Source organism: Moraxella sp. CTOTU48717 (assembly GCF_032057165.1).
Classification (GTDB): Bacteria; Pseudomonadota; Gammaproteobacteria; order Pseudomonadales; family Moraxellaceae; genus Faucicola; species Faucicola tetraodonis.
This window is the reverse complement of sequence record NZ_DAMBBC010000017.1, coordinates 1-55,441: the sequence shown is the minus strand read 5'-3', so window position 1 is coordinate 55,441 and position 55,441 is coordinate 1. Positions and strand designations below refer to the sequence as shown.

The 55,441-nt window shown below is 38.7% G+C and carries 39 protein-coding genes and 1 pseudogene; 10 read left to right on the top strand and 30 right to left on the bottom strand.

The window, feature by feature from the left end:
* Positions 1 to 14 precede the first annotated feature (14 nt).
* The 20 genes from RT084_RS10070 to RT084_RS09975 all read right to left on the bottom strand — a co-directional run bounded on the left by RT084_RS10070 (position 15) and on the right by RT084_RS09975 (position 26,603).
* Positions 15 to 587: an AMP-binding protein gene (locus tag RT084_RS10070; protein ID WP_313099752.1), complete on the bottom strand. Its 573-nt coding sequence runs from the start codon at positions 585 to 587 to the stop codon at positions 15 to 17.
* A 36-nt stretch (positions 588 to 623) separates the two neighbouring features.
* Positions 624 to 1,688 (bottom strand): IS701 family transposase, encoded by a 1,065-nt coding sequence (locus RT084_RS10065; RefSeq protein ID WP_472796079.1) that lies wholly within the window; start codon positions 1,686 to 1,688, stop codon positions 624 to 626.
* 29 nt (positions 1,689 to 1,717) lie between these two features.
* On the bottom strand, positions 1,718 to 2,128 hold the full coding sequence (locus tag RT084_RS10060) for an AMP-binding protein (RefSeq protein WP_100285270.1): 411 nt from the start codon (positions 2,126 to 2,128) through the stop codon (positions 1,718 to 1,720).
* Positions 2,129 to 2,414: 286 nt separating this feature from the next.
* Positions 2,415 to 3,497, bottom strand: a complete 1,083-nt coding sequence (locus tag RT084_RS10055; protein ID WP_060995973.1) for a helix-turn-helix transcriptional regulator — start codon at positions 3,495 to 3,497, stop codon at positions 2,415 to 2,417.
* Between the two features lie 16 nt (positions 3,498 to 3,513).
* Positions 3,514 to 4,197, bottom strand: coding sequence for a metallophosphoesterase family protein (locus RT084_RS10050; protein WP_060995972.1), 684 nt, complete (start codon positions 4,195 to 4,197; stop codon positions 3,514 to 3,516).
* 3 nt (positions 4,198 to 4,200) lie between these two features.
* Positions 4,201 to 4,797 (bottom strand): hypothetical protein, encoded by a 597-nt coding sequence (locus RT084_RS10045; protein WP_203171185.1) that lies wholly within the window; start codon positions 4,795 to 4,797, stop codon positions 4,201 to 4,203.
* Between the two features lie 4 nt (positions 4,798 to 4,801).
* Positions 4,802 to 5,572 carry an F-box domain-containing protein gene (locus RT084_RS10040; protein WP_203171186.1) on the bottom strand — a complete coding sequence of 257 codons (771 nt, stop codon included), beginning with the start codon at positions 5,570 to 5,572 and terminating at the stop codon, positions 4,802 to 4,804.
* 75 nt (positions 5,573 to 5,647) lie between these two features.
* Entirely contained in the window at positions 5,648 to 6,505 is an 858-nt protein-coding gene (locus RT084_RS10035; protein WP_312384844.1) for an SIR2 family NAD-dependent protein deacylase, read from the bottom strand.
* 31 nt (positions 6,506 to 6,536) lie between these two features.
* Complete coding sequence (locus RT084_RS10030; protein WP_312116990.1) at positions 6,537 to 7,277, bottom strand: hypothetical protein; 741 nt, start codon at positions 7,275 to 7,277, stop codon at positions 6,537 to 6,539.
* Positions 7,278 to 7,297: 20 nt separating this feature from the next.
* Positions 7,298 to 8,143, bottom strand: coding sequence for a PP2C family protein-serine/threonine phosphatase (locus RT084_RS10025; protein ID WP_312384846.1), 846 nt, complete (start codon positions 8,141 to 8,143; stop codon positions 7,298 to 7,300).
* A 129-nt stretch (positions 8,144 to 8,272) separates the two neighbouring features.
* Positions 8,273 to 8,974 carry an IS1 family transposase gene (locus tag RT084_RS10020; RefSeq protein ID WP_312384848.1) on the bottom strand — a complete coding sequence of 234 codons (702 nt, stop codon included), beginning with the start codon at positions 8,972 to 8,974 and terminating at the stop codon, positions 8,273 to 8,275.
* 156 nt (positions 8,975 to 9,130) lie between these two features.
* Entirely contained in the window at positions 9,131 to 10,396 is a 1,266-nt protein-coding gene (locus RT084_RS10015; protein ID WP_219332357.1) for a Wadjet anti-phage system protein JetD domain-containing protein, read from the bottom strand.
* A gap of 9 nt (positions 10,397 to 10,405) precedes the next feature.
* Entirely contained in the window at positions 10,406 to 13,771 is a 3,366-nt protein-coding gene (locus RT084_RS10010) for an ATP-binding protein (RefSeq protein WP_313099732.1), read from the bottom strand.
* 49 nt (positions 13,772 to 13,820) lie between these two features.
* Entirely contained in the window at positions 13,821 to 14,813 is a 993-nt protein-coding gene (locus RT084_RS10005; protein ID WP_313099729.1) for a DUF4194 domain-containing protein, read from the bottom strand.
* A 33-nt stretch (positions 14,814 to 14,846) separates the two neighbouring features.
* Positions 14,847 to 16,319 (bottom strand): DUF3375 domain-containing protein, encoded by a 1,473-nt coding sequence (locus RT084_RS10000; RefSeq protein ID WP_076775510.1) that lies wholly within the window; start codon positions 16,317 to 16,319, stop codon positions 14,847 to 14,849.
* A gap of 53 nt (positions 16,320 to 16,372) precedes the next feature.
* Positions 16,373 to 19,669, bottom strand: a complete 3,297-nt coding sequence (locus RT084_RS09995; RefSeq protein ID WP_313099724.1) for a type III restriction-modification system endonuclease — start codon at positions 19,667 to 19,669, stop codon at positions 16,373 to 16,375.
* Positions 19,670 to 19,687: 18 nt separating this feature from the next.
* Entirely contained in the window at positions 19,688 to 21,670 is a 1,983-nt protein-coding gene (locus RT084_RS09990) for a site-specific DNA-methyltransferase (RefSeq protein ID WP_313099721.1), read from the bottom strand.
* A gap of 36 nt (positions 21,671 to 21,706) precedes the next feature.
* The gene (locus RT084_RS09985) at positions 21,707 to 22,471 is read right to left on the bottom strand and encodes a hypothetical protein (protein WP_313099718.1); all 765 of its coding nucleotides are present in this window, start codon (positions 22,469 to 22,471) and stop codon (positions 21,707 to 21,709) included.
* Positions 22,472 to 22,482: 11 nt separating this feature from the next.
* Positions 22,483 to 23,196, bottom strand: a complete 714-nt coding sequence (locus tag RT084_RS09980) for a DUF4391 domain-containing protein (RefSeq protein WP_313099715.1) — start codon at positions 23,194 to 23,196, stop codon at positions 22,483 to 22,485.
* A gap of 131 nt (positions 23,197 to 23,327) precedes the next feature.
* The gene (locus RT084_RS09975; RefSeq protein WP_313099711.1) at positions 23,328 to 26,603 is read right to left on the bottom strand and encodes a helicase-related protein; all 3,276 of its coding nucleotides are present in this window, start codon (positions 26,601 to 26,603) and stop codon (positions 23,328 to 23,330) included.
* A gap of 462 nt (positions 26,604 to 27,065) precedes the next feature.
* Between RT084_RS09975 and RT084_RS12425 the strand changes: the two genes are divergently transcribed.
* The 7 genes and pseudogenes from RT084_RS12425 to RT084_RS09940 all read left to right on the top strand — a co-directional run bounded on the left by RT084_RS12425 (position 27,066) and on the right by RT084_RS09940 (position 37,073).
* On the top strand, positions 27,066 to 27,230 hold the full coding sequence (locus tag RT084_RS12425; RefSeq protein WP_409418421.1) for a hypothetical protein: 165 nt from the start codon (positions 27,066 to 27,068) through the stop codon (positions 27,228 to 27,230).
* A pseudogene (locus tag RT084_RS12420) lies at positions 27,223 to 27,432 on the top strand (transposase); the annotation flags it as partial. The gene RT084_RS12425 and the pseudogene RT084_RS12420, both read left to right, overlap by 8 nt.
* Before the next feature lie 685 nt (positions 27,433 to 28,117).
* Positions 28,118 to 29,665, top strand: a complete 1,548-nt coding sequence (locus RT084_RS09965) for a Fic family protein (RefSeq protein WP_188875635.1) — start codon at positions 28,118 to 28,120, stop codon at positions 29,663 to 29,665.
* A gap of 26 nt (positions 29,666 to 29,691) precedes the next feature.
* Entirely contained in the window at positions 29,692 to 30,243 is a 552-nt protein-coding gene (locus RT084_RS09955) for a hypothetical protein (RefSeq protein ID WP_188875636.1), read from the top strand.
* Positions 30,233 to 32,449: a hypothetical protein gene (locus RT084_RS09950; protein ID WP_188875637.1), complete on the top strand. Its 2,217-nt coding sequence runs from the start codon at positions 30,233 to 30,235 to the stop codon at positions 32,447 to 32,449. The genes RT084_RS09955 and RT084_RS09950 overlap by 11 nt, the downstream gene beginning before the upstream one ends.
* A 252-nt stretch (positions 32,450 to 32,701) precedes the next feature.
* On the top strand, positions 32,702 to 33,835 hold the full coding sequence (gene fic, locus RT084_RS09945) for a protein adenylyltransferase Fic (protein ID WP_188875638.1): 1,134 nt from the start codon (positions 32,702 to 32,704) through the stop codon (positions 33,833 to 33,835).
* 37 nt (positions 33,836 to 33,872) lie between these two features.
* Positions 33,873 to 37,073 carry a site-specific integrase gene (locus tag RT084_RS09940; protein ID WP_188875639.1) on the top strand — a complete coding sequence of 1,067 codons (3,201 nt, stop codon included), beginning with the start codon at positions 33,873 to 33,875 and terminating at the stop codon, positions 37,071 to 37,073.
* A 166-nt stretch (positions 37,074 to 37,239) separates the two neighbouring features.
* Here RT084_RS09940 and RT084_RS09935 read toward each other — a convergent pair whose 3' ends face one another.
* From RT084_RS09935 to RT084_RS09905, 7 genes are all read right to left on the bottom strand, one after another.
* Positions 37,240 to 38,736: an esterase-like activity of phytase family protein gene (locus RT084_RS09935; protein WP_286190480.1), complete on the bottom strand. Its 1,497-nt coding sequence runs from the start codon at positions 38,734 to 38,736 to the stop codon at positions 37,240 to 37,242.
* 119 nt (positions 38,737 to 38,855) lie between these two features.
* Positions 38,856 to 39,464: a class I SAM-dependent methyltransferase gene (locus tag RT084_RS09930; protein ID WP_188875640.1), complete on the bottom strand. Its 609-nt coding sequence runs from the start codon at positions 39,462 to 39,464 to the stop codon at positions 38,856 to 38,858.
* The gene (locus RT084_RS09925) at positions 39,464 to 40,537 is read right to left on the bottom strand and encodes an HNH endonuclease family protein (protein WP_188875641.1); all 1,074 of its coding nucleotides are present in this window, start codon (positions 40,535 to 40,537) and stop codon (positions 39,464 to 39,466) included. Before RT084_RS09925 ends, RT084_RS09930 begins: the two co-directional genes overlap by 1 nt.
* A 168-nt stretch (positions 40,538 to 40,705) precedes the next feature.
* Positions 40,706 to 41,128: a hypothetical protein gene (locus RT084_RS09920; RefSeq protein WP_188875642.1), complete on the bottom strand. Its 423-nt coding sequence runs from the start codon at positions 41,126 to 41,128 to the stop codon at positions 40,706 to 40,708.
* The gene (locus tag RT084_RS09915; RefSeq protein ID WP_188875643.1) at positions 41,121 to 41,423 is read right to left on the bottom strand and encodes a hypothetical protein; all 303 of its coding nucleotides are present in this window, start codon (positions 41,421 to 41,423) and stop codon (positions 41,121 to 41,123) included. The genes RT084_RS09920 and RT084_RS09915 overlap by 8 nt, the downstream gene beginning before the upstream one ends.
* A gap of 1 nt (position 41,424) precedes the next feature.
* Entirely contained in the window at positions 41,425 to 42,645 is a 1,221-nt protein-coding gene (locus RT084_RS09910) for a tyrosine-type recombinase/integrase (protein ID WP_188875644.1), read from the bottom strand.
* 11 nt (positions 42,646 to 42,656) lie between these two features.
* Positions 42,657 to 42,875 (bottom strand): hypothetical protein, encoded by a 219-nt coding sequence (locus RT084_RS09905; RefSeq protein ID WP_188875645.1) that lies wholly within the window; start codon positions 42,873 to 42,875, stop codon positions 42,657 to 42,659.
* 114 nt (positions 42,876 to 42,989) lie between these two features.
* Between RT084_RS09905 and RT084_RS09900 the strand changes: the two genes are divergently transcribed.
* Positions 42,990 to 43,238 (top strand): helix-turn-helix domain-containing protein, encoded by a 249-nt coding sequence (locus RT084_RS09900; RefSeq protein ID WP_188875646.1) that lies wholly within the window; start codon positions 42,990 to 42,992, stop codon positions 43,236 to 43,238.
* On the top strand, positions 43,228 to 43,446 hold the full coding sequence (locus RT084_RS09895; protein ID WP_188875652.1) for a helix-turn-helix domain-containing protein: 219 nt from the start codon (positions 43,228 to 43,230) through the stop codon (positions 43,444 to 43,446). Before RT084_RS09900 ends, RT084_RS09895 begins: the two co-directional genes overlap by 11 nt.
* A 15-nt stretch (positions 43,447 to 43,461) precedes the next feature.
* On the opposite strand, the gene RT084_RS09890 is transcribed toward RT084_RS09895, so the two are convergent.
* The gene (locus tag RT084_RS09890; RefSeq protein WP_313099681.1) at positions 43,462 to 44,427 is read right to left on the bottom strand and encodes a RepB family plasmid replication initiator protein; all 966 of its coding nucleotides are present in this window, start codon (positions 44,425 to 44,427) and stop codon (positions 43,462 to 43,464) included.
* Positions 44,428 to 44,764: 337 nt separating this feature from the next.
* Positions 44,765 to 46,051: a hypothetical protein gene (locus RT084_RS09885; RefSeq protein WP_188875648.1), complete on the bottom strand. Its 1,287-nt coding sequence runs from the start codon at positions 46,049 to 46,051 to the stop codon at positions 44,765 to 44,767.
* 145 nt (positions 46,052 to 46,196) lie between these two features.
* On the opposite strand from RT084_RS09885, the gene RT084_RS09880 reads away from it, so the two are divergent.
* On the top strand, positions 46,197 to 51,698 hold the full coding sequence (locus RT084_RS09880) for a UvrD-helicase domain-containing protein (RefSeq protein WP_188875649.1): 5,502 nt from the start codon (positions 46,197 to 46,199) through the stop codon (positions 51,696 to 51,698).
* A gap of 228 nt (positions 51,699 to 51,926) precedes the next feature.
* Here RT084_RS09880 and RT084_RS09875 read toward each other — a convergent pair whose 3' ends face one another.
* Positions 51,927 to 55,406, bottom strand: coding sequence for a hypothetical protein (locus tag RT084_RS09875; protein ID WP_313099676.1), 3,480 nt, complete (start codon positions 55,404 to 55,406; stop codon positions 51,927 to 51,929).
* Positions 55,407 to 55,441 lie beyond the last annotated feature (35 nt).

The following is a 55,441-nucleotide window of genomic DNA, read 5'->3' as shown; positions in this document are numbered from 1 at the left end:
GATGAGCTCCTGCCTCATGTTTGGAAAATGCAATAGGGGTTGGTCGGATGCTTACCCATCACCCCATCGCCGCGATAGCCCTCTGGCGAAACCAGCAAAATTTCACCCCCCATCGATAACGGTAATAATCCTGTAACCATGACGGCATTGACGTGAAATAGGGGTAGTCCGCACAGCACGACATTGCCCTGATTTAGCATGTCATCACCAAACAACGCCCGTGCCTGTAAGACATTGGCGACTTCATTTTTATGATTACGCATGGCGATTTTGGGCATGCCAGTTGTACCACCGGTTCCAAAGAATGAAGACAGATCCTCAGGGACAATGGTACGGGGATTAATTAATCTATCTTTGGGCTGGCTTGCAATCCCAGCATAAAAGTCATGATAGGTGACCGTCTCTGGTAACTGCTGTACAAATTCTTTACTTGCATCTGGCAAGGTTATATTAAGTTGATGGGTGAAATGATGAGCCATCGTCACCCCAATGATATGCTGCAAACTTGGGGTAAGCTTGGCAACCGCTACCGCCTTGTCCCAAAGCTGCGGCTTATTATCTTGATTGGGTAATGGCGCAAGCGTGATAAGTAGCGTGGCTTTGACTTCATTTAATAACTGAAGTTACGCACCGCTAATAGCCTTAAGCTGGGCAAAAGCCGACTGATTAGCAGAAATTAGTAACTTTGTACGCAAAGCGAAATGATTTAACTTGGTTTTGATTTTCAAACACTCAAGCTTAAACACCGCATACATAGGTAAAAACATATGATTAAACCGAGCCCTTTGGCTATGAGCAGGCGACTTACCCAAATTGGCATTTTGCTTTAACGACTTATGATACACTTCAACCTGCCATCGTTTTTGATAGCCGTTGATAAATTTATCCTTGTCGCATTGCAAATCTGAGCATACCAGATATAACACCCCTGTAGAATCGTCCTTGTTTGTAAAGACTCGGCGTAATAACAAGACTTCATCATGATAGTCATTTAAAAAGCCGTGAACAGGGGTATTATCGGGTAGATTAGATTCATCAATACGTACAAAGTTACCTTTTTCTCTATCATCCGCGGTTAAAGCCACCAAGCGATTTGACTTTAACGCAAAGATGAAATGCTTGTTAGCTTTACGAATATGTTTGAATGTCGCTTTGGCTGAAAACCAAGAATCGGCTAATACATAGTCGAATTTGACTTGGTTTTTGATTGCGCTATCAAACATATCAAGCAGTCGCTGATTTTTGGTTTTATCACTTTTACGTTTAACCTTGCCTTTGTCATCGGTAAAGACATTGGGTTTGGTGATGATGTCAAAGCTTAAGGGTATGTCGATATCTTTGCGATGATACAGACAGTTAAGCAGGTTAATGCCTTTAACATTTTTGTTTTGAGTGTGGTCGTAGTGCCAGCAGTTGATGTCGTCGACGCTTGTGTGTGGTTTGGGCTGTATGGTGTCATCAAAGATGAGATAGCCGATGGCATTGGGTGTGGCATTTTCATGCTGTCTTAGCATGGGTTTAATCAGTTGCCATTGTTCTTTGGCGGTGAGTGTTTCACTGTTTAGAAAGCGGGTGATGCTGTCATGGTAGATGCTCCCTTGTAGTAGATTGGCAAGTCCTGTGGCGGTGGTTTGCCCAAAACTTGCGATGAGGTAGTCGCTGTAGAGTTCTATCATGTCTTTGTTCATTTGTTTACTCTCGCTGACTGCTTTTTTTGTTATGATAGCGCTTTTTTAAAGGGCTGCGTAACTTCAGTTAATAAGCCTGCAATCACAGAAGGTTCAAGCAATGGGTTAATCGGAAAAATAATACCCGTTGCCTCACTGCCCCAGATACAAAAATGGGTTTCGGGTAAATTTGGCAATAAAATCCCAATGACCGTATCTTTATCCGCACCCAATGAATAAAGCATATTGGCCGTTTGACGTATATATCCCAATAGTTCCTGATAGCTATAACTGGTGCTGTTTTGATACTGCGTAGCATTTAACACAAAGGTAAGGGCTTTTTTATCACCAAACTGAGCCTCGCTATCACATAGCATCTGATAGGTGCTGCTAGGCAGGTTTAAAGGAAAATTTTGTTCATACTTTTTAAGGTCATCCTGATTTTTTATTTGCTGGTTCATCGTGTCAAAGTCCTTTTTATGGTTAAATCAAGTGTTACACTGGGGTGAAAGTGTCTGTCAAAATAATAAGGTAAGTTAGTTAAATATTCTGATAGTTTTTCGTATACATTTTCTATGACTAGTCGATTTTACAGATAAACTGGGTAGTTATAATTGCTATTCTTGAATGACATAAAACAGCATGTTAATTTTGAAAGACTAACGGTAATTTGGTTCTAATTTAGTTCCTAATCAATATCAATATAGCACTAGATTAAATTTAATCGATGCCTATCTATTCAGAGTTTTATTTATCATATTGATTTAATCCATCCGTCAATCTATCAATAATAATTTCTCTAAGCTTAACAGGCTCAATAACTTCTGACATATGCGACATACTGATCAGCCAATCCTCTAGCCTTACGGTATTCATCACGGTCGCTGTAAGTAACAAGTTTTTTTCATCCATTTTTTCTAAAGTCTGATCGTTTGATAGCGGTCGCTCGGTCAGATGTTGGGCAGCCATATGATTAATTTTAAGCTTTAATTTAATTGGCTTTCCTCGCTGCGTTAGATGGGTTTCAAGCATGCCCTTTCGACTTAATTCTTCCAAACTTAAGTCGTGCACCCAACTTGGTATTGGTTCTTCTAAAATCTGTACGGATTGGATGCGTATGATGGCGTAATTTCGGTTGGCATCTAAATACACTTTTTCAGGGGTTGATATACTTTCCTCTACTTTGTAAAAAGCAGTTAGGTAAATCATATTATCAATAAATATTAATCCCCTTGGATAAACCCACCGTGTAACAGGCTCATTTGCCCATTTTGCTAGATAACTTATTTTTAATCTTTTACCATCGATGATCGCTTGATGAATAGTTTTTAGAATATGCTCGTCATATTTAGGCGCTTGCAATAAACTTGGTATCGTAAATAGGTGGTTTTTCCATTGCCCAAGCTGACTGATTTGATATTGCAGATTTTGATGATTTTTGACGTTGGCGATTTTGGCAGTTAGGGTGTTGTGAATATCTTTCGGTAAATAGTTGGCAGTAAATTTATCGAGCATTTCCCAAAAGAATAGGTTTTCGTTGTCAAAGCTGTCTAAGGTAAAGTTGGGGTGAAGGTAGTATTTTGGGGTTTTGCCCGCTACTGAACCCTCTGCCCATGGTGGAATACGACAAATTGAGTTACTGCCAAACAGTGAATACAAGGAAAGTAAGTCTTGCTCTAGCAGTTTGGCTCGGCTCTGTGCTTTTTCGCCTATAGGGTTAAAAATGGCTAGAAGCTCGCTTAAGGTTTTGGCATTCTTCTCGCCTTTGGGTAAATTTTGATATAGCAGAATTAAGCGTTCGCCACGGTTTTTTTCCATGATACTAGGCATTATTTTTCCTAAAATGCTAAAGTTTGGCTAAATCAAAATGTTGCACATTGCCATTTAAATCGACTTGATAAATCCTCATTTGACTAACTTCAATCGCTGTCAGATAACCACCGCCATGTGCAAAGGTATCGACACAAATTAAGCCATTTTGATGGTAAACTTTACCGTTTTTTTGTGCCGAATGTCCGCAAATGATGGTTTTGCCTGAGATGTGATCTTCTTGTCCATCGAGCGGAATAAATCGCCAGCGTAAACTGTCACCGGTTTGTTTATCCATTGGTAGGTGTGGCAAGGGTGTGGCATGGGTAAAGATAAAATCATCTGTTTGGAAATAAGGCAGACTCGTTTTTAACAGTTTGTAGTAAACATAAGGAATTTGCAGTAGCCCTTGCAAATCAATGGTTACGCCAAAAGATTGTAGGGTTTCGATACCGCCAAATTTTAGCCAGTATTTGAGATATTCTCGTTCGTATACTGCACCTAGCATCATTTCTTCGTGGTTGCCCTTTATCAAAATAACATGACAAAGCATCTGATATTGCATGATAGTATCAAGCACGCCTTTACTATCTGCTCCCCTATCGATGACATCGCCTAAGAAGATAAGGATGTCATCAGATTGGATATCTAGGGCGGATAGCAAGATGTTAAGTTGCTCGTTAAAGCCGTGTATGTCGCCAATGGCGTAAGTTTTAGGCATAAATCAGATTTTACATCCTAATGTGTGTGATGTTCTGCTTTTAAATGCTTCAATGATTTTATTGGCTTCTTGTTCATTGAATAAATCTGCTAAATCAATTCGTTCGCCGTAAATGCGATATTCAATTAAATCTGAATTATCTTTATATATGCCTACTTCTCCAAAATTAGGATAATTACTGTTATACCACACATCTCGATACCAGTTATTTTTTCTTGTATATTTGACACATTGATAAACATATAAATGTAATGTACTTGATGTTTCGGTTTCATTACTTTTGACAATAATATCGAACACCAAGTCGTCTTTTTGCAAATGATTTTGCCACTCTTCACCTTCAGGAATAGATTTTGTTTTGTGCCATAGTAGGTGCATATCTAACATAGGTAGAAAGCGTTTTCCCACATTTTCATCAGTGTATATTTTATGAATTGATTGTGGACTATAGTTATTAGGTAAATCATGATAATAATGTTCTGCCCCAAGTTTATCCTTGGTAAAATCAAGTAATTCTACGATACGTTGCTGATAATCAGCAAGTAATCTATAGGCTTTACGTACGTCTTGTAGAACTTCTAACATTTGATTTTTATTCATTTTGTTATCCTAAAAATGATGGAAAAGTTTCATGCGTTAAGTAAATTGGTTTTGGATTTTTCCAAGATTTCTTCTCAATTTTGGAATTTGGTATAGCTTCAAAGTTAATATTACAGTTATCACGATTAATATTTTCTAACCATTGCCGTGGCTGATGTCGAATGCCATGCCAAGCGTATGCTTCTCTAATATCGCTTAGTAAGCGTTCTAAAGGCTCTAACTGGTGTTCAGCAATAGCAAACTCTAAAGCTAAGTATAGTTGTTGCCAACTGACAGCGTAAAATTCATAGGCAAAACTTGATTCCAAGGCACTATCAATTTGTTTTTTAAGATTATCAATATTTTGTCGTTTATAATCACTCATACCACCCACAGTTAATAAAATTGGATTCGTGATTCCTTCAAGATAAGCCGTTGATATCTCATTAGCAAGTTGATAAGCATATTGTTGTTGAACGTTATCATATCTTTTCGCTTCAACAATAACCGTTCGACCACCAAATTTTAAAATAACATCAGGCTCAACTTTACAACCGCTTTGGTTTTGCCAACTTGCCCAAAAAGTAATTTCACTTAAAGGATTCGCTGTTATTTGATTATTAAAATTAAAAAGGTTTTGAATAAAACGGATAAACACATCATCAGGTAAATATGCGATACGCTCAAATACACTTGCTGTTAAAACATCTTCTGCTCCTTGTGTCTCTCCAATTTTTAGTCGTGTTCCGGCAAAGCCAGTACCTAGTTTTTTACCATGCAAAACCGCTGATAACATTTTTTAATCCTTAGTCTTTTAATTAGGACTTATTTCAAATTAGGGTGTGTCGCTAATTAATTACAAATATACTTTTTAAGTTAAAAACATTTTTTCATTTAACATATTTAAACCCTCGAGTGCCCCCACACTCACCCCAAAACAATTACTATTATCAGGCACTTGCGGTTCTCGCAAATTAACACGCAATAAATTTACCGACTCATTAATTGGATAACCAATTAATCGCTCACTAAAATTTCGCACGCTCGGCACCGCTGTCCCTGCCCCCAATTCAATAATGGCTAGTTTGTTAACTTGCTTCAGCCAAGCCATTAACTTCCGCTCTTTTTCGTCTTGCATCTGCGATTGCCAATGCCAATCGCTAAACATCAAGATATTGGGGCGCGCCATTCCGCCGCAGTGCGGACAAAAGGGAAAATCATTGATTAATTGACAATGATATTCATCAACAACAGGCACAAAGCTATCGGCTGACCAAATATCACGGGTACAATTATCCAAACATTGCAACCAATGAATTGAGCCATGACATTCAAAAACCTTATTATCGTCAAATCCGACCTTTTGGAACTCACCATCGACATTACTGGTAAACACAAATGAGCCGTTTTTAAGATTGGGTAATGTTTCTGACCATTTTTTAAGTAGATGAAAACCTTGATGCGGTTCGACTGCTCGATACGCATTGAGCCTCAAACCATAAAACCCCCACGCCAATTTTGGATTGGCGTGGAACAGTTCTGGCGTTGCCATATCGACAAAACTTTTACCAAGGTGCTTTAGCGGTGGATAGGCTTTCCAAAATCCTTGGGCACCTCGAAAGTCAGGCAAACCTGAATCGACCCCCATCCCTGCGCCTGCAGTGATGAGTAAACCATCAGCTTGTTTAAGGTGTTCGGCAAAATGGGTTAACTTGGTTGTATTATCCATTTTTATTCCTTTGCTGTTGTCGTCTGAGATACTATTTAATTGAGTTGCCTGCTCTTTGAGTTGGATTAGTGGTTTTCATCGGTATATCGTCTTCTATAATAACTGGCTCAATATCATCTTCTTTATCGGCATAAACCAAAAACATACAGATACAACAACCCTGCTCACCTTTTTTCCAGTAATCAAACTCATGAAAGAAACTTAACTGATAAAATGTAGTCGCATCATTAACCATTAAATTTTTATCTATTTGTTGGATAATAAAATCTTGCTGCTCACAACCAAAACTAATATCCGCAAACATATTAATCATCACGTTTTTAATCGGATAGTTGGATGATAGTCTCTGTAGTTTTGAGATAAACTGTTCACATGCTAAAGCCACGCAATTTTCACCACCTGCTACACCATGTAAAAATTCAATATTTTTGTTACCAGAAATTGCCCATTTTACTTCGTCCCAACTCATACCAATGATGCCACTACCGCTATGTAGTCGTTGAAATGCTTGCATAACTAAAGGCACTTCATTTAGTGAACACAAGATGACATTATCCGCAAGTTTTAGGCAATCATAATCTTTACCAGTGCCATTAATCGCAATCAAATAATCCGTTTGCGCCTGTATCCGATAGCGTTGCAAATCTGCCAAATCAACCTCATCACTCGCCACAAAAAAAGTGACTTCATTTTTGCCATTGGCAATTTTATGTGGTTCATATTTATCGACTTTTACAATGTCACTATCAAGTACTGATGAATTATTTTCCATTTCACACACGCCTTTTTTCTTTAATGCTCATCAAACCTTACTAAAATTGCTGTTGCGTTATCATACGCACGACCTTCAGAGGCATAAATCTGCTTACGTAACTGTTTAAGCCATGCTTGCAAATCGGTATGCTTATCGATACTTTGCCATTTATCGCAAGGCACTAAGTCATGTACGCCATCGGTACATACCACTAAGCAATCATCTGATGAGACCTTTAACGTTTGACTGTCAAAAGTAGGCATTGGATTGTTGTCTAAGTCACTATCGGCAATCAAACAATCGGTTAATGCATACATAGGACTTGCCATACCGTCTTGGTTATATTCGCCAAAGTCGGCTTGGCGATTTTCATTTTCCGCTTTTTCATCAATCAATTGATTGATTAGATTATGGTCACTGGTGATACAGTGCCAAGTTTTTGTGGCAGCTGAAAAATAATAAACTCTACTGTCACCGATGTGTTTGATAACGATGGGCGGATTGGTTTCACTGGCTTTAGCAAGTGGTCGATAGACTAGGGCAAGCGTCGCGGACGCGCCATAAAAGCGTTTTGGTAGGGTTGCGACTTTTTCATAAATCTTTGAGATATCCATGACAGCCGATTGATTTGAATTGTCTAAATAGTTTTGCCACAGTTGTTTGACTGTTTTAACTGTCTTAAGGCTAGCATATTGCGATAGATTAGATTCTGCTACACCATCGGATACCGCAACACAAAAGGCGTCATCACATCGATGCACAGGTGTGATACCAATCGCTTCTTGGTAATAATCATCGACAAAGAAAAATGCATCTTGCTGCAAGCGGTTGCTGGCATTGCCTTGAAAGGTCATCGCACAAATCGTAGTGGAGAGTCTGGTCATATCACGAGTCGAGTAAGAAGGTTAATCTGATTATAACCGTAAAGTTGGAAAAATATATTCTAGGTTTCTTTATTCGATATAGTCCGTGATTCAATACGTTTTTTGGCTGTGGTATAAAAAGTATGCTTCCTAGACCCAGCCATAATTGACATAGTGGAACAGTAAATCAAACGCTTTAAAATGATTTGCTAGCTTTTTCGAAAAACAGCTTGTCTTTCGAAAGACTCGCCTAAGCCTTTGCCTAAAACGATTGTTGTTCCCTTCAATATCAACCGTATGGTATTTACCCACCTTTTTAAAATCAAAATCAAAGGCGGTTAAAAAGCTATCCCAGTTATCACAGCAGACATAGCCAAAATCAACACCTAATTCATCAAGCTTGGCTCGTAGCTGTTTGGCTGTCTTTAAGTTGCGTTTGCCCCATATGAAAGCGACAATCTCACTTGTTTCTGGGTCATAGGCGTAAACAAGCCATACCTTGTTTTTCTTATGCCCCACATATGTCCAAAACTCATCCACTTGCAGTTTTCGGTAATAGCGTCGTTTAGGTTTTATCTCATAACTGGAATTGACCAAAACGCTTAATACCTTGTACTTGCTGACTTTCTCGATGACAACAATGTCAGCAATGCTACAGCCTCGTACTAACATTAAACGTATCTTGTCATCAATATCGCTTTTACAGCCTTGGTAACTTAGCTCCGTCTCATGAATGAATTGTCGATGACAGTCTTTGCATTGGTAGTTCTGCTTGCCATAGATTTTCCAGCCGTTTTTCTTTATACTAAAGCCAAGACAGCTTGGGCATCTGATTGTAATTTGTGTCTTCATAACCTCAAATTAGCATCTTTTTCTCAAGCTGTCTTTTTTATTTACACCTCAGCATACTTTTCAAACCAGTACCAAATTGGGGAGTATATGCCGTATTTGGTGAGGGCGGGGTTTGAAAAAACGTATTAGCTTTATGCCACTGCTATAATGAATAAATTAGATTTTTAACCCAAGAACCCAGTTTTTTAATACCTGTAAAATAACATCTTGATGGATAAACTCCTGCTCAAGTCGTCGCTTGTCAATATCTTGCTGCTGAATAAACGCAAACAACTCGGCTTCGTCAATGGTTAAAAATTTGGGTGCTACTTGATTAAAAACAGGCTCGGCAACGCGTTTATGATCATGGCTTCCTAGCGTATGTTTATCCATCATTAATGACTCAACATGAGCACAGCATTTACGGGCATAAGAGAGCATTGCTAGCCCTTCTGAGTCAATATCACCCCAATAGCCCACTTTTTTATGCTTCAGCCATTGTGCTTTTAACCATGTTAGGTTCTTTCCACCGCCAGCGACAGCAATCGTATTGGCTAAATTTGGTAGCATAAAACAAGGTGTTTCGTTTTCGATGATTAAGATATTATCTGCAGGTAATTCGAAGTTTAATAACGTTTGAGAAGATAGTTTTAAAATAGGTAAATTCGCCAAAGCCAATTTTGATGCATCGCATAGTGGTCGGATAAATAGCCAATCTTTTGGTTTACTTTCACAGCCGAGCCAATCTAATAATTCAAGCTGGTTGTTTTCATCAATGGTATCTAAAGCAATAGCTTTGTCGGTTTGGTGCAGGCTTTGCACTAGAATCTCAATTGTTCTAAAATTATTTTCTATAAACTTAGTGTCAATACCTGCGACGTTTACCGCTCTAAGGTAATTACCTTTACCCATACCTTCATATAGTTGTGGAATCAAGATGACTAGATTGGCAATTTGTTCATTAGATAAACGTTCAATCATATCTAAGTGATTAATTAAACTATCAAAAATCCTTTTTTGTGTGTCTGGATTTGGGCTAAGTTGAACTAGACTTTTAAATTTAAATTGCAAACTATCAAGGCGTTCAATCGCCACTTTGCCCAAAATTTCAGCAAGCGTATTAAGGTCATGGATAATTAACTTTACTGGAATAGATTGCTCACCAAGAAAACCTAAATTTTTAGTTTCTAATTGGATATGGCTATTTGGATGCTGAGTTTCGAAAATCTGCCACGCTTTAACAAAAGCTTGAAAATGTAGCGTGTTTTGAGCGGCTACTTTACCAGAACTTGGGGGTTTAAGTGTTATTTCAATAGCATTTTCCTGGGAGATCTCATGGTTTAGCAGTTGTTTAAATCTGCCTAAATTCTGCCAGTAACGCTGATTAAGTTCTTTGAGAACATCATTAGGCAGCTTGCCCCACGTAGTTTGAATTTGATTCATACCATGTTCCTATGTTTCAACATGGGTAATTTGAATGTTCATTTCAGCTAGCTGTTCATTCAGATGACTTGTTTGCTGTTGCGCTTTTTGTTTATCGTAGTCTTGCCAAGTCACTTCGGTAAGCCTGCTTTCATGGTCATTGATGTTGCGCTCACAGATAATCAGGCTATTGGCAGCTTCACGGGCTAGGTTAAGGTTTTTGTAAGGGGTTATTAAGTTGATATGGATATTGAGTTCTTTAAATACTTTCAGCACACGGCGACTGACCGATTCCTGGGTGTTGGAGAAAGCTTCATCTAAAAATACAGTACTGTAAATCGGCTTATCGCCTCCTGTTGGCGTAAGTACATAGGCAAGACTTGCAGCAACAATAATACCTGCGAACGATTCTTTTTCTCCCCCTGATTTACCGCTTGATGAGCTTAATATATCTATCACGATATCATCACCTGTTTCAGAATCTATTTTAAACTCTTCAGCATTAAAACTCATTTGGTAACGTGGGTCAAGCAGTCTTAAGCTTTCAAGGTTGCTTGCTGTAGTGCCATTAGCGGCTTTATCAAGTACCGCGTTGATATCACTAAGCAGCTTAAAGCGTTTTTCATGTTCTTCTGTGGTCATGAGTTCCATGAGCATGGCAAGCTGTTTATTAAATTCGACTACATTGACAATGCGTTCTGGCTTGATTTTTAGGCGTAAAAATGTACCTTGGCGAAATTCGGTTTTTTGAAGTACCAGATTGACTTGCTCAATACCTTGTTTGATTTGTTCTAACTCACTATTCATTTTGGTCTTAAAGTTCGCCAACGATTGGGTGAGATTATTATTCATACGGCTTTTAAATTTTGTCGTAAGTTTTGCAAGCCCTTCTTGTATTAGATGGTCATAATGGGCCAGAAAATCTGGCATACCTTGCTCAGTTGCTGACCAATCTGACGTGATAGGTTGCCATTTTTCATTGCCTTTAAAATTACCCATAATACCAATCGCTGACTTACTGTCTCGACTGATACGATTACTAGCACTTTCAATGTCTTCATTAAGGCGAGTTTTTAATACATCGGCATTGTGAGCGAGTTGTTTAAATTTTTTATCCAGTTGCTCTATGATGGCTTCGCTCATCGGGTGGTTGGCTAAGATATCGTTTTGGGTGATTTTAAGCTGATGGCTTTTTAATTCTTGAGATTTCGCCCCTTCTTTGCGATTAAGTTTAATTAGCTGGCTTTGTAACTCGTTAAGATTTTGTTCAGCTTGTTGATATAGTTGTTTTGCTTTGGCAATATCGCCTTGGGCATTTTCAAGCGTGGCAAGTTCTTGCTGTTGGTAATCGAGTTGGGTTTGCCAAAACGGTGCATTGATATCATCCCAGTTGGTTTCAAGTAATTTGTGCCAACGATTTTTTAATATTTCTATGTTGGTCATGGCTTGGCGAGCTTGTGCGAGTATTTTTCCTTGTTCGACAAGTTGAGTTTTGAACGTTTGTTGTTGAGAAAGCAGTGAGTTTAATAAGGATTGGTTATTAAAGCCCAATTGCCATTCACGTCTGTCATCGATTTTATGCGTATCTTTTTTCTCAAAACGCCCCCATTCTCGATGAATCAATCCTGTAATCGTCATAGAAAAAGGTGTATTATCCAGTTGCTCGCTATCATCGACACAGGTTAAATCATATTTTTTTAAAAACCCCTTAAGCCAATCACGGTAAGGATGTTCTCGCCATTTAAGTTTTCGCAAAAACCCATTCGCTGAAAATTCAGTCGCTGTGGCGCTGGTATTCTCAACCACTTGCACTCGTAAATGTAACCCAGTGTGCCGTTGCGTGTTGATGTAGCTAGTGACAGCTGGATAATCCTGTTTACTCACAAGTAAAGTTGTTTTGAGACCCCCTAAAGCGCGCTCGATTGCCCCTTGCCAAGCGGTTTGGCTATCCTCAATATCCAACATTTCACCGATAAATTTGGTATTTTGTGATAGATTTAATTCTTGGCAAAGGGCATCTCGCCAATGTTGTAAACGTAATGGAATATTGGAGTCTGGGCGTTGTCGAATTTGCTCTATTTCACTTTCTACACTGCATAGATCTTGTTGCGTTTGACTAAATTTACCTGTTGCTAAACCAAAGTTATTTTGTGCAGTGGTGTATTGCTCGCCTAAAATCGCTTGATTATTAGTTGCTTGCTGTTGATGTTGTATAAAGGTGGTTCGCGTTAAGTTTGTTGTGATATCCAAAACTTCACAAAGCTGTTGATAGGCAGACGCATTTTTGCTAGTACGGCGTAATCCATCTTGGGTATAGTTAATATCTTTTTGTAACGATTCAATGCGATTACCGCCAAGTTTCATGTATTCATCACGGTAAGTTTCGGCAGTTTGTCTGGTTTGCTCAAGTTGTGTTTGTTTATCAAGAATGGCAGTTTCAATAGTTCGATAATCCGTTTCTAGCACTGCAAGCTCTTTTGCAAGGGCGTGTTGTTCGATTTTGGCAAGATAAATGGGAATAGCGTCTTTTAAAACTTCAAGTTCGCTAAGTTGCTGTTTGGCTTCTTCCATTCTTTTGGCGAGTATCGGTAGTTGTTCAAGCCGTTGAACTTGTTCTTGGGCATCGACTAATATATCGTGTTCTTTCTTTAAATCTTGAAACTCTTTGACAATAGCTTGAGCATCTTCTCGTAAGTTACTCGGCTCAAGTACAAGGGTACGGATAAGGTCGGTTAAGTTATCGATTTTTTTAAGCCCTAATGCTCGAGAAAGCAAAGCTGGGGCATTTTTGTTGTTTAAGTGCAAAACTTCTTGATACAGTTTTTGATACTCATCAAAGGTTGTCATATGCTTGATATGCTGACTCTCCAGCCATGTTTTAAACGTGCGGTCATATTTCTCATCAAACTCTGCCAGTACCGTTTTTAGCTTTACATCGCGATTGGCAACCAAATACAGGCGTTTGATATCACTGGCACTGGTCGCTGTGCTATCTGCCCAAAATAGCGCTATTAGAGTAATATCATTACCATTATCTTGGCGATAATAAGCTCGTAAGCCTGTGACGACTTTTTGACTGCGTTTGGATTTGGTGGCGGTGGTTGTCCCATCATGTTCTTGACCATAACTACCACGCATATAAGATAGAATGGTACGATCTGCCTTGTCGTTTTGAGCGGCGGCGATGTTGAAATTGGCTCTACTAGGTGGCATTAGTAGAGCCATTAGTCCATCAACCAGCGTGGATTTTCCTGCACCGTTATCTCCTGTAATCAATGTGCCATTTGGGTCGATATGAGCAGTATGCAGGTCTGCAAAGGAGCCCCAATTAAATAGCGAAATTTCTCGTAGTTTTATTTGTCCGTTATCGGATTGATTAAGTAGCGTGGCTTCCATGACATATCTCTTTTTACTTATAAGATTTATTTCTAGTGCTGTGTTAATATTAAAATAGGCTGTCCTGCTGTCCGAATAGTTGCGTGTCCCCTGCTGTATTTTTTGTTGGCAAGTTAAGTTCTACTACTGTGTCATTTTTCACTTGATTAGTGACAGCATTGCTCGACTGTTCTAGATTGTGTTCTTTATCGTCATACTTGTCTGGCATCTCACCAAGCAATGCGATGTATTCATTGAGCATGGCTTGTAATAGGCTTGCATTGACGATATAACGTATCATAGGTGTGATCTCATAGCGTTCAACGTTGCCCCGTTTGAGAGTAACCAATTTATGATTTTTAGCAAAATGCTCCAGTCTCGCTGAGAGTTTTTTCTTATCTTTTGAACCGTGGTCGGTGAGTGGCAAAAATGGCGACATTAAACTTTCTAGTTTTTCGATATCGATGATGATTTCAGTCTCGCCCAAGTTTTGGCGTTCTTGATAGTACTTACGCAAATTGAGCAATAAAAGCGTGTCATATACGTTGAGCGTACGTTTTTGAATCATGGACGTAATATCTTCGCCATCCAGTTCAGCTTGCTCGGTGTCATTTTCGAAATTATCTAGCCCTGTAAGCTGTTCATGGTTTTCTGCGACAAAATCCGCTCTCGCTACGAAAGCAACCCCGCTATGTTCATCAATAATTAAGCTACAATAGATCTCGGATAAATGACGGCGAATACTGGTTTGATGACGCACAATATTGTCAAATAATTGCGGTTTGGCACTGTGCAGTATCACGCCTTGCTGAGATAAATAAATCAACGCTCGGCGTGCGTCAGCTGGCATGTCACTCTCAGTAATAGCGGTCGATTGAGCATCTGATCGCGCATCGAATGACCCATTTTCATCCATCTTTTGTGTGTTCAGTTTTTGCCTATCGCTACCATGATCAATATTTTGGCTTAATACTCTCGAAGCCTTTGAATCATTTTGCTGTTGGGTGTCAAAACAGGTCGAATTATCGGTGCTAGTTACCATGTTAAAAAAGCTGTTTGTCATTATTTTTCCAGATTTATTCGCTGTAAGAGATTTTTATAACGCTAACGCCATCGGATTATCGATAAAATCTTGAGGGAAATGCTCAGTTGTCAAAATTAGCTTAGGTATAGTTGCTTGTAGCTGATTACCAAATTTATCATTGACCAAAATCAACTCTGTTTGTCCGATGTCGGTGGCTTTGACAGCTTTTGCAATACGGATGAACGCGACCAATTCCTCAAGTCCTGCTTGAATTGGCATATAGTTATTGATACTCGCTATGCTCATCGCACCGTATTGATCTAAGGTGTAATAGATTTTTTTGGCGACTTCAACGACCTGGACGGTTTCTAAATTTTCTAACGTTTTTTGGCTTAGGGTGTGATTGTTTTCATGCTCTTGAATGTCGCTTAAATCAAGTTTTTCTTCAGCAATTCTGAGCCGTATACTATCAGGCGATGAATACGGCATTTTGCCGACTTTAATTGTTAGATTCAGGTCTTTATCAATAATTTTTGGCGTGTCTTTAAAGGCAATTGCCCGTTTTTCAAGTTGACTAATTAGCCTATCAACTGCATGATTCTCGCTCATTGCGCCACTTTCAATGTAAGACTTTAACTGTTCTTCAGTACGTCGTCTGATACGAAATACTCTATCACTTTCTCGTGTTAGCTCTGAAATAATGGTGCTCAAAAACTGGTGGTGATGTGGGGCAAGTTGGTTTTTATCAGTGGTTTTGAGCACACTTCGCATCTGCTCGGTAAACTCGGTTAAGCGATTGTCATCGGATAACAAATGAAAAAATCCATCAAATGCACTACCCGCATCAGTTTTGGCAAGTAAGTCTTCTTGTTCAAATACTTTTTGCAGTAACTCGCCTTTACTCAAGTTATCATCAATCATTTGTACGCGTAAGGTCTTATCCATTTTGCGGATTTCTTCTTCAAGTAGCCGAAAATCCCCTGTTAAACTGTAAGCAAGGTTATAAATTTCTCGAATTCGTTCCTTTTTCTCATAGTCATTGAGATAGACCATTTTACCTACATTTAAGTCATTGATTTGGCTTTCTAACTGGGCTTTTTGTTTCTCTAAAATAGCGATACGCTCGGCCGTATTTTCACTCATCATCACCGCCAAATCTCGAACCGACTCTTGGACAATCCGCAGATGCGATGCAGATGTACTGATAATCCGCTCATCAAAACTTTGGCAAAACCGTAATACCCTATCAGTAGCGTCAGTGACTGTCAGGCGGTTATCCATTTCTCTAAGCCAACCTTTTTTTATCCAATCATTCAGATAGGTCATTGCGTTAGATTCGGTTTGCCAACTGCCATCAAGCCGTGCTTCATCCAAAGCATTATCGAGCAATATTCTAGCTTGCCCATAACTAATTTCATTGTCGGTCTCAAAAGCAGTAGCAATAAAAGCTAAAATAAATGGGGCATTATCGGCTCGCAGTAGTCGCCATGCAGCCGACTCTCGAAAGTGACGTTGGTAATTTGCCGATTTTGCCATAAAGCTCATGATGATGCCTTTTTTAGTCTATGTTGTTTGGGCTTATGCGATACGCCCTCTGTCTATTTCATCCCTACGATTTGCATTAAGCTGTCAAAGCTATTAACTACTTCATAGCTAACTGGCATTTTTTCAACTGCCGCCAAGGTATCCACTTGTTCAAGTTCGCCATTGTTACCTTGTGTCTGTTGCAGTTTGGCAAAAAACGCTTTGGCACTGGCGATTTTTTGTTTTTCGGTCTCTCTCAAGTCTATTTCGCTGGTAGAGCCTTTGGTCTCTGCGACAAAATAGACATGACGCACCTTGTCTTGATTAAAGGCAATCGCCCAGTCAGGGTTATAACCGCCAAATGGCGTGGGGATGACAAAGTTTTTGGGCAGTTTGGCATACACTACGACTTCATTGATGTGCTGTTCTAGCTCTGCCAAGAATTTGCGTTCAACATCCGAGTCTGTTTCCACATACTCCCAGACATGACGATTGGCTTTAATGGCGGTATCTGACAACGGAATATTACTCACAAAGATATCGTTACTGTCATACCGCTCAGATGTCAATTCATACGCGATATTTTGCACGATCAGTTTGGCCTGTTGCTCGTTGATGATACGGCTGACTTCGCTGATAAAGGCTTCTGGGTTATGTTTAAACTGTGAAAAGACCGCTGAGTTTATTTTACTCAATACAGCAACGACGGTGCCACGGGTCAGATTGGTACGGCTTGCCACTTGCCCGATAAGGTCATAGCGAATCGGCGTTTGTACATTCACACTGTATTGCTCACGGTTTGACTGCACTTGCCCAAAGCTGTCACCTTGTCTGAGTGTGTCGTAATCTAGACTATCTTTTTGCTCAGATGTTTTGACGGTATAGGTGAGTGACTGGACAAAGTTGTTATTACGCTCACGGCTAACTTTATCAATTTCGCTGATACTCCCAGCAATTAATTTTTCGCTATCAAGCTGGATTTGATAAATCGATTTTTGGTTGATGCGTCGCCATAGGGCTTGGAATTCTTTACGGTTTAGATTGTCTGGATTGATGGTATTTTTGGGTTTATTACCGTTGTTAAACATGCTATCAAAGGCGTTGGGATTAACAACGCTGCCAATTAACTTATGAACGGAATTTTCAAATGGTTTTAATTCTTCTGGTAATTCTGGCAATTTGCCGTTTTCTTTATCTTGATGATAGCTTTCTGACAGATTACCTGCTTTATCCGTGTAACCATGCGAACGTAAATAGAAGAAAATTTCATTGGCTGTATCGGCATCAATGACCATTTGCCCGCCAAGCTCACTTACCAATGTTTTACCTGTAAAGTATTGCGGATTGGCTTTGCTTGGGCGAGTTGCAAGATTTTCGAGCATTTCTTTTTGTAGATTACCGACAAATTCAACATAGCTTTCATTGGTAATCACGGTTAGGTTATTCAGCCGATGTACTTCACCGAGTGGTAGATAGCCACTGTCCATGCGTGTGCCATGTTTATCCACGGCTAGACGTAATCCCCGCCCTACTTCTTGACGGCGAGAGATGACGTTGTCCGAGTGCTTAAGCGTACAGATGACAAAGACATTGGGGTTGTCCCAGCCTTCACGCAAGGCAGAATGCGAAAAGATAAAACGCACATTTTTACGAGCGATTTGTTCGTCACTATCGAGCCGTTCGGGGAAGGCAAGCAAGGATTCTTTATCCTTCAAAATCAAATCATAGGCATCGATATCATCAGCGACCAGCACTTTTTCGCCCAGTTCTTCGTCTTTAACGCTTTTGACATTGGGATCGACCATGTGGCGTTTTTTATCAAGGCTAAAATAGCCGTTATGCGTACCTTGAGCAGTGATGGTTTTAAGATAGTCCTGGTATGGGTCATTTGTTAGGTTTAAATCAATGCGTTTGCCTACTTCTTCGCTGTAAGTCTGTTCGAAGATATCAGCATATTCGCCATTCACCGCATTGCCGTCCATGTCGTACTGGCGGTATTTGGCGACTTCGTCAATAAAGAATAAACTTAAAACTTTGATGCCTTTGTGAAATAACCGCTGTTCGATGTCCAAATGTGAGCGGATGGTTTCTCGGATTTGGATACGGCGTAAGTCTTTGTCATCCCCATCGCCTTTATTACTGTTGCCCTGCCCAACGTGTAGCACAATACCATTGGCAAATTCGATACTATCGGCGGTGACTTGGGTGACGGTATAGCGGTCTTTGTATTGTTCGGCTTCTTTGGATACTACAAACAAGTCATCGCCTTTTGCAATATTCCGGATTTCACGTCGAAACTCGCCTTTGGTTGATTTGATTTCTAGCTCTAGCCGTGCAACGGGCGCTTTGCTTGAGACAACCACGTCTTGTAAGTACAGATAGCCATTTGTGCCCGTCAAGCCTTTGACTTCAATGCCTTTAACGGTGATTTTTTTGACCAGTTTTTGGTTATAGGCATCCAGTGCGTCAAGGCGATACACTAGGTTATAGTCACGCTTGTGGGTGGCGGAATAGCGTAGGATAAATAACGGGTTAAAATTGGCAAGGCTTTGTAAGGTCTTGTCCGCGCCCATTTTTTGCGGTTCATCTAGGATAATAATAGGACGGTTACGGCGTATCACGTCAATGGGACGGCGAGAGCCGAATTCGTCTAGGCTGGCGTAGATTTTGCGTGATGCTTCGTTGTTCGCCCCTTCTTTGATGGTGTTAAAGGCTTGCACATTAATAATCATGATATTGATACCGCCATCTGAGCTAAAGCTCTCTAGGTGGTGCAAGGCTTTGGAGTCGTAGATAAAGGCTCTTGGTTTTTTGCCATATTCTGCCAGTAGGTCATCCGCCATCATGCTAATGCTTTTGTTCACGCCTTCCCGAATGGCGATACTGGGCACGACGATAATAAATTTTGACCAGCCGTATTGTTTGTTCATCTCAAATATGGTGCGTAAATAGGTGTAGGTTTTGCCTGTACCTGTTTCCATTTCGATGTTGAGATTGAGCGGGCTTTGGGTCAGGCTGTCGCCTTTTTTGTTGTCAGCTGTGACAAGCTCGGTGGATTTTGGTAATTGTCTATTGGCTTGCACCGTTTGGATGTTTTTAAGAATTTCATTCAAGTCAAATAACGGCGTATTGGCAAAGCCGATATTTTCATCGTCTAACATATCATAGGTTTGTAAGGCAGAATTTTGCAATATATCAGTTTCGCCAAAATCTAGCCCTGCCTGTTGTGTCACGCGTTTGGGGGTTGGCTGTATGCCCCTATCGAGTGTATAGCGGGTTTGCCCGATAAGCTGCTGTTGTCCACGGAACACATCGACGACGGCTTGCACGGCATCGAGTTGGTAGGTTAAGGGTTTAAAGGTGATTTTCATGTTTTTCTCCTTTTTCCCTTAGATAAAGCGTACATCGGTATGCGGTGATAGTTGTTTAAAGCGTTCTTTGATGTTGGTTTTGTCGCTGTCGGTGGCGATGGCGCGTTCGCTGGTGATGAATTTGAGTGGATTGAGTGCGGCAATGTCATTGACCATATTTGCGTCGATGTAGTCTAGGCTGGCAATCAGTGAGTTACCGCCCACTTGGTAGATGGTGTGTCCGCCTGATTTGCTAGAGAGCTCGGTGCGTTCAATGGGCAAGGATAACGGCACGCCGGTGTCTAGCATGAATTGGAATAGTAAGTCTTCGTCGCTGCGGTCTTCTTTGATGTTGTTTTCGAGTGTGGCGAGTAGGTCTTGGTTGTAGTCTTGGGGGCGGTAGTAGATGTCGTTCATGTTGCTGGTGTCGATTTTTAGGACTCGAAAGCCTGTGTCAAGATGGTTTAGGTCTTTGTCGGCATTGTCGGTTTTGATTTTTGCGCCTGCTCGGCGGATGCGTTCTTTGGATATTTCGGCGATGGTAGGATAGCCTGCTTTATGGGCTTCGGATTTTGAATCTGTTGCCTCTGGGATTTGTACCATGATAAATTTGCGGTTGCCCCCGTCTTCGGCGTTAAGTTGCATCACGGCATGGGCAGTCGTCGATGACCCTGCGAAAAAGTCTAAGATAATACCGTCATTTATTTGCGTCATCTCCAGTAAATACTTTATCAACGATATTGATTTTGGAAATGTAAAATGCAATTCATTATCTTTTATCCATTTTGTAGATGCTTGAGAATCAAAAAATAAAATTGATTTTGGTGTTGAAAATTCATTTTCATGTAAATAATTTTTTAACTGTGGAACTGTATTTTCATCTTGCCCAAATAAAATTAAATTTTTTTCTATTAAATCTTGAATACTTTCATTTGAAAAACCCCAACCTCTTCTCCCCATTTTACAAGGTTGATTTGTTATTGGATGAATGATGTCAGAGAAATTTTTACTATTTGGTGCTGTTAAATCACTTGCCCGAAATAATCCTTTTTCGTCAATATAGGTGTAATGGTCAAAATCGTAAAATTTTGGATATTTAACTAAGGCTCTTATTTCCTCACGAATTTCTTCATTGTCTTTCAATTCTTTAAATAAATGATTTGCTCTTTTTTTAAATTCATCTATGTAATTTTTTTTAGCTTGCCATAAATCAATTTCATATTTAATTTTTGCATAAATTAAAACATATTCATGAGTAATAGAAACTTGCTTTGAATTGTTTTTACTTGAATTTGAAGCGATAACTATTTGTGAAATAAAATTACTCACACCGAAAACTTCATCACAAATTTTTTTTAAATTAGCCTGCTCATTATCATCAATCGAAATAAAAATAACGCCATCATCAGACAACAAGTTCCTAGCCAATTTTAACCGACTATACATCATCGACAACCAATCACTATGAAACCGCCCATTACTCTCCGTATTCGCCACCAACCGATTGCCATCGCCATCCACCTGCCCCGACCGCTCAAAAAACTCAGCCGTATCCGCCGCAAAATCATCGTTATAAATAAAATCATTGCCCGTATTGTACGGCGGGTCAATATAAATCGTCTTCACCTTGCCAAGATAACTCTCCTGCAATAGCTTCAACGCCTCAAGATTATCCCCCTCAATAAACAAATTGCCCGTCGTCTCAAAATCCACACTCTCCTCACGGCACGGGCGTAACGTTTTGGCTATCGGACTGTTCGCCGTCACAATCGCCTCACGCTTGCCCACCCAGTCAAGGCGATAACGCTCTTGCGACCCATCAATCACCGAATGCGATAATTCTTGCTTGAGCAATTCAAAATCAATGCCCCGCTCAAGCACTACTTCACCGTTCATATCACGGATAACCTTGCCTTGCTCATCGGTTTTTGGCTTCTCGGTGACACAGTTGGGGAACACCTCGGCAAGACGCTCAATATTGCTATCGACTAGGTTTGGGGTGTGCATTTTTAGTGTGGTCATGGGGAAGTCCTTGAGAGTTTGAATGAATTATTTGGATTAAATAAGTAAGTTTTGCTGTGGGTTATAATCTAGCGTTTCTAGATAGACTCGCCCTTTGTCAGTTGTGCGATAGGCTTGGCTTTTATGTTTAACATAATCAGGATAAATGTAAGCCAAATAGCCTTTTTCAACCAATTTTGATAAATGCTCTCTTAATGTTCTTGGCTTTCTATCCAAAACTTCTGATAGCGTTGCTGCAGATAATGCTTCTATTTCGCACATTTGTAACAATACTTGATACATGATTTCGACTTTGGTTCGCTCAGAATTTGTAATAATTTTGGCGATTTCTTTTAAGGTTTGTAGAGAGTTACCGCCGTTATTTTCTTGGTTACCGCCGTTATTTTCCTGCTTACCGCCGTTATTTTGCTCGTTATGACCAGTACTAGTGGCGTTAATAGGGTAGCTCGGCTTATTAATTCCAGTACTTGCACCTGCCAAAGTTTGGTCATTACATGCTAGGCTGTCGCAGTTATCAGTATAACAACTATTTAAAAGGTAATAGCTGTTACTACTTTTACCATGTTTTAGTAAATAGTTGTTTTTACAAAATTTTCGTAAAATGCTACTCGCTTGAAGTGTATCTAATCCAATATTCTCTCGAATATCTTTATTGGTAATTTGTCCCATTTTCTTGGCAAGGATTAACACTTCGGCTTCTTTATCTGTCAAGCTATCAAAATGCTTTAACCATAACATTTCTTCTTCAGCAATTAATTGTTGAAGACGTAGTACCGTTTCACAATCATTATTTGAAATCATTCATTAACCTTCTAACGGGTTAAATCTTTGAGCTGCTTTTGTAGCGTTTGTAACTGCAAGTTCATCTCTACTTGCCGATTAAACTGTTTTTCTTTATAAATGCGTTTTTGTAACTCATTGATTTGTTTGGTGAGCAGTGCGAGTTTTTCGGTATGGGCAATCTTTTCTTCAATACTAGCAATCTTTTGATGCGTTGTAGATAGGTTAGCTTTTATATTGGGTATCAAAACGACATTTGGTGACGCTTTATTTGTAGAAAGGAGTAACTGCTCAATAAAATACTCATACAAATCCGCGATTCCAAATACAATCGGTAAATCTTCACGTTGTGCAGGATCTTGCCAATCCGTCGCATAGTATTTGCCTAAGACGACTTTTTGGCTGTCCGCTTGGCTTTGACGCTTATAAGTTGCGATGACTTTGATTTTATCTTCAAAGAGAATCTCAAAGATAATCGGTGATGGTATCAATTTATCGATAAACTGCAAAACTTCCGTATCTAGCCTTTCAACACGACTGACGATACTAAAAATTTGGATTTCTTTAATTGTCTCGCTATCGTTTAGATTAATTGTATGCGGTGAGAGCTTATACGCCCATCGGATACTTTCCACTTGCTCCACAAACAAGCGTTCGATACGGTGATTGGCACTGCCTCGTTGGTAGAACTTATTTTTTGGAATAATTTTATCCACTTTAGCCGTTGACGGATAGTGATATAGCATGGGTAACTTCCTTAGTTATATAGAAAACTTGTGCAAATACCCTATAAAGAAATTCATTCAGTATGACTTCTTATACTCAAATAGCCAACTATTCCCTACCACTAATGTCGTAAGTAAGAAACCATCGTTGTCTAATTGTCTTCAATCACAATAAAGCTAATCAGTTCAAAGTCATTAAGCCCAGATACCATATCCACCAAGGCAGTCGTCGACAGTCCTGAAAATAAGCTATCAATATCTTTCTCATCTTTTAGCCGCCGAATCGAATGAATCACAATATCCAATAATGCCGAATACTGTCCCATGTTTCGTCCATCATCGGTTTTGCGGTTAAAAGACTCATACGCTTTTGGTATGGGTTGGTCTATGCCACGACAGGCTTTACGAGCGACATCCAGCAGATATTTGGCTTGGGTGTAATCATATACCACATCGCCACTTTGATTGATATACACCAAGTAATACGGATACAAACGATTGGCTTGATTACCTGCCATCTGGGGGTTTCTTGCTCTTAATGTAAATATAACGCCTGCTTCTAAGCCAATTTCTGGCTGTGCGGGTACTACGGTATGCAGCCCATTCGGTAGACGTTTTAGTTCCTCATGCACTTCTAAATACCCTAATAAATCCATACGAAAATCATTAAGCCCCAAGTCCGTAATAGACACACCTGTATTGGCGTCTTCTAGGTCTAGCACCTCATTTTGTAGCTTTTGCAGCTGCTCACGTCGATATGCCATATCGTTAGCTTGGGCACTTAAGACATTATCATCCCCTGTACTGGTCATATCGACAATAACCATGCGATTTTCCACCCGCTCTCTTAGATTGATATAATCGTCAAGACTGATATCTGGCCAATAATTTACCAATTGAATCACACTGTTTGATGAACCAATGCGGTCTACCCGTCCAAAACGCTGGATGATACGTACCGGGTTCCAGTGAATATCAAAGTTAATGAGATAATCACAATCTTGTAAGTTCTGACCTTCTGAAATACAGTCAGTCGCAATCAGAATATCAATCTCCCGAGATTCTTCTGGAAAAATATCTCGTTTTTGTTTCGATTTTGGTGAGAACAAAGTTAATAAGCCCTGCATATCATAGCTCTGTCGACTCTTAACGCGGGTTTTGATGGTAGACGTATTATCGTTGCCTGTAATTTTGGCACTATGCAATCCATAGTTCTCCAATAAAAAAGGAGCAATGTTTTCATATAGATAATTAGCGGTATCCGCAAAGGCGGTAAATATAATTACTTTGTGATTACCGGGATTAATGGGATGCTGTAGCTTCTCAATGATATGACTTTTAACGTGTTGTAGCTTAGCATCATTCTTAGTGTCAATCGTAGCAATCATCCGTAACAACCCTTTGATGATTTCTCGATCACCATCAAGATCCATTCTCCAAGATAAGCGATCCATATCCGCCAAATGAATTTTCAACTTATTGCCAATTAAGTCTTCTGGATTAAGCAGTTCGCCGTTCTCATCTTGATCATACCCCATCAAAGGCGCAATACTTACTTCGTCATCTGCCGCACGCGCGTCAAAATCATCAATTTTCGCAATCACATTGCTGATACTTTTCTCTAGAAAAGTTAGCGTTAATCTAAATGCATGGATTGAGCTTTCAAGACGCTTAAGCAGATTGACCGTCATTAATGCTTGCAGACTACGCTCACGATCAACCTGCTTCAGTCGCCCTTTTCCTTCAACCAAAGTATCAAAAATCTCCTCATATTTACGCAAGGCGCTAGGGAAAATATACGTGACAGGCGCATAGACCGCCATTTTAATTAATGACAGCTCTGCATAAATTCGGTTGAGCGTTACAGCCTGTTTATCATTGGATAAGGGAGTGCGATATGATAGGGGTTTAAGACGCGTAGGAAACTGTCCAATAGCTGTAGTGTCATAGAATGTCTGGATATGTTTGCGCGATCTAGCAATTGTCACACTATCAAGCAGTTTAAAAAAGTCAAAATCAAGCAAGTTTAGGATTGCTTGGGTTGTACGTTCTTCAGGTTCTAGCTTTGCCCAAGTATTGAAACTTGCTTGTGCCCTACGAAAGATAGTCTCAATATCGCGCTCAGTGTCAAGTTTACTTTCTATAAAGTCTGCATTGCCTTCGTATGCCAGGGCTAGCTGATTTTTGAGATCCGTAAAATGATTATTTACAGGCGTCGCTGATAACATCAACACCTTGGTTTTTACTCCTTGACGAATGACCTTGTTCATTAAACGATCATAACGCGATTCTCGTTCCTTATACGCACCACGGTTACGAAAATTATGCGATTCATCGATAACGATTAAGTCGTAGTTACACCAATTAATTTTCGCCAAATCAATCCCTAACGTTTCACCATTGTTTCGAGATAGGTCAGTATGATAAAGGACATCATAACTAAAGCGATCGTTGGCAAAAATATTGGTGACTAAGTTGGCATTATAGTTGGTCCAGTTTGCCCCCAATTTCTTAGGGCAAAGTACCAGTACGCTTTTATTACGTAACTCATAATATTTAATCACAGCCAATGCGGTGAATGTTTTACCCAGACCGACACTGTCTGCCAAAATACAGCCATTATAAGTTTCTAATTTATTGATAATTCCAAAAGCGGCATCTTTTTGAAAATTGAATAACTTATTCCATACTACCGTATCTTGGTAGCCAGTTAAGTCATTGGGTATGACATCCGTGCTGATATCCTCCAAAAAATCCTTGAAGATATTATAAAGCATTAAGAAATAAATCCGTTCAGGTGGATTCTCCTGATATACAGATTCAATATGCTGCACGATTTGGCTAGTAACGTCTTCTACTTTGGTCGGATCATGCCAAATCCGATTGAAAAGCTGGATAAAGGTTTGTGTCGTAGATTGCTCATCAAAGCAATTAACCATGTTAGATATGGCATTGCCCTTTTCAAAGCCCAAACCTGTTGGGGTAAAACCTTGAATTGGCATGTATGTCAGAGATGTCTCGGGTTGTTGAATACTAATAAATTCCTGCATAGGTGCACTACTAGTGTTTGATTTAAATATCGCTTTTCGTCTTATCCAATCAGCACATTCTTTAGCGATTGCCTTTTGTGATAATTGGTTTTTTAGATGAATTTCAAACTCGGTACCATATAGGCTACTTTCACGATCAATTTTTGGAATAATAAACTCTCGTTTTTCCTTTTTGAGTTTTTCGGTTACATCTTCCGTAATAAATGTGGGTGATGTAAATACAAATTGAAGGGAATCAACTTTTTCTAATTCTTGTTTTAAGGCCGCATAAGCGTAAATTGAAAAATAGGAAGCAGCAATTTTGAGTTTAGATTGATTATTAAGATTCTTGCCAATATCTATTCCCAAAGTGCTATTGATGTTATCGATAAGTTTCATAAATAATCTGAGTTTATTTAATTGGATTTTATTGAGCTTATTAAGGTTTTAGGGTGTAAGTCAATATAAAATTCAAACAAATTTAATGTCGTGTTTCTAAATTATATAAGTTTATAACTGGCGCTCATTTAGATAATTACTCATATTATTCCAATTCCCACTCACTTGCCTTTTCTCCTCAACCGAATCATGAATACGAGCCAATTGAAACACATACGACAGGTAATTATTCTTTCCAATGTAGCTAAAACGCTGATTTAAAGCTTTACGGTAAATAATTTTATTTTTCACTAGGCTATATCCTCACTTCAAAAAGCAAATAAAAAGTGCCAAATACACCTAGATTCATAGGATTTAGTATAGGAAAAAATGGCATGAATCGCACTGACAGATGAACTATGGGAGCAGGTAGAGCATACTTTGACGTAGAATGGGTGTTACATCACTACAAACACTCGTACCGTGACGGAAGCTACATACGGTGTCATCAGCATGCAAGTGGAGCTAGGGCGGGCTTTGATAAACCAATTGGACAATGCCATGGTGGACGAACTACAAAAATCCATTTATGACAACTGTCGTACCAACATGCAAGAATGCCAAACAGCCAAATCCCAATTTGGATAGTTATTTATACAAGCTCAGACATTTAGTAGAAAATACGTTTACAAGGTTAAAGCAGTTTCGTAGTATGGCCACGAAATATGAGAAATTAGCTCGTAATTTTAAGTCGATGATTTACCTTGCTTGCTTAATAATCCAAGCTCAAGTGAATGAGGGACATGCCTTAATTTATCTTCGAGATAAGTTTGAAAAGCATGACCAATGAGCTCATAGTTTATTTATCAGAAAGCAACCCTGTTAAGCCAATCTAAATAAAAAAATCAAGGTTGTAGTCAGATTTCGGATTGGTCGAGAAATAACCATGGCACATTTAAGGCACAATTATGGCACAAAGATTTTTTTATGTGCCTTAGTGACAAAACGGGGTCACAGCAAATGAGTACTAATTAAATAAAATAGATTATCTAACTTGCTGATTTTAAAGCAATAAAAAAGCCACTTTGCTATAAAGTGGCTTTTTTGCTAATCACTTAAGATTAAGTGGAGCGGGAAACCCCGACCTTGGCAATGACGTAAACCTAAAATACCTAAATTTACCTTAAGCTGAAGTCCTTTATTTAAAAGGATTTCAGCTTTTTTATTGTCTTTATTATTTTAGAATTCTAGTGTATATTGAGGTATCTTTGATAGTTTTTGGTCACGTTAATTCTAACGTATTTATTTATAATTGACACCAACCTAAATCTGCTCTCCCCTATTTTTGAAAATTTTGTAAATCATATTATCAAAAATAACTAAATTTTTAATTAAAAATTTATTTAATATATTATCTTAAATATTTATTAAATAAAATTAAAATATACGTTTACTAGTATTTTTAAGGGATGATAGGTCAAATTAATTCTCTATCGATATTTATTTAATATTTTCTAAATGAAAAGGTAATGATTATGAATACTAAACTACCTATTAGCATTGAAGACCTGCTATATCAAAGGACGATTGAAAGTGAGCGTATTGAATACAAGGCTGATTGGAATCCTGAATCTATTTTGCATACCATCTGTGCCTTCGCTAATGATTTTCATAATTTAGGTAGTGGTTATATAGTTATTGGCATTGCCGAAGAAAACGGCATGCCTGTATTGCCACCTGTGGGGTTAGCTGCTGAGAAAATTGATAAAATCCCAAAAGAGTTATTGAATCTTGAACGTACAGCAATCATTCCTGCCTATAACACATTGTCTGCGGTTTATGATATTCAAGGTAAGTTGATACTTGTCTTATGGGTAATCGCAGGTGAAATGCGACCCTATAAGACTAAAGTAAGTCATGGTAAAGATAAAACTGACTGGGCATATTACATTCGTAAGCATACCAGTACGGTGCTTGCTAAAGGGAATGATGAGCAAGAATTACTAAGCCTAGCTAATAAAGTACCCTTTGATGACCGCTATTGCCAATTTTCAACGCTTAATGATTTAGAGCCCCATTTGATTCGAGAGTTTTTGAATCAGATTAAAAGCGAACTTGCTAAAGATGCTTATCATTTATCAGTTGAAGCCTTGGCAAAACGCATGAACTTAGTCGGTGGTACCCCTGAGACCTTATTTCCTAAAAATGTCGGCTTGCTGTTCTTTAATAGCCAACCCAGTAAATTTTTTCCTGCCACCCAAATTGATGTGGTGTATTTTCCCGATGGGGCAGGTGGTGACAGTTTTGAAGAAAAAATTTTTACTGGACCATTGGGGCGTATCACTCAAGATAGCTTAGATTACATTAAAAGTCGCTTTCTAAAAGAGACCGTGATTAAACATCCTGACCGTGCACAAGCGGAACGGTTTTGGAATTATCCATTCATTGCGATTGAAGAAGCAGTGGTCAATGCGGTATATCACCGCTCTTATGAAGAACGCAATCCCATCGAAATCCGCATTTATCCTGATGAAATCATTATATTAAGCTATCCAGGTGCAGACCGTTCTATTAGGCTTGATGACTTGCAAGCAGGACGTGCTGTAACAAGGCGTTATCGTAATCGACGTATTGGTGAATTCTTAAAAGAGTTGGACTTAACCGAAGGTCGCTCAACAGGTGTTCCCAAAATTTTACGAGCCATGAAAAAGAATGGTTCGCCTATGCCAACTTTTGAGACGGATGATGAACGCACCTATTTCTTAGTAAAATTACCCATTCATCAAAAAGCAATGCTAGATGAAAGCGTGATTGAGCAAAATACACTTACCCCCCAAGCTACCCCCCAAGCTACCCCCCAAGCTATAAAACTACTGACAAGCTTAAATAACTACGACAATCAGGTGATAACTCGTCAAGAATGGATGGACTTGTTAGGTTTAAAGGACAGCCGAAACTTTAGAAAGGTGTACCTTAATCCCGCCCTAACAGCAGGGTTGATTGAAATGACCATCCCCGATAAGCCCAATAGCCCTAACCAACAATACCGTCTTACGCCACTAGGTAAAGCAGTAGTGAAATAATTTAAAAGAGATAGGGAGATAGGGAAATGGCAAAAAACACATCAAAAATAACTCACAGAATCACCACCAAAACTCTGTCTGTAACGACTGAAAATTTTGTTGTCCATCCTTTGGTAGCTAAAGCCTTTCAAATTTACTGTGAAAACTTCCCTACTCCTTCTGCTCACCAAAATTCGCATAAACCCTTGATATTTGACGTAATAAAAGATGATGACAGATTTTATTTTTTTGATAACTTTGCTGAAGTGGTGCTAGTCAATGATGCCACCAATGTAACAATTAGACCACTTCCTTTGTCAAATATCGACATTGAAAGAAGGGCTTGGGCATCTTTAAAAGCTGATTTTTATGCACTTAAGCCTATCAATCCCAAAATTTTTAATGAGCTTAAGCAATATATGCCAAAAAAAATTGCTGAAGAACTATTTGGGGGTGATATGACAATTGAAAAAGTTTTAGATGATTTGCAGTTAGAACGTCATCATTATGATTATCAAGCCAAGTTACAACGAGAGCATCGGCAATATACTTTTCCATTATTTTCCCAACTAATTCAAGAGGTTCTAGATGGATATTGATAAATTAATTGCTGTCCTATTGCCAAAGCACGATGACGAGTATGTGCAGTCGTTACGAGACTTTTTTCTGACGGTTGCATCTATTACTGATTCTTCATTTGTTGGTTTTGATATTACGGATAAATCGAATGTCATATTGGAACCTAAACAGTTAAAAGAGATTTTTGAAAGTTACAAAGGCAAAACTACGAAGGAGGGTTATGAAGTTAAAGCATTTCTTGCTAGTAGCTATGTTCTCGCACCATTTGATATAAAAAATCCATCATTGGAGTGGCAATGGATATCTAAGCTTTGCCACCTTTTACTGTATTTTGCTAATCACAAGCTGACTCGGCGAATCACTGAAACTGCGATTGAAGCGAGGAAATGGCTACAACCTCATTCAAGTTATCAATCCCTCTGGCAAAACTGCTATCAAAATTGGCAGGCAGATACACTAGAGCAAACCTATTTAAACGTTCATCAACAACTACAAATTTTCGAAAACGCTAATCACCCAAATTTATCAAAACTAAAGTCAATTTATCGTACGCTTGACTTTCCCTATCATCACCGACAACCCATTACTCGAAAAATTCAAGGTAGAAAGAGCCAAGCAAAACCTAAGGTTGACGAGAGCTATACCCAAACGTTGCCTGTCAATGATATTGATGATGATACCGATAAATTGGTAGAAGTCAGAGAGATTGAATCAACGCAGAACGATATCGATGCACTGCGAGAGCGGCTTGATAATAATTTGCCTACTTACGTCGTTCTTGAGCAACGTAGCCTAAAAGCAACCGAAAAATTTTCCCCAAAACAAATTCAGCTTCGAACGAAGGCGAAAGTTTCCCACGCTAACCGTAATGAGCTATTTAGTCTGATCAACATTCGTCATTTACCACCTTTTGTAATACAAAATGTTTGTAGTAAGCTCTGGCAGTATTTTCATCAAGCAGACATCGATAGAGATAAAAAGCGCGCTGTGGCTTATTTACTGCTTTCGTTACACACCGGTTATTCGATCCAACAGTTATCCGTTGATATTAATAATAATGAGAAAAAGATTGTTGATGTTAGTAATCGAACTCAACAATTTGATTTTTTTATAAAGCTTGATATTACCCCACTGCGTATTCGGCAGATAGGTATCGAGAATGTTCTAGCAAATCGCTTGTCATCAATAAAATTACCGCTACCTGATGAGTTAGCAAGTTTTTTGGCATATAAAGGTGAGCCGATGGCGCAATGGATTGAGTCGGTCATTGGTGATTTACGTCACGAATTGGATCTACCATATCTCAGCTTAGCCCGTATCGAAAAGTCACTTTATACCTTGCTTATTCAAAAAATTACGACCACACAGATTGCTAGTATTATTACAGGCAGAAATGCTCGCAAGCGCGCTGACTTATCTTATACCTCTCTTAGCCAAATCCAACTTTTCGAGGTTTATCAACAAGCGATTGAACTGCTGAATCAACGTAGTGGTTTAGATTTAAGTTATTTCAGCACTAAGCCAGATGCTGATTTTCGTATTGGTAGCCAAAATACGCCTGAATATTCATTGGTACAACGCTTCTTTGAGCATTTACACAAACAGCTTATTACCCAGACGCATTACATTGCTAAATTTAATGCCTATAGCCTATGGCTTTGGCATGTGTCGCTAATTCTATCTTCTGTTCGCGCGGTGGAAGGCGCGCCTGGCTTTTTGAAGCAGTTTAATCTAAGCCGAAAAATCGCTTGGATTCAAGACAAGGAAGAACGTGCCACCACCAATGCCCAACGTTTAGTACCAATCTGTGATTTTCTCGTCCAGGCGATACAAGATTACTTGGGCTTTCTGTCGGTATTTTCTGCCAAGTTTGGACGATTAAATCCTACGTTAGCCCAGCAGATTGAGCAAATTCTACAATCTAAACGTCCTTTAATTAATTGGCTAGATCCTAAAGGCAACATGGAAAGTATGCGACCTGCCATTATTCAAAGACAATTAGCAGAGCATTTTAAGTTTAAAGCAGATTGGACACGCCATGTTGGACAACGTTTTTTGCTAGAGCAGCAAGTTGATGAGGCCATTATTTCGGCCCTATTTGCGCATGAGATGTTTGGACAAGAAACCTGGCAAAAACATTCATCAATGAGTGTGGGTGATATCATCGCGGTTCGGTATATCTACGATGATTTAGCTCAAAAACTCCAATTACAGCAGATTGCGTGATAGCTCATTGGAAGAATTAAGGTATGTAGTAAGCGAGTTTAGTTGAATTTAGGTGATAGACCACCAGCAACAACAATAGAATATATGTCGAAATTCCATCAGGAAATCGACATAAGCAGTTTTCATGTCGATAGGATCGACACTAAAATACGATATGTCGATTTTTATCATGAAAATCGACATATCCATTCTGATATGTTTATACTATCGACATATCAAGCTGATATGTACAAATTAAGGTGTAAAATCGACATGAATACTTCATCATCTATTTTAAGTAATACTGTCACTTGGCGAGCCAATCAACCTTATAACCAGTTACCAAATTTGCCCCCAAATATCGACGTTGAAACCAAAGCGGTATTAAAGCAATGTATCGAAGCCCGAGCCAAACTTGCTGAACTCAAACAAGCCAGTATGCTGATACCCAATGACAGCATTTTGATTCATATTATTCCGCTACTCGAAGCCAAAGATAGTAGTGAGATTGAGAATATTGTCACGACCACAGATGAGCTATTTCGCTACGCTGAACAATCTGAGAATGCCAATAATGCAACAAAAGAGGCTTTGCGTTATCGTAATGCTTTATATCAAGGTATCACATCAATTAAAGAGCGACCTTTTAGCACCCAAACAGCCATCGAAGTCTGCCGAACCATTAAAGGTGTCAACCTTGATATTCGCTCGATCACAGGTACCTCGTTAACTAATAGCGTAACGGGTGAAACTATTTACACACCACCTGTAGGTGAAACATTCATTCGAGAAAAACTCGCCAATTGGGAGCAGTTTCTACACTACCATGATGAGCTTGATCCGCTTATCAAAATGGCAATAGCCCATTATCAGTTTGAAGCAATTCACCCCTTTACTGACGGCAATGGGCGTACAGGTCGAATCCTTAATATGCTATATTTGATGCACGAAAACTTGCTTAACTTACCGATTTTATATTTAAGCCGTTATATCATTCAAACTAAAGAAGACTATTATCGCTTACTACTTGGTGTAACCAAAGACCAAGACTGGATAAGCTGGGTTTTATATATCCTTAAAGGCATTATTGAGACGTGTGAATGGACCATTCACAAGATAGAGGCGATCCGTTTGCTACATGTTGATACCAGTGAATACATCAAAGCGAAAGCACCCAATGTTTATTCACGAGAGCTTGTCGATGCCATATTTGAACAGCCGTATATCCGTATTGGTACAGTGGTAAATAAGCAAATCGCCAAACGCCAAACCGCTAGCAATTATCTAGCTAAGCTAGTTGAACTTGGTGTGTTACAAGAAGTGGATGCTGGGCGAGAAAAACTGTTTTTACACCAACATTTGATAGATTTATTGGTCGAAAATAAACGCATTACTTATCATCCATAACCGTCAAATTGCTGAAAAACACATGGGAAACCAACGCATGCCCAATTCTGATTTATTTGGTTATGAACGTCGACAAGCAGCACTTAAAATCGCTCGAAAAGCTGACAACAGACACGCGATTGAAATTAGCCAAGAAATTTGCGAAAGCGAATGGCAAAGCTTTCTAAATGAATTTAAAGTTGACAGCGCTGAAGGCTATAAAATCCAAGTCAAAGATGAACTCATTGATGAATTATATGATAGGATTTTAAAACAATTCAATGAGCAGCTTAAGGCTACTCAACTACCTGCTGCAATGGCTCACCGCCTAAAATTTTTTAATCATATCAATAAAAAGCGTAGTCAAGCGAACCTAAAACCGTTTCCAACGCCTGTTATAGCCGACATACCGAAACGTCCCGCTAATACCAATGATCTAGACAATTTTTTATATTTGGAAACGGCCGAGCAAATCGTTAATAATGCCCTACAAATTTGGCAAGTTAAGAATAGCTTTACCCTACTCGATAGTGTGACTTGGTTATTATTTTCCCAGATCGTCTTTGGCGGTTATAACGAAGCGGTGGTCATAAAGGCTGTCTATCAAGCATTAAAAGACAAAACAGCCATTTATCACGTCGGTAAAGAGCAGCTATTACTACCGATTGAATTAACGTCAACCGAGTATGCCAATCGTATTGTCAGGCCAGATAACGACAACCCTGATGAGGTTCAATTATATTATTCAAGGTGGGTGTTTTTAAATGATGTCAGTCGGCTTTGGCTGGTGTATTTCAATACGCATTTTACTGAAAGCAGCAAATTTCCCAGTTATGCAGAATGTATTCGCAGACTGAGCGACCTGGTTGGAGAAAAGTTTAACGCCGATAATTTTGCAAATTCCCGTTTCCTAACTCATATCAATATTTTTTGGCAAACCCTACCCAATGTGAAGATTGACCAGCAAATGGTTGAAACCCTTGTAGGTCGTCAACGCCATACTGCTATCACCTTTGAGCAACTGCTGCGCTATTTTAGCCCAATCAAAATAGATGCGCGTACCAAAGCTTCGTTAACCATCACTAGCGACGAGCCGGGTATAGCGATTGATCGGCTTATGACCTCAAAAAGCAGCGCTAAAATACCTAGCCTAGAAGACGATTTTAAGGATGATATTGTTAAAGTCATTCGCAACATTTTAAATGGTCAGAAAAGTCAAATTCTAAGTCAATTGGCGCGGTTTTACGCTGAAAGCCCGTTATTGCCTAACCAACAACGCTTAGTAAAATGGCTCATAGATTTAACTAAAAAAGGCAATAAACCCAGCACCTTACGACGCTATTTATCAGAAATTGGTAACGATTTTTTGGCAGAAACCCGTGATGCAGATTTTATTGGTTGGCAAGATTTTGAATATAAATTTATTTATGACAAAATTATAAGCACAAAAAACACCTTAAAAATGGGCTATACCCAAACTGTGATTGCCTCCTTGCACGACGTACTGGTCAAAGAATTTAACGCCCCCTATCTGAGATTAAATCGAGATAAAGACCCCTTAGTCGTTAATAGCTGTCTGATTCCTGTCGAGCTATATCAGCATATGCTCACGCAACTAGAGAACCATCCATCTATTAATGACAAGCTAAGAGATGTGCTAAAACTGATACTGATTCTATTGTATCGCACAGGGATGCGGTTTATGGAAGTGCTATCAATTAGGCTTTCAGATATTGAGTATGATAATCAGGGGTTTATTGATTACAATATTGTCTTAAGACCACATGCACAGCGCGATTTAAAATCCGATGATTCGACCCGCCGTTTTATGCTCAATGTGCTGTTGCAGCCTACTGAACTGGCTGCATTCACAAAATATTTTCATCAAAAATTACGACAAAATGCCCAGTATTTATTTACCCTACCACACCATGCTCAGCCTATCGATAGAAACAGTGTCGAGCTACCGTTTCGTGGGATTTTAACTGACCCCATTTTACAAAACCGCTATCATGACATCAGTATGCACAGCTTTCGTCACAATGCCATTTCAAATATGGCGATGATATTACGTTGTGATTATAGTGTGATTGAGCATTTTACCGATTATAGTCGTGACCAGGTGAAAGCTATTCGACAGTCTGCATTGGGTCCAAAAAGAAAGGTCAGCCCAAGTTTTTGGCAAGTATTGGAAGACTTTGCCGGGCATGCCGATTTGAACACCACCTTTAGTTCTTATATTCACACCGCTGATATCATTGCCCATCATCAACTATCAAAAGCCAAAATTCAATTACCATTAGCGACCGTCATCAAACTATCAGGTAAGGCAAGACGCAGCTTTAATCAATATCACAAAGACGCGGTAGATTTTGATAATGAAGCCGTTAATCTTTGGCATATTCGAAGCTTTATCAACAATACCCTTGCCACCCAAAAGCTCGCCCATAACGCTAAAGTAACTATAAAAAATGACGCGGTTTTAACAACCGTTTCAGACGCATTGGAAAATACGCCGCAATCATCAATTTTTGGTAAATACAATCGTCTTTGCATTGAAAAAATGCTGAGTGATATGGAATCAGGCATGGATTTGTCGACTGCCAGTCAGCTTAATTTTGACTTTAGCGACGCGATGCTAATTTATCAAAATGCCCTAAAACTAATTAAAAATGAAGACGGCTCACCCAATTATAAATTTGTCAGTCAAAAACGTCAGCAACTGTCATCTCATCCGATTATTACGCCAACGCCATTGCACTATCATCAAGAAATCGCTTTATCAAATCTTTGCTTTGATAATATTGAAAAATTGTGCCAGTCTAAAGCAGGCAAACGTGAAATCGCTGAATTTGTACAAACTTTTTATGAAAAAACCATTCCGTCAAAACCAGAAATTCGGTTTCCATTCAAAGAAACCAAGCAGTTCTATGGCTATCTTGAAACGGCATTAAAAATCCTTCCAAGCGAATATTGGCGTATCAATATTTGTAAATATACACCGACCACAGTAGTTAATGAGGTAACAGGTGAAAAATCTTTTACCATGCCGATCGATAAGAAAGAAACGGAACACGCTAACAAAAAATTTAATGAAAAATTTGCTGACTTCAAAGGGGATATTACCCAAAAGCCGATTTATAGCGGGTTTAGTATCAGTATGATACGCCCAAATGATAAAGGCAGGCCCACCAAAAAACAGCCCAATTCAGTGATGATAAAACATATCGTACATTGGTTAATGATCATGAAGTTTTAATCTGTTTCAAGTTTTTGCTCTTAATTGGCAAAGCCACCATCGTGTTGCACGAGATGGGGATTTTTTCCGGATTCGTTTTGTTATTGAATTCGTCAGGTAATGTGACATTTAAAAAAGGCTTGGCACACTAATTTATGCCAAGCCCTTTTCAATCAAGAGCAGAATTTTAGGGACGGTAGATATACAAGCGATCGCTGTCAATATCGCTGTTGGCTTTGTCGATGTATTTTGGCGTGATAAAGTCTTTGCTGTCTTTGACGTGCGCAGCGATGCCAAAGTCGTCATCATTGATCAGCCCCAATGTACCATTCGGGAACAGGAGCAAACCTTCAAGCTTATCATGTGGGTAGTTTAGCTTCATCACTGCATCGAGATACTCGGTTTTACTCACTGGGCGAATGCCTTTACTTGCTAACACATTCCAGCCATCGGCAGTAAGCGTCAACTGCTCCAATGTTTTACCTTCGACTAGTAAGCCAAGGCTTGGGTCTTGCATGATATCGGCTGTGTTGGTGATTGATTCTAGGTTTGTCGCACCGGCTAGGCTAATTTTATATACCTTTTTAATCGCTGCGGCATTAAGCTGTGGCAGCTCGCCATCACGTTCGATGACATAAAACGTGTCTTTATCAATAGCGACAATGCCTGAGTTAGAGTCGGTAGCAGTGTTTTGTTGTTGGTAAATAAATTGCTCGATATTACCCGTTGCCAATTCAATACGCACAATACGGGTCATGGTCGATTTTTTGGTGGTTTTATCAGGGTTATATAGAGCTGATTGCATGATACCAACCAAGTATTTTTGGTCAGGGGTAACCGTTAAACCTTCCATACCGCGATTGGCGCGGCGTTTTTTAAATTCAGCCGGTAAGGTAATCAGCTTACCATTTACTTTATAGGTACTGGCGCCTTCGCCGATGTCAAAGGCATTGATACGGGCAATCTCGCGACCAGTGGCATCAAAGTGAACGATGTGTGGGCCATACTCATCACTCACCCAAAAGGTCCCATCTTTCATCACTGCTAAACCTTCTGGGTCAAAGCCATACGGGTCAGTTTTGGTAGGGTTGGTAAGCGCATCATAAGGCTTGGTTTGGTCAACCAACATTAAGCGGTCAAAGGCAGTATCCATGGTGTTTTGGATATAAGCGACTTCTTTGGTTGCCCCATTGACTGGGTTGGGCAAGCCAGTGACTTTGGTGGTACCGTCTGGGCGTTTAAACTCTATCACTTTAACTAAGCTGATTTTGCCGTCATTGCCAAGTTGGAACAAGCCAAGATTAGGCGTATAACTAGGCACAGGGAAAGCTTTGCCTTCCCCTTTATCCAGATTAGGGTCGCCATTCACCACATCAGCATTGGGACCACGATCAGTTAAGGCATAAAACTGCGTTGGATTCGCGGGATTAACAAATGCGTCTGAACCATAGCCGCCTTGATAGACGTTGACGGTTTTGCCATCTGCGTCTTTGGTGGTCAGTAATACTTTGCTTGGCAGCGCAGTGCCATTTTTGAAAGTGGTAAGTAAGGTTTCATAACTGGTATTGGGAGTTGGGTTATCAAAAGACACGTTAGAATTATTATCATTATTACAGGCGGCTAACAGGCTAGCTGTGGCCACGGCTAACAGGGTTAGCTTGGTCTTGGTTAACATGGTTGACATAACTTTCCTCAAAATAGGTAATAAACTATGATTAACGTACTGGGTAAATTAGATAACTCTAGTTCATTATTATGTCATTTCGATGATAGGGTTTGGTTACTCAAAAGTACTGTTTGCGATTAGTATATTTTGAGCAGTACATTCCACCAAATTTCTTGTCTATCCACTCGATTATCAACCGTCTGCCAAACTTTCAATGTTTTGGCTAACTCTAGCTGATTTTCGATCAATTGCCAACGCTGTTCATTCATATCACAAAAAAAGCGCCCGTCTTGTTCTCGTTCACTATCACCATATTTGAATGAGGCATACAAGACACCATTGGGCGTTAGACAAGTGATTAATTCGTTTAAGATTTTGGATAAATCATCGAAAGGCACATGCAGCAATGATGCACATGCCCAAATACCAGTAAAATGATTTTGCCAGCTTTGTTTCGCTATCTCATCAAATCTTAGACATTGCCAGTCAATACGCGTATCAGTTTCCTTAGCTAAATCAATTAAATTTTGCGAGCCATCAATGGCGACAACTTCAAATCCCTGATTGGCAAAAAATACACTATCTCGCCCTGAGCCACAGCCAACGTCCAAAATTTTTTGCTGATTGCGCAAAGGAGTTTTTGGCAAATGTTCTAAAAATAGCTGATAAATATTTTGCATATTTACATTTAAAGTTTGCTCGAAAAAATCTTTCGCATGATTTTGGTAATAATTTAATGTGTTCATTAGAAAATACTAATCCCTTGTGGCTTGGGTTGCCAGTTGTGAATTAAGCGTTCTTTTGAGAACCGATAGGATTTTTTTAAAAAATACTCTCTGTCTTCCACTTTATCGCCTGTTTGCATCATTAACGTTTCACGAAGCGGATGGTGACTACTGATTAAATACTCATTACGAGTATGAAGGCGATTCAATAATTCAATACTGGGTACTTGGGCAAACTTGCCACTTTCTCCTCGATTGCATTCGGCACATGACAATACTAAATTCCAAACGCCATCGATATTGACAGGACGACAACACCCAGCGTTGACAACATCTGGCTTTAGTAAATGTGGAAAAAAATGGTCAACGTCAGCAAGCAAATCGTCATCTGATGAAATACTAATTTCTTTAAAACAGTAAAAACAACGGCTTTTTTGGTAGCCATTTAGTGCTCCACGAGACGTTGTAATATTGGTTCTGCGGTGCTTGGCATCTTGAGTAAAAAGTTGCTTGGTGTCTTGGTCAAACTCGACTGCGATAAGATTTTTATTTATGTTGAGTTCCCACGCTTTTTCAACCAAATTCCAACGCGATTCAGTTTCTTGATTTAAGTCTTGGGCTGAGTTGTCGTAAACATAAAACAATTTAAACAGATTATCAGTTAAGCGAATGCCTTTGTTGTATCTACGCTCATCAATAAAAAATTCTTCATTCACCACGTCATAAAATCGCTCAGTCACGGCTTTGGTATTGACTACGTGAAACGCGTTGAGCACATATTTAAAGCCTTCTTTGGTCGTTATATCTCGCAGTCTATTTTCATCGATTAAACCTGCGTTAAAATCTTGACAGGCTTGAATAAATTTACCCGTTCTACCCGTAGTTTGTTTGGGGCTGTGTTTAAGATGCTCGGCAAGGTGTAAGGCATATGGCAAGGCTAGATCATCAAGGGTGATTAAATCCGATTTTCGCTCAAGGCTGACATCAATCAAACTTTTAGCGAGAGCAAATTTGTACGAAGCAGAATTTTTACCAAATAAGATAATGGCTCGCCAGTAATTCTCTAAGGTGGGTTCAACATCGACAAAATTCATGTGACATCCATGCGGTAGGCTTTTGATTTACTATAGCATACCCCGACCTATATTTTAGCTGAAATTATTCTAGGTAAGCTTATAGGGGTTAACATGCGATGTTACAGAAAAAAGCCACTAAAAACTTAGTGGCTTTTTTGTCAGGTCGGTGTCAATTAGGAACTTTTTTCAAAAGGACTCTATAGCGTCAGCATCGTCATCTTCCCAATCGTCTTTATTAACAGGATAGGAATCAATCATTTGATCAAATTGCATAGGCTTCTTTAAAAATGCACGACAGACAACACATTCCCAATTTTCCCAGTCGCTAGGCATTTGATGATATTGTATCGGTTCATTGAGCAGATATTTTATACCACAGTGAATACAAGTAATATCGTTGCTATATAACCGCAATTTACTCAATGCCCAAGCCAACTCATCGGATGTCATGTCATACATGTCACAGACCATATTCACATAGACGATATGACTTGGCTTACAATCTTCATCGAAATTTGGGGTCAGATAGAAATGACATGCCTTGACCTGCTTTGGTGTCAAGACAGGATCATATATTATATTGTAGCTTGTTAGCTCTTTATCACTCATGGTAGCCTCCTAACATCGATTCTGGAAACTGCTTATCAAAAAGATGGCGTAACTGCCGATAACGCTCATTAGCAGTTTCATCTGGGTCAATGCGATGTAGCTGACGCTGTGTCCAAATACGCACCGCCTTTTGGTCATTCACATCCAACTCAATCTCCAAAAATTCTGCCAGGTCCTTGGTTGGCATGATATGAAATTCTTTGATTAATTCATTGCTCAGATGCAATGCTTCAGCACTCACATAATCATTTTTTTGTCCAAGTAATTGCTGTAATAGTTGGTTTGCATTTTTCATCTTAGTTATCCTGTTCTGCATTATAATGAAGTCGATTTTTTGTTTGTTCAGCCGCTAATTGTTTACTGGCTAGCAATAAACTATCAATTGCTGAACCATCTTGACGTGTTACATCAGGCACATATCGGCTATACACGCGAAACAGCATCTCAGTGCTACTATGCCCCATTTGCCGAGCAATCCATTCAGGATTCTCCCCTGCTGCAAGCCAAAGGGTAGCAGCGGTATGCCGAGTCTGATACGCTCTACGATGTTTGAGCCCCAATAGCTTTAACGTGGGTGTCCAAACACGACGATTGACATTACGATGCTCTAGTGGATTACCTTGTGAATTGCAAAACACATAGTCTGATTTACCAAAGGTATAGCGTTTTTGTTCTTGTAGGGCATCATAGACCAACTGTGACATAGCAATTTCACGATTAGAACCATAGGTTTTAGTTGGACCTTCAATGCCATCAACGATGGCACTACGCACTTTAATTTCTCTGCGGTCGAAATCCACACACTCCCATTTAAGCCCATCAATCTCACTACTTCGCATGCCCGTGAAAAAGCGTGTCGTATAATACGGCTTATAGTCATGGCGAACATGATTAAGAAAAATCCACACTTCATCCAACGTAAACGGATGAACATCAGGCTTCTGCTCTTTTAAGTTTTTAATGCCTTTAAACGGGGTATCAAATTCATAGCGGTCACTACCCTCTTGTAGTATCATACGCAGAGGTATCATAATTTGATTAATTCGTGCTACCGACAGACTGGCTTGGCTATTTTTACCGTAACGAACTTTGGCGAGCGAGGTACGGAAGTCAAGCAAGTCTGATTTTTTAATACTGGGTAAAGTCTTTTGTCCAAAATACGGAACCAGGTAGTTGTCCAAAATTATCTGTATCTTTTGTTGGTAGGCAGGTTGCCATTCCACTTGTTTTTCTTCAAACCACGTCTTGGAAAAATCTTTAAACGTAGGCTTACGACTGACACAAGCTTCCACTCGGTCATCAAGCTGTTTCATTTGCTCAATTTTTTCGCTCTTGGGAAAGTAAGCCGCATAATCAAAAATCCCCAATGTGATCTCTGCTTCCATCTTTTCGATAATCTTTGCCAAGGCTTTGCGGTTGGCAGGGGTATCGGTTAAGTTGGTTTTTTCACGGCAACGAATATTGTGGTAGCGAAAATCCACCACCAATACGCCATGCCTAGCTCTTATTGATGCCATTTCATTACTCCTTATTGTAGCGCCATGCCGTTGATTAGGCTCATGGCAGGTTTGCACATATCTTCTTCGATACGCTCCCAAACATATAGAATTTTGCGACCACCAAAGGGGCGGATGTAGTGAATATTTTCGATAAGTACACTGTCTTTTAAGCGAGTACGAATCGTGCGAGGATTGTATTTGATACGCTCAGAAAGCTCTTCTGTGGTAAGATACGTTTGTGTTGTCATAATAGACTCCTTGTAAAAAGTATAATTGAGATAGGATTTTTTCTATCTGAGATATACTTTATCATAATTTTATAATTGAGCAAGTACTTTTTACAACTCTTATGGTACTTTTTTATGATTAAATGTAAATTGCCACTTCTATTAGCTGAAAGAAGGCTTAAAGTCGCAGATGCCGTCCGAGAAACAGGCATTAGCAAAACGACCTTGCATAAAATTTATAATGAGCAATCAACGAGAATAGAATTTGAGACGATTGATAAGCTATGTGCGTTTTTAGAAGTGAGTGTAGATGAACTGTTTGACCATATCCCTAATGACGCAGAAGATGCTCTAAAAGAGCCAGAGGTGAATGATGATAAATAATCGCTTGCCGTTATTATTGGCTGAAAGAAAATTGCGTGTAGCAGATGTGGTAAGGCAGACAGGCATTAGCAAAACCACGTTGCATAAGATTTATAAAGACGAATCAACACAAATCGATTTTGATACGATAGATAAATTGTGTGATTTTTTGGGCGTTACAATGGGGGAAATTTTTGAATACGTGCCTGATGAACAAGCTTCAGAGTAAAGTTTAAAACATGGGTTAGCATTTAAATCCAAGCTTTGACAAGTACGGCATGTATAACGTCACCTTGTCCTGCTCTCGCTGTAATTCTTGAGAAATCCGACTGATGAAGGTATTCATTGATTCACCAGATCGAGCAAATTTACTGCCAAAATTTGTATCATTGGCAAGCTTGACTGCAAAGGTACTGGCTTGTGAAGCTGTTAAAAGGTGAAGCATTTTGACGCTCGACTCGCTATTTTCCGCTGTATCGGTCTTCTTTTTAACGCTAATATCGATACGAAAGTGAGTGATGTTGCGACCTGCCTTGATTGGGGCGATCTCAAGTTTAAAATCGCCTTGCTTGTTAATTTGCTCAATAGCAGGGTCTAGCACTCGCCGTCTGAATTCAGCGACCTTCGGGTACTTGTCAGCCACGCCAAATAAATCTTTCCACTCAAAGATAGACATCTCAGGGGTACTACCCAGTTTTTGCCATTTGGTGATTAACTCATAGATTCTTTTACTACTTGCTCCTGTGAAAGCTACGGTTTTGACATAGTCGTATTTGGTGTATGCTTTACCCGTATGTTCAATTAGAAATGCCAATGGGTCAGAAAAATGCAGCAGCAGGTAGCCTTGTTGGTCTTGGTAGGAGATACCCTGTAGCCAATTGTACTCCGCACGAAGTGTTGTAAAGTTATTATGAGGAGGTTTAAGCACTGATAATTTATCTTCTTCTTTGTCAGATATGATTGAAAGGTCACGATAAAGCGTGAATTTTAGTTTTTTTTCACCCAGTGTTTTTGCGGTATCTTTAAGCGTTTTATAAGCGTAAATGTCACTGACTTGATTAGCGGCAGCGAACTGCTTGGCAGTAATCATCACTTGCTTACCACCCGATTGTAGTTTATGGATTTTGTTGATAGCAAGCGTCATTAAATCATGTTCTGCCATCGTCAAGTCATAGCCGGCTTCGACTAAGGTATTGGATTTGGTAATCATGATTGTATCACTACTCTTACAGTAAAAATTTGACTCTGCCATCATACCACTCGTTATTAAGCATTTCGCTTAATTATAAGAATGGACAAAAAAAGCATGAAATCGTAAGTGACCTTAAGTGACATCGGTTACAAAAGGTAACCAAGTTTTCAATTCAATAATTTGTACATCTATACCAATAATCTGTACATCTTAATTCAATAATCCGTACATATAATTTCAATAACTTGTACATCTAACTTCAACAATTTGTACATTTACTAGGCTCTAAAGCAAGTATTCTCAATGCACAAAGCGTGCTGATAACTCTTATAATATTTAATAACATTCATAGTCATTATATGTTATCTGAGCGAGTTTTTAGAAAACTTTCATTGTCAAAGATAAATTGAGAAATTTCCTTGATTATATATTCTACGTTTAGGTAACGTTCGTAATTTAATCTTTTTTCAATCCATTCATCGACCATGTTTTTGCTTACAGGGTAAAAATTATGGCGTAGTCTTTCAGAGAAAATATTTTCTAATGTCTTAATGTTTATAACATTATAGGTATTACGAGATTCTTCAGCCAAAGCTATGACTTTTGCAAAGTAATCTAAATAGGTTGCATTCGCTAATTCCCATTTCTCATATGTTTTTTTATCGACAACGCTCAAATCATAAGATAAGTGACCATTATATATTGCATGAAGCAGATATTTATCGGCATCGAAAAACACAGTCAGTAGTTCAAAATCTCTGATTGCTTCATTATTTTTAGTATCATTCTGAAATGCTCCTGCAATTTCGATAATCTTTCTTTCATTTGATGGATATTTTCTTAAGAATACAAGAATAACTTTCCAATGCTTGGATGATAAAAGTGAAAAGTAGGATTGAGCGTATTCTTTTAATAAAGCTAAAGCCAATTTTTCATGTTGAGCAATATTTTCAAAGTCTATTTTTGGAGAATTGCTTATGAATTCTCGATAGAAATTTATCCAATTAAAAAAAGTAGCTAGTTCCTCAGGTTTAGCGTTGTGAAGAGCCTTATTATACTCTCCCCAAAATAAAATCCGTCCATTCAACTCAGGACAGAGAAACTCAATAAATTTGTTATACGAGTGAATTGGCTCAATTTCTTTGGCTTCAGCTCGTTTTTCTTCAATCAATTTTCTCTTAGCATGATCTCTTCGCTCCAAGCTTTCTTTATGATGATATGACCCGACAATGCCGTAAAAATGTTGCCAAAAATTTCTTTTACTATTGAGCACCAAATTTTCAATTGGTACAAGGCTTTCATAGCGATAAGCAAAAGGCTTACCATACTTAGCACTTAATATGATTTTATCGAGACTATTAATTCGTTGATAAAGTTTTTCATCTTCAAAAAAGCCAAGTTGTAAAAACCAATTTTTAAATAGATTGTTTACCTGAATACTATTTTTACTAAATTGGTCAATCGCTTCTTCCGTGATTGCTATATTTGGTAGAGCTATCATGTCTATAAGTGTATCAAGCGTAAAGTTGCCTTCTCGATACTGATAGAGTAGAAAGTCAGAATAAACCAGATTTTCATATAACGCTCTCATCTCTTCCATATCAGATAATGGGCCATGTGCTTCATGCAACACAAACTTCATGATATTTCCTTATGACCAATAATTAAAAAGTTATCCATAGCAATTCATTACAACCAATAATTATTAAAATATCTAGCATTATATCTGCTATGCTATAAATAGCAGATATAAGTTTAATATTCAATACTTTGAATAAATGAAGCCCATGACGACTGATTTAGAATTTATTGAACCTGTTTCACAGCCTCCTAAAGAACCTAGTCCTATTGCAGGACTCGGTGAGTATCTACAATCAAATCTTAGCGACTTTTTTGAAAGCTTAACAGCTGTAAGCGACATCCAAGCCATTTTAGACCAGATTAAATTAAATAAAGATACTATCGTATGGCTTGACCTAGAAATTGATCCAGACACTCAAAAACTGCTTGATGGAGCAGTTATCGCTGATGATTTGTATTGGCAATTTGATGAAACGTTGTTTAATAACAATGCAAGCCAGCTTTTTGAGATTTTTCAGACGGCTCATTATTTGGGTGGACATAATTTAATTGAGTTTGATCTGCCAAAATTAGTAGACTTTTTTACCGGTATTGAGGATTTGAATATCACTGATATCACGTTGACTCAATGGCAAGCCAAAACATGGGATACGCTTATTCTTAGTTGCCTGTTGATTCCACATCAGCCGACCCATGCGTTAGCCAAACTTTATAAAGCCAATACTGCCTATAACAATCCTGTGCTCGACTGTGTTGAAAGTCGTATCATCTTTGAGCTTTGCCTGACAGCATGGGCTAATCTAACTTTGGATAGTCAGTTTTTATACCATCAACTACTGCCAAATCTTGAGCAATTATCCAGTAAATCGTATTTTTATGTCGATAATGACTGTATCTTTGACTGGGATAATATCACGAGCGAAATGCCCGAAGGCAATCAATATGAGCTTATTGCCTTGCTAAAGCAAGCTTGTGATACACTCAAACAGCAAAAAATCACACCAAAAGAAAACATTAATCCTTGGCAGTATTTAGGTTTGGCGTGTTTTGTTAATTGGCTTCGCTACTTTGCCAAACCCCAAGCTCGCCGTCCTGTATGGATTAGCAAGCACCCTGTTTACAAAATAAGCTTTCAGCAAGCCGAAGAAACTTTTTGGCAAATTCATGAGCCGAATGAGGATTGGATTAACAGCCAATGCCAAGAATTTTTTGGGTTTGACAAACTGCGTGATGGTCAAATGCAGATTGTCAAAGCTACCCTTGCCAATCAAGATATTCCATTGGGGATTTTGCCAACAGGGGGCGGGAAAAGCCTAACTTTCCAATTACCTGCGTTGATTTTTAGCAAGTATCAACGCCAACTCACGGTCGTTATTTCACCGCTCAAAGCCTTGATTGAAGACCAAGTCATTAATCTTCATACCCAACTACCTAACTATGAAAGCCGTATCGCCTATCTGACATCAGGACAAACGCCCGAAACGCAAAAAAACATTATCACAGGCGTGTGGCAAGGTGATATTGACATCCTATATTTAAGCCCAGAACGCTTGCGAACTCACAGCATTCGTCAATTGTTTAAAAATCGCCCGCCTGCATTTTGGGTACTGGATGAAGCCCATACTTTAAGTCAATGGGGTACTGATTTTCGTCCTGACTTTTTGCGAATTGCTGATCATATTGTTGCTTGTTACAATCCGGATATCGCTCAAAAGGTACAGTCAAGCATTGAGGCGATGACACAAAAGCCCAGTAAAAACGACAACCAATTTGATTTGTTAGCAGAAGATATTACCCAAACTGTCAATGAGCCTGTCAAAGATTACGAGTTTATTGCTCCAAAAGTTAGCCTGGTGACCGCTACGGCATCGAGCCGTGTCAAAGAAGATTTGGATAAAGAATTGGTCAATAAACTGGTGGCTTTAACCGATAATAAGCCTTTGGTGCAGTATGGTACACCTATTGAAAGCCTAAAAATTTGGCGAGAGAATATCACGCCACACTTTGAACAAGTGCCAAAAGACAACCGCATGACCAGAATTTATCAAATCTTGCGTGAACGTCAAGCCTGGTATGAACAAAAACATCCTGAACATCCAGAGCAAGGCATTGCCCTTGTTTACCTGCGAAACCGCAAAGTCTGTGAAGAATACGCTAAACACTTTGCCGAACAAAATCTCAAAGCCGTCGCCTATCATGGCAAACTGGATGAATCACAGAAAAAGCAAATCTTACAACAGTTCAAAAACAATGAATTGGATGTGGTTGTTTGTACCAATGCCTTTGGGATGGGTATTGATAAAGCAGGGATTCATACCGTTATCCATAGTGGGGTGCCAAACAATCTTGAGTCGTACGTGCAAGAAATCGGGCGTGGAGCAAGAAAATCACATGAACACGCCCACGCTTATATGTTGTGGGACAATAGCGACATCGAAAATCAGTTTCAACAAGAACGTAATTCTCGCATTCCCAATACAGACACCTTAAAAAACTGTTGGGAACAAATCAGACCAATTCTGAGCAGACAGCCTAGTGATCAATGGTTTGCAGGCAATTTACTATTGCCAATTTTGGGCATTGACGATGATGTGGAGCAGCTTAACACCCAAATCCGTGTGGCTTTATTGGCATTAGAACGCTATGGCTTGCTGATTGAAAAAGAACAGCAACCTGCTTTTATTACCATTAAATTATTGCAAAGCCCCACAGTAGACCATAATAGTAAACTACTTAAACTATATAACCAATTGCAGCAAATTAACGATAACCTACCGACCCAAACCAGTATTTATAAAACCGCTGAAAAACAGCCCACTCGTTATCATCTGCCCGAACTTGCGGTAGCGTTAGGTTATTCGGTCAAGCAATTGCTAAATTTACTTCGTCAACTGGTCAAACTAGGGTTTGCTCAATGGGAAATCGTGGTCAATATTCGCCTAAACTATACCGTCAGACATTTAAAAAGCGAGTTTAACAAGAAAAAGCGTATGCTTGATGCCCTAAAAGCGTTTATTGCGAGCGATTTTTTTCAAACACATTATCAAGAGATAAATAATGTGGAAGGGTTTGAGCGTTTTGACAGCAGAGCTCTAGATAATTGGCTTGTGTCTCATCAGTATCAGTTCCGCACAGCTAAAGACATTTTTCCAATGTTACGAGCGTTAAATATCATTGCCACACGCCATCATTCACGCCAGTATTTTACGGTCAGCTCGACCGCCGAGACCAAAGAGCAACTGGCAACTGAGCAGCTCAGTGACAACTGGCATAATTGGCTAAATCTTGCTGAACAGCAATTTAATCAATTTGCCCGATTGCTGGATGAGTATATTTTTGCCAAGCTTGATGGAAAGGGGAAAGAAGTTGGCGAAAATTTCTCGTTGGACGATATTGCCGAGCAGTTTAACCGCTCACCAATAGTTATTTTGCAACAACTTGAACAACTACAAAAACTGGGCATCATTGAGCTATCACGGCTTGACGATGATGCCAATGCGATTTTCTTTATTGGCGAAAATTTTAGACAGTTTGTTAATGGTAAAAAAACTCCAAGTCGCTACGATAAACAAGCCTATGATTACTTACAAAAGCATTATACTGACCGTTGTATGCGAATCCATGTGTTAAATCATTGGCTGGGTAGCGACATAGATACCAAACGCTCACTGATGGAAGACTACTTTAGAAAACCGTTATCCGATGTGATTAAGCAATATATACCCAAAGAAACCGATGTCACTCGCCCCTATCTCAAAGATTATAAAAAACTGATTTTACCCAGCTATTTAAGCGAAGTACAAAAGCAAATCATTGAAGATAAAAGCCGTGCATCGATGATTTTGGCAGGGCCTGGTTCAGGCAAAACCACGGTGGTTGTGCATCGGGTCGCCCATCTGTTAATGATTGAAGAAATTAAGCCTGAGAAAATTTTGATTTTGGCTTATAACCGTTTGGCGGTGTGTGAATTGCGAGACCGCCTAAAGGCTCTAGTAGGAAATAATGCCAATGGCGTGACGATTTTGACTTTCCATGCCTTGGCTAGACAAATCACAGGACTGTCAGAAAAAGATGCCACCAATGAACAATTGGATGAAATTTGTTCTCGGATTGATCATTTAAATGAAGAAAAAAGTGACGATAAACGCAGAAATAATGCCCGCTACCAATGGCTTATCGAGCAAGCGATTGCCCAACTTAAAGAATCCCCCCAGTATTTTCAGTACATCATGGTTGATGAATTCCAAGATATCGACGAGTACCAATACGAGTTAATTGGTTTATTAGCTGACTTACAAGAAGCGGAAACTGAAGACGATATCAATGACAACCGATCGTCAGTCAACTATGAACAGCGTGGTTATCTAATGGTCGTGGGTGATGATGACCAGAATTTATATGCGTTTCGTGGGGCAAGTATCAAGTTTATTCAGCAGTTTGAACAAAACTATCATATTGACGTTTCACAAAAATATTATCTGCTCAATAATTATCGCAGTGCCGATAATATCGTGAATCTTGCCAATGACTTTATTAGTCAGTCATTGCCCAATGAAGAACGGTTAAAAGATGCTGATAATAGCATCAAGCCCACTCATATTCACCCAGAATTACCGATTCGCTATGGCATATTTTATCAGCCAAAAGGCATTGATATGGCAAGCTGGGTCGCCCACGATATTCAAGCCAAACTGGCTGAATTCGACAGTTTAGAGCATAAACCTAGCATCGCCATTTTAGCCCCACAATGGCGAGACTTTGATGCGATACAGCATTATCTAGAAATTTTAGGCATTAACAGCCAACGCTATAATGAAAGCGAGCAATTAATTCCCTTAAATAGCTTTATCGGACAGGCTTTGTACCAGTTCTTAGATAATGAACGCTTGGCGATAATTGATGGACAAGTGACCACGTTTTTAGAAAATTGGCGAAAAGAAAAGCACTTAACCGCTTTGGATAAGGCATGGCAGGCTATTTTAGGTAGTATCACAGATTTAGCTAATGTTACCTACGAACAAGTTTTACAACGCCTTGAAGTAACCCAATATGACAGTGAAAAAGCAGTTTACTTGCTCAGTTACCACAGTGCCAAGGGCATGGAATTTGACCATATCTATGTGATTGACCAAGTGAGTAAGTACACTCGAAACCAAGAAAATAGCCAAGATACAATCAGACCCTTGTATGTTGCTCTAACACGACCCAAGCAATCACTTACTGTCTTGCAACATCAACAAAATAATCATCAAATATTAGCTGATTTGTTGGCTAACCAAGGTCATAAACTTGAAATACCAACAGTCAGTAAGCCAGATTATTTATGCTTTCACCGATTCTTGCAACTCGAAGAAATCGTATTGACACCAAAAGCCTTGGTCAATGAAGAAGGACGAGAGTTTGTCACTCAGGTTTTTGTTAAAGATGGCTGGGGCAAATCAAATGCTGTATTTAGTCGATTTATTATCAAAGATTGGAATAAGCATAAAGTGACATCAGGTTTTTATTCTCCCCGTAATCAGCTTATTTGCCAGTTTTCAAGCAATTTAACAACTAAATTAGGCAATATGAATATTGAACTAGTAGGCTTTACTACCACTCTCTTCTATCAACAAGATATGAGTTGGTATGAAAAGCATCAATATCGTGGTATCGAAACTTCCCATTATCTGATAGTGCCTTTTATAAAAATAATGATAAAAATCTAACTACTGCGGTCACGGGGGGTTTCTAGCTCAAAGCTGCCCACTGCTAATTTAATAGTTGCTACTAAGGTTTTGATCAAGATATCTGTCTATACTTTCATATTGTCATTCCTTCTATTTCAAATAGTTTAGTGGAATAACACAGATTTTTGAATATTACCTTCGAAATTGGTATTGATGTTAAAAATTTAGACTATAAAGTTAATTTTCATATTCTTAGAAAGATTAAAGCTAATAAACTTGTATACTTAAATCAAGGACGAGAATATCGACCTTGCCCTTCAATCTATCAGGTAGTTGATTATTTAATTTCGTGAGGAGTTGCTCTGGCATCTCGATATCCTTAGAGCTTCTATTTGCTATTTTCACACTAGAACCAAACCATAAAACTAGATATATGCCTTGTTCATAAGCATCAGGATGTATAGAGTAACTTTCGAATAATTGGTTTGACATAGCATTAAATAGCTCAGGATGCCATTGTCCTTTAATTTCCATCACTAAAAGCTGACGTTTCTCATCCATTTTGGTAAAAGTAATATCTGCACGCCTAGCTTCATGCATTTGGTGCTCTGGCGTAACGATTATGCTTTTGGGCTCAAGCCGTAATCGTAATCTTTCTGCAATAATGAGAGCACAATCCACTTCATTCTTATGCTTATTATTCTCATAGAAGATACGTTTTGTAGTTGTATCGCCCCCATTCAAATCTTTTTGATAAACTTCAATTTCATCTTTGATAAGTGCCCTTAAATGTTCAACTGTAAGAATCGTATTAGTCTGGAAAAAGTCAGTAATAGCTTCAGAAGTGGGAGCTTTAAAATTTTCGAATGCCTTAAAGCGTTTTTTCTCTGCTAATTGGCTTTTTAAGGTAGCATAAAACTCATTAAATAATGGGCTAAGCAATAATCTTTCTATAACTTTCACACTATCATCAGATTTATCATCTTTTATTTGATAAACTAAATCTTGCAAAAACCTATATGCCCTTTCTTCTTTTGGACTATCAGTACCCCAACTATTAGGTAAATCTATTTTTTCCCACTTAGTTAAATAATGGTTTAAAATTTTCTCAATCCTGATAGCATTCAAAGCTGACCATTTACCATCGCCACCTCTATTCCAAGTATCTGAAAGAATCTCAAACTCAAAAATATTATCCTCATCTTCCTTAAGCCAGTCCCAATAGACATCATTATCCTCTATTAAGTAGAAGGCTCTAATTAACCAAAATACTCTACGCTTTTCAAATCCTGTATCTTCAGTTTCTTTTGGATACTTTAACAAAAGATTATCTGTATATTCTTTTACGAAGCCAGATAGCTCTTGAATCGTTGATTCATGATACGCTTTATTAAATAATTCAGATAAAGAACGAATATTAGTTTCAGGAAACTTTTTTAACCACTCTAAAGGTAGTTTCGGGATAAAAGATTGGAATACCTCATAAATTTCAAGCCACTCTACTCGTGAATATTCGCTTCTTGATTCCAACTCAAACTCAACAACCTCACGTATAAAAATTTCAGCACTTTCAGTATCTTTAAATAATATTTTATCAACTTCCTCAATAATAGATTTCTTTTCTAAAAAATTTATTCCTGAATAGGAAAAATGAGTATTTAAACGGTAGTTAATTAACAGCTTTCTACTTATATTATTTAAATCTCCATTTTTTCTAAACCTTTCATGAATGCACGCAGTAATAATTTCTACCAACGAATGATAATTTTCATTCTTATCTAACGGTTTAAATTTCCCATCATCGTTGAGTAAACCATCTATTGTAGACAAAGCATTATATAGTGAATTTCTCACAAGATTTTCATCACCAATCTGTGTGCTAATTTCACTAGGATGATGTAATACCAAATTCGCAAATTTTTTTAGACAATTTAATTGCTCTCCATTTTCAATAATTTGACGGTTTTCGTTAATATATCGTCTATTTCTTTGAAAAACTATTTCTTGCCAATTTTTACAACGCTTTTCATAACGCTTGTGTTTTTTCTCATACTTATAATATTCACTAACTCTATTTGGTCTGAAATGGAAGGCTGACCAAGCTAGCATAAAATTTGATTTATTTTTTGCTTGCTGCCTCATATAATGCCGTCTTTTATGATTTTCACTATCAAACCTACTATGATAAGGAATGAGTCTTCGCCATAGATTATGATTATCACTTTCATAAGCATAATCGGTAAAAAACTGCCAATCCTCATAAGTTATCGTCAAGCCAGAGTGACCTTTGACGGAAAAATTGCTAATCCATAAGTCATGTATATGATCAGGATCGGTTATCCTATTAAATGCGATTTTAAAAACTTGCTGCCTTAGTTGATTATTATTTTTTAGGAATTTTACAGATGCACTGCTTTCGATTAAAATAGAGTTTTCAAATCGTAAATTCCTTATCCAATACCAAATTTTTTCTGCATCAAATAAACCATTATTTACAGTGAAATATTGATCAAGGAGATAACCTATAACTTTACTTTGAGCATAAAGAGACTCATTCAGTATAGATTCGGTGCTCTTAGTGCAAAGTAATTTATTTGTTAGTTGATCAAGCAAATAGATAACTTTATAAATAGGAAGTTGTTTTATAAACTCATTAACAAAATAGCGTTCACCGATTATTCTAGTAAATTTTGTATTAACAAAATTGTTAGGCGTGTAAAGCTGTATAAAGCAGAAAAATAATTTTTCAAGAAATTGATCGTCGAATTTCTCAATACCCTTTCTCGTTAAAGTATAAGTTATCATATGCAACGAAGTAGTAGACAACTCAATCATTAAGGAATTTAAAGTCTCTATAACACTGTAATCTTTCATATTAGCTATACAAGCGTTGGCTTCGAATCTTACATTACTATCTTCGTGTGCATCTAAAACTAGCCCCTCAAGCTCGTTTTTAAAGTGAATAGCTTCGTTTGAACTCTCCAACATGCCCAAAAGCAACTTTCGAAAATAGTTATTTTTATTTTCTAATAACTCTACTTTTACTTCATCGATAATATCAAAGGTAAAAAAGCCAACAGTACTAAATGAAGACCTAAAAAAATCACCTCTTCTAAAGTAAGGATCACTAATAGATAAATCTTTTAAATTTTTAAAAATTAATTTTTTGGATGAGTTTAATAATTGAGATGGATCACCATTAGCAATTATTGCATAAGGATCTAATTCAATTAATCTTTCCTGAATACTTTTATTTCCAACTGTGGCTAGCCATCCCACCATTCCTCTCAATTCGTCTCTTACAAATCCATTGGGTGCAATAATGGCTAGTAGTTGATTTATAGATAAGGGATTTACAGAGTCCTTTAATCTATGACTCAGATATTCTGCTGCACCATATTCAGCAAGTATTTTGTGCACTGGTTGATGATGATCAGATTTATCACTTGGTCTAAACAATTGACTTGCCAATATCTCCTTAACATGCTCATTAACTACAATAGCATTTAAAAAGGGAAATAATCTCTCAGAATTGATTTCAGTATTACTAACACCTTCAGACCCTGATAGAAGCAAATTTGCAAAGACTTGTTGTGCAATTGCAACTTTCTGCTGAGTGGTTAAATATCTTGGGATCGAAAGCTCTTTATTAGTATCAGTTGCTGCTGCAATAAATGCAGCTGGAAAAATCGATTTCTTATCTAAGAATTCTCTATTTTTTTGAATATAAGGTAAGCATCCGACCATCCCATCTACCACCATTCTAAAAAATACGAGATAGT

Coding starts and splice junctions, on each gene's coding strand:
- RT084_RS10030 (WP_312116990.1), bottom strand. CDS start 7,277: ATGGAAAATAATTCATCAGTACTTGATAGTGACATTGTAAAAGTCGAT.
- RT084_RS10045 (WP_203171185.1), bottom strand. CDS start 4,797: ATGAATAAAAATCAAATGTTAGAAGTTCTACAAGACGTACGTAAAGCC.
- RT084_RS10055 (WP_060995973.1), bottom strand. CDS start 3,497: ATGCCTAGTATCATGGAAAAAAACCGTGGCGAACGCTTAATTCTGCTA.
- RT084_RS09980 (WP_313099715.1), bottom strand. CDS start 23,196: ATGCTATATCACTATCCGTCAACGGCTAAAGTGGATAAAATTATTCCA.
- RT084_RS10060 (WP_100285270.1), bottom strand. CDS start 2,128: ATGAACCAGCAAATAAAAAATCAGGATGACCTTAAAAAGTATGAACAA.
- RT084_RS09935 (WP_286190480.1), bottom strand. CDS start 38,736: ATGTCAACCATGTTAACCAAGACCAAGCTAACCCTGTTAGCCGTGGCC.
- RT084_RS09940 (WP_188875639.1), top strand. CDS start 33,873: ATGCCCAATTCTGATTTATTTGGTTATGAACGTCGACAAGCAGCACTT.
- RT084_RS09995 (WP_313099724.1), bottom strand. CDS start 19,669: ATGAAAATCACCTTTAAACCCTTAACCTACCAACTCGATGCCGTGCAA.
- RT084_RS09895 (WP_188875652.1), top strand. CDS start 43,228: ATGATAAATAATCGCTTGCCGTTATTATTGGCTGAAAGAAAATTGCGT.
- RT084_RS09975 (WP_313099711.1), bottom strand. CDS start 26,603: ATGAAACTTATCGATAACATCAATAGCACTTTGGGAATAGATATTGGC.
- RT084_RS10040 (WP_203171186.1), bottom strand. CDS start 5,572: ATGTTATCAGCGGTTTTGCATGGTAAAAAACTAGGTACTGGCTTTGCC.
- RT084_RS09900 (WP_188875646.1), top strand. CDS start 42,990: ATGATTAAATGTAAATTGCCACTTCTATTAGCTGAAAGAAGGCTTAAA.
- RT084_RS09890 (WP_313099681.1), bottom strand. CDS start 44,427: ATGATTACCAAATCCAATACCTTAGTCGAAGCCGGCTATGACTTGACG.
- RT084_RS09925 (WP_188875641.1), bottom strand. CDS start 40,537: ATGAATTTTGTCGATGTTGAACCCACCTTAGAGAATTACTGGCGAGCC.
- RT084_RS09990 (WP_313099721.1), bottom strand. CDS start 21,670: ATGACCACACTAAAAATGCACACCCCAAACCTAGTCGATAGCAATATT.
- RT084_RS10010 (WP_313099732.1), bottom strand. CDS start 13,771: ATGGAAGCCACGCTACTTAATCAATCCGATAACGGACAAATAAAACTA.
- RT084_RS10005 (WP_313099729.1), bottom strand. CDS start 14,813: ATGACAAACAGCTTTTTTAACATGGTAACTAGCACCGATAATTCGACC.
- RT084_RS09910 (WP_188875644.1), bottom strand. CDS start 42,645: ATGGCATCAATAAGAGCTAGGCATGGCGTATTGGTGGTGGATTTTCGC.
- RT084_RS09930 (WP_188875640.1), bottom strand. CDS start 39,464: ATGAACACATTAAATTATTACCAAAATCATGCGAAAGATTTTTTCGAG.
- fic (WP_188875638.1), top strand. CDS start 32,702: ATGAATACTTCATCATCTATTTTAAGTAATACTGTCACTTGGCGAGCC.
- RT084_RS09955 (WP_188875636.1), top strand. CDS start 29,692: ATGGCAAAAAACACATCAAAAATAACTCACAGAATCACCACCAAAACT.
- RT084_RS09905 (WP_188875645.1), bottom strand. CDS start 42,875: ATGACAACACAAACGTATCTTACCACAGAAGAGCTTTCTGAGCGTATC.
- RT084_RS10020 (WP_312384848.1), bottom strand. CDS start 8,974: ATGAAGACACAAATTACAATCAGATGCCCAAGCTGTCTTGGCTTTAGT.
- RT084_RS09920 (WP_188875642.1), bottom strand. CDS start 41,128: ATGAGTGATAAAGAGCTAACAAGCTACAATATAATATATGATCCTGTC.
- RT084_RS09950 (WP_188875637.1), top strand. CDS start 30,233: ATGGATATTGATAAATTAATTGCTGTCCTATTGCCAAAGCACGATGAC.
- RT084_RS09985 (WP_313099718.1), bottom strand. CDS start 22,471: ATGATTTCAAATAATGATTGTGAAACGGTACTACGTCTTCAACAATTA.
- RT084_RS09875 (WP_313099676.1), bottom strand. CDS start 55,406: ATGGTCGGATGCTTACCTTATATTCAAAAAAATAGAGAATTCTTAGAT.
- RT084_RS10025 (WP_312384846.1), bottom strand. CDS start 8,143: ATGACCAGACTCTCCACTACGATTTGTGCGATGACCTTTCAAGGCAAT.
- RT084_RS09965 (WP_188875635.1), top strand. CDS start 28,118: ATGAATACTAAACTACCTATTAGCATTGAAGACCTGCTATATCAAAGG.
- RT084_RS10050 (WP_060995972.1), bottom strand. CDS start 4,197: ATGCCTAAAACTTACGCCATTGGCGACATACACGGCTTTAACGAGCAA.
- RT084_RS10065 (WP_472796079.1), bottom strand. CDS start 1,688: ATGAACAAAGACATGATAGAACTCTACAGCGACTACCTCATCGCAAGT.
- RT084_RS10015 (WP_219332357.1), bottom strand. CDS start 10,396: ATGAATCAAATTCAAACTACGTGGGGCAAGCTGCCTAATGATGTTCTC.
- RT084_RS10035 (WP_312384844.1), bottom strand. CDS start 6,505: ATGGATAATACAACCAAGTTAACCCATTTTGCCGAACACCTTAAACAA.
- RT084_RS09915 (WP_188875643.1), bottom strand. CDS start 41,423: ATGAAAAATGCAAACCAACTATTACAGCAATTACTTGGACAAAAAAAT.
- RT084_RS09880 (WP_188875649.1), top strand. CDS start 46,197: ATGACGACTGATTTAGAATTTATTGAACCTGTTTCACAGCCTCCTAAA.
- RT084_RS10000 (WP_076775510.1), bottom strand. CDS start 16,319: ATGAGCTTTATGGCAAAATCGGCAAATTACCAACGTCACTTTCGAGAG.
- RT084_RS09885 (WP_188875648.1), bottom strand. CDS start 46,051: ATGAAGTTTGTGTTGCATGAAGCACATGGCCCATTATCTGATATGGAA.